43 protein-coding genes are annotated in these 43102 nt (G+C 70.1%); 26 read left to right on the top strand and 17 right to left on the bottom strand.

Translation table 11 applies throughout. The features are described 5' to 3' along the window. Positions 1-597: 597 nt before the first annotated feature. From VH112_04615 to VH112_04595, 5 genes are all read left to right on the top strand, one after another. Positions 598-825: a hypothetical protein gene (locus VH112_04615; protein HEX4539507.1), complete on the top strand. Its 228-nt coding sequence runs from the start codon at positions 598-600 to the stop codon at positions 823-825. Positions 826-1219: 394 nt separating this feature from the next. Beyond that, a complete protein-coding gene (locus tag VH112_04610; GenBank protein ID HEX4539506.1) occupies positions 1220-2125 on the top strand; it encodes an SDR family oxidoreductase in 906 nt (301 codons plus the stop codon). Positions 2126-2140: 15 nt separating this feature from the next. After that, positions 2141-3391, top strand: coding sequence for an acyl-CoA dehydrogenase family protein (locus tag VH112_04605; protein HEX4539505.1), 1251 nt, complete (start codon positions 2141-2143; stop codon positions 3389-3391). After that, the gene (locus VH112_04600; protein HEX4539504.1) at positions 3391-4182 is read left to right on the top strand and encodes an SDR family oxidoreductase; all 792 of its coding nucleotides are present in this window, start codon (positions 3391-3393) and stop codon (positions 4180-4182) included. Before VH112_04605 ends, VH112_04600 begins: the two co-directional genes overlap by 1 nt. 71 nt (positions 4183-4253) lie before the next feature. Next, positions 4254-5648, top strand: a complete 1395-nt coding sequence (locus tag VH112_04595) for a wax ester/triacylglycerol synthase family O-acyltransferase (protein HEX4539503.1) — start codon at positions 4254-4256, stop codon at positions 5646-5648. A 12-nt stretch (positions 5649-5660) separates the two neighbouring features. Here the strand turns inward: VH112_04595 and VH112_04590 are convergent, their stop codons facing one another. Further along, positions 5661-6320, bottom strand: coding sequence for a response regulator transcription factor (locus VH112_04590; protein ID HEX4539502.1), 660 nt, complete (start codon positions 6318-6320; stop codon positions 5661-5663). Then, positions 6317-7603, bottom strand: coding sequence for a PspC domain-containing protein (locus tag VH112_04585; GenBank protein ID HEX4539501.1), 1287 nt, complete (start codon positions 7601-7603; stop codon positions 6317-6319). The genes VH112_04590 and VH112_04585 overlap by 4 nt, the downstream gene beginning before the upstream one ends. A 274-nt stretch (positions 7604-7877) precedes the next feature. Here VH112_04585 and VH112_04580 point away from each other — a divergent pair, with 274 nt between their 5' ends. Together VH112_04580 and VH112_04575 are read left to right on the top strand one after the other, a co-directional pair. Beyond that, positions 7878-8144, top strand: coding sequence for a PspC domain-containing protein (locus tag VH112_04580; GenBank protein HEX4539500.1), 267 nt, complete (start codon positions 7878-7880; stop codon positions 8142-8144). A 131-nt stretch (positions 8145-8275) separates the two neighbouring features. Beyond that, complete coding sequence (locus VH112_04575; GenBank protein HEX4539499.1) at positions 8276-8647, top strand: DUF1707 domain-containing protein; 372 nt, start codon at positions 8276-8278, stop codon at positions 8645-8647. A 7-nt stretch (positions 8648-8654) separates the two neighbouring features. Here VH112_04575 and VH112_04570 read toward each other — a convergent pair whose 3' ends face one another. The 7 genes from VH112_04570 to VH112_04540 all read right to left on the bottom strand — a co-directional run bounded on the left by VH112_04570 (position 8655) and on the right by VH112_04540 (position 16047). Further along, positions 8655-9806: an acetyl-CoA C-acetyltransferase gene (locus tag VH112_04570; GenBank protein HEX4539498.1), complete on the bottom strand. Its 1152-nt coding sequence runs from the start codon at positions 9804-9806 to the stop codon at positions 8655-8657. Between the two features lie 13 nt (positions 9807-9819). Next, positions 9820-11016 carry a lipid-transfer protein gene (locus tag VH112_04565; GenBank protein HEX4539497.1) on the bottom strand — a complete coding sequence of 399 codons (1197 nt, stop codon included), beginning with the start codon at positions 11014-11016 and terminating at the stop codon, positions 9820-9822. After that, the gene (locus VH112_04560) at positions 11009-11425 is read right to left on the bottom strand and encodes an OB-fold domain-containing protein (protein HEX4539496.1); all 417 of its coding nucleotides are present in this window, start codon (positions 11423-11425) and stop codon (positions 11009-11011) included. Before VH112_04560 ends, VH112_04565 begins: the two co-directional genes overlap by 8 nt. Positions 11426-11438: 13 nt before the next feature. Next, a complete protein-coding gene (locus VH112_04555) occupies positions 11439-13166 on the bottom strand; it encodes an amidohydrolase family protein (protein ID HEX4539495.1) in 1728 nt (575 codons plus the stop codon). An 83-nt stretch (positions 13167-13249) separates the two neighbouring features. Continuing rightward, on the bottom strand, positions 13250-13699 hold the full coding sequence (locus VH112_04550) for a nuclear transport factor 2 family protein (protein HEX4539494.1): 450 nt from the start codon (positions 13697-13699) through the stop codon (positions 13250-13252). 11 nt (positions 13700-13710) lie between these two features. After that, positions 13711-14496: an enoyl-CoA hydratase/isomerase family protein gene (locus VH112_04545; protein ID HEX4539493.1), complete on the bottom strand. Its 786-nt coding sequence runs from the start codon at positions 14494-14496 to the stop codon at positions 13711-13713. Further along, on the bottom strand, positions 14497-16047 hold the full coding sequence (locus VH112_04540; protein HEX4539492.1) for an acyl-CoA synthetase: 1551 nt from the start codon (positions 16045-16047) through the stop codon (positions 14497-14499). It abuts the gene before it with no gap. 148 nt (positions 16048-16195) lie between these two features. Here VH112_04540 and VH112_04535 point away from each other — a divergent pair, with 148 nt between their 5' ends. Further along, positions 16196-17356: a steroid 3-ketoacyl-CoA thiolase gene (locus tag VH112_04535; GenBank protein HEX4539491.1), complete on the top strand. Its 1161-nt coding sequence runs from the start codon at positions 16196-16198 to the stop codon at positions 17354-17356. A gap of 78 nt (positions 17357-17434) precedes the next feature. On the opposite strand, the gene VH112_04530 is transcribed toward VH112_04535, so the two are convergent. The 5 genes from VH112_04530 to VH112_04510 are packed head-to-tail and all read right to left on the bottom strand — an operon-like array spanning position 17435 to position 22307. Further along, positions 17435-19186: an amidohydrolase family protein gene (locus VH112_04530; protein ID HEX4539490.1), complete on the bottom strand. Its 1752-nt coding sequence runs from the start codon at positions 19184-19186 to the stop codon at positions 17435-17437. Between the two features lie 42 nt (positions 19187-19228). Next, entirely contained in the window at positions 19229-19885 is a 657-nt protein-coding gene (locus VH112_04525) for a PaaI family thioesterase (GenBank protein ID HEX4539489.1), read from the bottom strand. 51 nt (positions 19886-19936) lie between these two features. Further along, positions 19937-20716, bottom strand: a complete 780-nt coding sequence (locus tag VH112_04520) for an SDR family NAD(P)-dependent oxidoreductase (GenBank protein HEX4539488.1) — start codon at positions 20714-20716, stop codon at positions 19937-19939. Positions 20717-20724: 8 nt separating this feature from the next. Beyond that, the gene (locus VH112_04515) at positions 20725-21501 is read right to left on the bottom strand and encodes an SDR family oxidoreductase (GenBank protein HEX4539487.1); all 777 of its coding nucleotides are present in this window, start codon (positions 21499-21501) and stop codon (positions 20725-20727) included. Positions 21502-21518: 17 nt separating this feature from the next. Next, positions 21519-22307 carry a hypothetical protein gene (locus VH112_04510; protein ID HEX4539486.1) on the bottom strand — a complete coding sequence of 263 codons (789 nt, stop codon included), beginning with the start codon at positions 22305-22307 and terminating at the stop codon, positions 21519-21521. A 51-nt stretch (positions 22308-22358) separates the two neighbouring features. Here VH112_04510 and VH112_04505 point away from each other — a divergent pair, with 51 nt between their 5' ends. The 11 genes from VH112_04505 (at position 22359) to VH112_04455 (ending at position 32545) form a co-directional block, all read left to right on the top strand. After that, complete coding sequence (locus tag VH112_04505; protein ID HEX4539485.1) at positions 22359-23126, top strand: enoyl-CoA hydratase family protein; 768 nt, start codon at positions 22359-22361, stop codon at positions 23124-23126. Next, positions 23119-23967: a CoA-transferase gene (locus VH112_04500; GenBank protein ID HEX4539484.1), complete on the top strand. Its 849-nt coding sequence runs from the start codon at positions 23119-23121 to the stop codon at positions 23965-23967. The genes VH112_04505 and VH112_04500 overlap by 8 nt, the downstream gene beginning before the upstream one ends. Further along, a complete protein-coding gene (locus tag VH112_04495) occupies positions 23964-24725 on the top strand; it encodes a CoA-transferase (GenBank protein HEX4539483.1) in 762 nt (253 codons plus the stop codon). The genes VH112_04500 and VH112_04495 overlap by 4 nt, the downstream gene beginning before the upstream one ends. Continuing rightward, the gene (locus VH112_04490; protein HEX4539482.1) at positions 24722-25777 is read left to right on the top strand and encodes a nitronate monooxygenase; all 1056 of its coding nucleotides are present in this window, start codon (positions 24722-24724) and stop codon (positions 25775-25777) included. The genes VH112_04495 and VH112_04490 overlap by 4 nt, the downstream gene beginning before the upstream one ends. Before the next feature lie 21 nt (positions 25778-25798). Next, positions 25799-26962 carry an acyl-CoA dehydrogenase family protein gene (locus VH112_04485; GenBank protein HEX4539481.1) on the top strand — a complete coding sequence of 388 codons (1164 nt, stop codon included), beginning with the start codon at positions 25799-25801 and terminating at the stop codon, positions 26960-26962. Then, entirely contained in the window at positions 26962-27984 is a 1023-nt protein-coding gene (locus VH112_04480; GenBank protein HEX4539480.1) for an acyl-CoA dehydrogenase family protein, read from the top strand. The genes VH112_04485 and VH112_04480 overlap by 1 nt, the downstream gene beginning before the upstream one ends. A 67-nt stretch (positions 27985-28051) precedes the next feature. Then, positions 28052-29233, top strand: coding sequence for an acyl-CoA dehydrogenase family protein (locus VH112_04475; GenBank protein ID HEX4539479.1), 1182 nt, complete (start codon positions 28052-28054; stop codon positions 29231-29233). A gap of 2 nt (positions 29234-29235) precedes the next feature. Further along, entirely contained in the window at positions 29236-30402 is a 1167-nt protein-coding gene (locus VH112_04470) for a CaiB/BaiF CoA-transferase family protein (protein HEX4539478.1), read from the top strand. Beyond that, complete coding sequence (locus VH112_04465; GenBank protein HEX4539477.1) at positions 30399-30911, top strand: MaoC family dehydratase N-terminal domain-containing protein; 513 nt, start codon at positions 30399-30401, stop codon at positions 30909-30911. Before VH112_04470 ends, VH112_04465 begins: the two co-directional genes overlap by 4 nt. After that, positions 30911-31387, top strand: a complete 477-nt coding sequence (locus VH112_04460; GenBank protein HEX4539476.1) for a hypothetical protein — start codon at positions 30911-30913, stop codon at positions 31385-31387. The genes VH112_04465 and VH112_04460 overlap by 1 nt, the downstream gene beginning before the upstream one ends. A 30-nt stretch (positions 31388-31417) precedes the next feature. Then, positions 31418-32545: an acyl-CoA dehydrogenase family protein gene (locus VH112_04455; protein HEX4539475.1), complete on the top strand. Its 1128-nt coding sequence runs from the start codon at positions 31418-31420 to the stop codon at positions 32543-32545. Between the two features lie 20 nt (positions 32546-32565). Here the strand turns inward: VH112_04455 and VH112_04450 are convergent, their stop codons facing one another. Further along, positions 32566-33228 carry a response regulator transcription factor gene (locus VH112_04450; protein ID HEX4539474.1) on the bottom strand — a complete coding sequence of 221 codons (663 nt, stop codon included), beginning with the start codon at positions 33226-33228 and terminating at the stop codon, positions 32566-32568. After that, positions 33225-34460, bottom strand: a complete 1236-nt coding sequence (locus tag VH112_04445; protein ID HEX4539473.1) for a sensor histidine kinase — start codon at positions 34458-34460, stop codon at positions 33225-33227. The genes VH112_04450 and VH112_04445 overlap by 4 nt, the downstream gene beginning before the upstream one ends. A 200-nt stretch (positions 34461-34660) precedes the next feature. Between VH112_04445 and VH112_04440 the strand changes: the two genes are divergently transcribed. The 7 genes from VH112_04440 to VH112_04410 all read left to right on the top strand — a co-directional run bounded on the left by VH112_04440 (position 34661) and on the right by VH112_04410 (position 42228). Beyond that, entirely contained in the window at positions 34661-35626 is a 966-nt protein-coding gene (locus tag VH112_04440; protein ID HEX4539472.1) for an ABC transporter ATP-binding protein, read from the top strand. A gap of 4 nt (positions 35627-35630) precedes the next feature. Continuing rightward, the gene (locus tag VH112_04435; GenBank protein HEX4539471.1) at positions 35631-36452 is read left to right on the top strand and encodes a hypothetical protein; all 822 of its coding nucleotides are present in this window, start codon (positions 35631-35633) and stop codon (positions 36450-36452) included. A gap of 72 nt (positions 36453-36524) precedes the next feature. Beyond that, entirely contained in the window at positions 36525-37724 is a 1200-nt protein-coding gene (locus VH112_04430) for an amidohydrolase family protein (protein ID HEX4539470.1), read from the top strand. A 52-nt stretch (positions 37725-37776) separates the two neighbouring features. After that, positions 37777-38577: a hypothetical protein gene (locus VH112_04425; protein HEX4539469.1), complete on the top strand. Its 801-nt coding sequence runs from the start codon at positions 37777-37779 to the stop codon at positions 38575-38577. 69 nt (positions 38578-38646) lie between these two features. Further along, positions 38647-39546 (top strand): alpha/beta hydrolase, encoded by a 900-nt coding sequence (locus VH112_04420; GenBank protein ID HEX4539468.1) that lies wholly within the window; start codon positions 38647-38649, stop codon positions 39544-39546. Positions 39547-39679: 133 nt separating this feature from the next. Continuing rightward, a complete protein-coding gene (locus tag VH112_04415; protein HEX4539467.1) occupies positions 39680-40441 on the top strand; it encodes a class I SAM-dependent methyltransferase in 762 nt (253 codons plus the stop codon). Positions 40442-40578: 137 nt separating this feature from the next. Beyond that, positions 40579-42228 (top strand): ABC-F family ATP-binding cassette domain-containing protein, encoded by a 1650-nt coding sequence (locus VH112_04410; GenBank protein HEX4539466.1) that lies wholly within the window; start codon positions 40579-40581, stop codon positions 42226-42228. A 79-nt stretch (positions 42229-42307) separates the two neighbouring features. On the opposite strand, the gene VH112_04405 is transcribed toward VH112_04410, so the two are convergent. Beyond that, positions 42308-42874 carry a hypothetical protein gene (locus tag VH112_04405; GenBank protein ID HEX4539465.1) on the bottom strand — a complete coding sequence of 189 codons (567 nt, stop codon included), beginning with the start codon at positions 42872-42874 and terminating at the stop codon, positions 42308-42310. Positions 42875-43102 lie beyond the last annotated feature (228 nt).

Genomic DNA, 43102 nt, shown 5'->3' with positions numbered 1-43102 from the left:
ACTCCGGCGGGGACTAGACCCGGGCAAGCACGCCGGTCGCACTTCCACCGTCTAGGTAGGCGCGGGTGGGTGGTCCCGCGGTGCATCTTGTCGGCTGTCTCGCGGGTGGCGACGCTGAGACCCACTCCGTGGGGCGAGATCAAGCGGTGGGCCGAGGAGACGGGGCAGCTCTAACGGCTGGTTCCCGTGACGTGCCCTGCTCGGCGCGCCGGTGAGAGACAAGCCGGTCGAGCCGCCCGGGCTTTGTCGTTTGCCCCAATTCTTGTGCGGAGTGACGCTGCCCCAACGTGTCGGAACTTCATAGGCGACAGCAGCTCCTCACACACATCGCACCCGCCGCCAGTGCTCCCCACGCCGCCGCTCCGTGAATTGGTGCGCGGCGTCCATCGCACGCTGGCCTCGTCTCGGTGAGCGTTTGTTTAGGGCGGAATCGCATCCCGTCTAGCCACCGCGTCGGTTGGCCGCGCAGCCCTCCGGGTATAGCCAACCGTACGTCGCTCGTGTTTTCTGGGGTGGAGTGCAATGCGTACTTTTGCTAGAAGGACCTCGTCCCCCGCTGCGCCGATCGCTCATCTGGTCGGATCCGTTGCTGCTGTCGTGGCGCTGTTCATCGTGGCGGGCATTCTCCTGTTTGTCTTCGATGCCAACGTCGGGAACACGGTGGTCTCGCACGTCGAACGATGGGCGAGTACCCTCACGACTCCATTCCACAACCTGTTCACCCCCCACAGCGTGAAGTCGAACGTGGCGATCAACTGGGGCATCGCGGCCGCGGCCTACCTGATGGCCGGTGGCATCATCCGCCGGCTACTGGTGACGCTGTAGCGCTGACGTCGCTTCTTGCTCGCCCGCTTGCGGCGACGGGGCGGCCTTCTGGCGTTCGGCGCTGTAGCTGTTGAGCCGGGGCACTGGGGGCTCCCCTTGCTTGGCGAGCCTGGTGAGCCCTTCTGCCCCTATTCCAGCGTTGATAGGCGACGCAGGGGCGAGGAGAGGGCACGGAAACAGGGGACGCGTTGCGACACGCTGCTGTTGCTCGACACCTATTCGCACGTCCTCGAACCGGTGGTTGCGAACGCCGCGTCCGAGGTCGCAAGCCTGGTCACTGGGGGCCCGCGTTGGAAAACGCGGACAGAACGCGGACACGGACGGCATTTGACCTGGCTGACCAGCGACGATCAACTAACGTCACACGACGCTATCGACCGAGCAGGAGGCCTGGTTGGGCGGGTATCTCGAGGAGAAGGTCGTCGCCGTGACCGGCGCCGGGCGCGGGATCGGCCGGGCCGTGGCGCTGGCCTGCGCCGCCGAGAGGGCCAGGCTGGTGGTCGCCGACTACGGCGTCGGCATCGCCGGGGAGGAGCCCGCTAGCGACGTGGCCGAGGCCGTGGTGAAGGAGATCGCCGACGCCGGGGGCACCGGCGTCGCCGTGGCCGACACGGTGACCACCATGGAGGGCGGCCAGCACATCGTCCGCACCGCGATGGACAACTGGGGGCGCATCGACGGGGTCGTCTGCGTGGCCGGGATCCTGCGGGAGCGGATGTTGTTCAACATGAGCGAAGAGGAGTTCGACCCGGTGGTCGAGACCCACCTCAAGGGCACGTTCACCGTCTTCCGGGCCGCGGCGGAGATCATGCGCAAGCAGGGATCGGGCACCCTCCTCGGCTTCACCTCCGGGGCCTTTGCCGGCAGCGTGGCCCAGGCCAACTACAGCGCGGCCAAGGGCGGCATCGTCTCCCTTGTTCGCAGCGCCGCCGCCGGCATGTCCCGCTACGGAGTGACCGCCAACGCCGTCGCCCCCGTGGCCCGCACGCGGATGTCGGCCAACGTGCCCATGGAGCTGGGCGAGATGGGCGAGCCAGAGGACGTGGCGCCCCTCGTGGTGTACCTCCTCTCCGACCAGGCCCGCCACGTCACCGGGCAGGTGTACACGGCGGTCGGCGGCAAGATCGCCGTCTGGAACCAGCCCACCGAGGTCCGGGCCATGTACAAGGACGGCCGTTGGACACCCCAGGAGATCGAGGCCCGCCTCGACTCGACCGTGGGCCAGGAGCGCATGGCCCTGCTCGACCGCCTCGAGGGGATGCGCCAGGCGGCCGCGGCGGGGGAGAAGCCCAACGCCTAGCGGGACCGGGCGCCGGTGAACGTTCGCTTCAGCGCCGAGGACGAGTCCTTCCGCAAAGAGGTCCGGGAGTGGCTGGCCGACCACGTCGTGGGCGAGGTGGCAGCGCTCGGGGCCCGCGGCGGCCCGGGCCACGAGCACGAGGGCTTCGACGTCAGGGCGGCCTGGGAGCGCACCCTGGGCCAGGCGGGCTGGATCGGGCTCGGGTGGCCGCCCGAGCAGGGCGGGCGCGGCGCCAGCCTGGTGCAGCAGGTCATCTTCGAGGAGGAGTACCTGCGGGCGGGGGCACCCGCCCGGGTGGGCATCGTGGGCGAGGGCCTCCTGGGCCCGACCCTGATCGCCTTCGGCACCGCCGAGCAGCAGCGGCGCTTCCTGCCTCCGATCCTGTCGGGCGAGGAGCTGTGGTGCCAGGGCTACTCGGAGCCGGACGCGGGCTCGGATCTGGCCAACGTCAAGACCAGGGCGTCGCTCGACGGGGACGAGTGGGTCATACACGGGCAGAAGGTCTGGACGTCCCTGGCCACCTGGTCCGACTGGTGCTTCGTCGTGTGCCGGACCGACCCCACCGCTCCGAAGCACCGGGGGCTCTCCTACCTTCTGTGCCCCATGCGCCAGCCCGGCATCGACGTGCGGCCCATCGTCCAGCTCACCGGCACCTCGGAGTTCAACGAGGTCTTCTTCGACGGCGCCCGCACGGCGGGCGCCAACGTCGTGGGCGAGGTCAACGCCGGTTGGCGTGTCGCCATGGGAACGCTCGGCTTCGAGCGGGGTGTCTCGACCATCGCCCGGCAGGTGGCCTTCGAGGGGGAGCTGGCGGCGGTGATCGACGCGGCGCGAGCCCGGGGTGTCACGGCAGACGCCGTCACCCGGCAGCGGCTGGCGCGGGCCTGGATCGGCTTGCGCGTCATGCGGCTCAACTCGCTGCGCACCCTCGCGCTCTCCGAGCACGGCACGGCCGGAGCCGAGGCGTCGATCGCCAAGCTCTACTGGGCCAGCTGGCACCGGGCGCTCGGGGAGCTGGCGATGGACGTGCTGGGTCCTGCGGCCGAAGTGGCGAGGGCGCTTCCCTACGATCTCACTGACACCCAGCGGAGCTTTCTGTTCAGCCGGGCCGACACCATCTACGGCGGTTCGAACCAGATCCAGCGCAACATCATCGGCGAGCGGGTCCTGGGGCTGCCGCCCGAGCCGAAGCCGGCCCGGGAGGCCGGCTCGAGTGGACAGCCGGCCCGGGAGGCCGGCTCGAGCGGACAGCGGGAGGGGCGTTGATGGCATCGGGGCTGTCGGGCGTACCCGCGTATCCCAAGGGCCACCAGCTGCTGGAGGGACGGACCGTCCTGGTCACGGCGGCGGCGGGGACCGGCATCGGCTTGGCCACCGCCCGGCGCTGTGCCGAGGAGGGTGCCTTCGTCGTCGTGAGCGACCGCCACGAGCGGCGGCTGCAGGAAGCGGCCGAGGAGCTGGAGCCCATCATGGGCACGCGGCCTCCGGCGGTGGCGTGCGACGTCACCAGCGAGGCCGACGTGCAGCGGCTCTTCGACACGGCGGTGGAGGCGGCCGGCCACCTCGACGTGCTGGTCAACAACGCCGGGCTGGGCGGCACCGCGAACCTGGTCGACATGACCGACGATCAGTGGGGAGCGGTGCTGGACGTGACCTTGAACGGGACCTTCCGCTGCACCCGTGCCGGCCTGCGCCACATGGTGGCGCGTAGGTCGGGCGCCATCGTCAACAACGCCTCGGTCATCGGCTGGCGGGCCCAGGTGGGCCAGGCCCACTACGCGGCGGCCAAGGCCGGGGTCATGGCCCTGACCCGGTGCGCGGCCCTGGAGGCGGCGCCGGCTGGGGTGCGGGTGAACGCCGTGTCGCCGAGCCTGGCCACGCACCCCTTCCTCACCAAGGTCATGGCCGAGGACGTGCTCGACGAGCTCACCACGCGGGAGGCCTACGGGCGGGGCGCCGAGCCGTGGGAGGTCGCCAACGTCATCGTCTTCCTGGCCAGCGACTACGCCGGGTACATGACCGGCGAGGTCGTCTCGGTGAGCAGCCAGCACCCCTAGAAAGGGCCGACGGTCAGGCTCCCGCCGGGTGTAGCGTCGCTAGACACCGTCGCGACCGCGGGAGGGCCACGATGACCGGCGACCGTTTGAGCCCGCTCGACTCGTCATTCCTCCACCTCGAGGACCGCGTCAGCCACATGCATATCGGCTCGATCGCCATGTTCGAGGGCCCGGAGCCTCCGTTCGAGGACTTTGTGTCCATGGTGCAGGGCAAGCTGCCCCTGGTACCCCGCTACCGGCAGGTGGTGCGGGACGTGCCGCTCGAGCTCGGGCGCCCGGTATGGGTCGACGACCCGGACTTCAACATCGACTACCACATCCGGCACACGGCGCTGCCCGCCCCGGGCGGCGAGGCTGAGCTGCGCAAGCTGGTCGGGCGCGTCATGTCCCAGCAGCTCGACCGGACGAAGCCGCTGTGGGAGATCTGGATCGTCCAGGGCCTCGAGCAGGACCGGTGGGCGATGGTGGCCAAGACGCACCACGCCATGGTCGACGGCGTCTCGGGTACCGAGCTGCTGGCCGTCATCATGGACACGTCACCCACGCCATCGCCGGCGGTGCCCGACGACTGGCACCCGTCACCGCTTCCCTCGGGAGCACGGCTGGCAGCCGAGGCCGCCATCGATCTCGCCGTGACCCCGTATGAGCAGTTCCGGGCCGTTCGGTCAGCCACTCGGGTCCCGCGCCAGGCGCTGCACCAGCTCGGGGAGGTGGTGCAGGGGATCTCGTCGATGGCTGGGCTGCTCCGGTCGAATCCTGTCTCGACGCTCAACGGTCCGATCGGACCGCACCGCCGGTACGCGTGGGCGTCGACATCGGTCGAGGACGTCAAGGCCGTCCGCAAGGGTCTCGGGGGCACCTTCAACGACGTGGTCCTGGCTGCGATCACCGGCGGCTTCCGGGAGCTTCTCCTGTCGCGTGGTGAGGACGTCGACCGGGTGGTGCGGACGCTGGTGCCAGTCTCGGTGCGCGCCCGAGACGTCAGTGGCCGGGCGGTGGGCGACGCCACCTACGACAACAAGGTGTCGGCCATGTTTGCCTCTCTGCCAGTCGGGATCGGCGATCCCGCCGAACGGCTCCACGCCCTCACGGCGCAGATGCAGGGGCTCAAGGAGTCCAAGGAAGCGGTGGCGGGAGAGGCACTCACGTCACTGTCCGGTTTCGCTCCGCCGATGCTCCTCGCCCTCGGCATGCGCGTCGCCGGCCGGGTGCAGCAGCACAACATCAACACGGGGACCACCAACGTGCCAGGACCGCAGTTCCCGCTCTACGCCCTCGGTCGGCGCATGCTGAGGACCTACCCCTACGTTCCGCTGTTCGGCCAGGTTCGCATCGCGGTGGCCATCTTCTCCTACGACGGCCAGGTCAACTTCGGGGTGACGGGAGACTACGACAGCGCTCCGGACCTCGACGTGCTCTGTCGTGGAATCGAGGACGGCATGGGCCAACTGCTCGAGAGCGCCTGATCGCCGGCCGTCTCAGGCCAGGCGGCGATCGGTCGCCCACTTGGTGAGCTGGTGGCGGGACGAGAGCTGGAGCTTGCGCAGCACCGCCGAGACGTGGCTCTCCACGGTCTTGCTGGAGATGGACAGCTCCCGGGCCAGCTCCTTGTAGGTGTAGCCGCGGGCGATGAGGCGCAGGACCTCCCGTTCGCGCGCCGAAAGCTGGTCGAGCTCGGGATCGAACGAGGCCGGCACCCCGGCGGCCGGCATCGACGCGAAGGCGTCGAGCACGAACCCGGCCAGACGGGGTGAGAACACAGCGTCGCCGTCGGCGATGCGCCGGATGGCGGCGATCAGCTCCGGACCGGAGATCGTCTTGGTCACGTACCCCCGGGCCCCGGCGCGGATGACGGCGATGACGTCCTCGGGAGCGTCGGAGACCGAGAGGGCGAGGAAGCGGATCTCCGGGTGAGCGGGCTTGACCGCGTCGAGGACGGCCTGGCCCCCTCCGTCCGGGAAGTGCACGTCCAGCAGCACCACGTCGGGGGCGCGCTCGACGATGAGCTCTACGGCGGCGCCCACCTCGTCGGCCTCGCCGACCACCTCCACCTCGTCGCCCAGCTCGGCGCGCACGCCGGAACGGAAGAGGTGGTGGTCGTCGACCAGGAACACCCTCGGCCTGGCGCCCGGGCTCATCGGCGATCGTTTCGTGCGCGATCGACCCCGCGCTCGACCCGCCTCGGCATGGCGAGCTCCACCTCGGTGCCGGCTCCCGGTGTCGAGCGGACGGCGACGGTGCCGCCGTGGCGGGCCATCCTCGCCCTGATGGACTCGGCGATCCCTTGACGGTCGGCGGGGACCTCGGTCGGGTCGAAACCCTGGCCCCGATCGCGCACGAACAGGGTCACCTTGTCCGGCTCCACCTCGGCGAACAGCGACACGACGGGCGCACCGGACCACTTGGCTGCGTTGACCGTCCCCTCCTTGCCGGCCGCGAGCAGGGCCCGGAGATCTTCGGCCAGTGGGCAGTCACCGACGGTCACGGCTTCCACGGCCACGCCGTGGGTGCTCTCCACCTCGTGCTCGATCAGCTGCACCCCGGCGGCCAGCGTCGACGCTTCCTCTTCACCGAACGAACCTGGCCGGCGCCCGTCGAACAGCCACGAGCGAAGCTCCCGTTCCTGGGTCCGCGCCAGCTGGACGACGCGCTGTGAGTTGTCCGACGAGCGTTGGATCAGGGCCAGCGTCTGGAGCACCGAGTCGTGGACGCGGGCGGCCATCTCCGTCCGCTCCTCGGCGCGCACGCGGGCCTGGCGCTCGTCCACCAGCTGGCGGGCGAGGCTCAGCCACCATGGTCCGAACACCACGACGAAGGCGGCGATCACGAGCACGGTGCCGCCTGCTGGTCGGAGCAGGGCGGTGTTCGGGTGCCCGAGGACGATCACGACGAGGCCGGCGCCGAGGAGCACGACGCCGATGACGATCCTCAGCACCAACGAGCGACGGGAGTGCCGAGGCTCGGTGCTGACCTGGAGCAGGGTCCCTGCCACCTGGCGCATCCAGACGCTCTCGTCCTCCTCGGCGTTGCGCCAGATCAGGACCAGGCCGGCGAGGCTCAGGTAGAGCGGCCAGGCGACCGAGCTGGCGTAGCCGATTCCCAGCGCCGACACGACCAGCACGGTGAGGACCAGCAGCGGCACGAAGGCCACGGCCAGGGCGATGCCGGCCCGATCGGACTTGGCCCGGCTGGCGATCGGCGCCGTCTCGCCCGCGACCGGCAACAGGAGCCACGCCACCACGTAGGCGGCGACGCCGATGCCGCTCGCCAGGCCGAACAGCACCACGGCGATGCGGACCAGCGTGGGATCGACGCCCAGTCGGGCGGCGACACCGCCGGCGACGCCGGCGATCAGCCGGTCATCCCGGCTCCGACGGAGCGGCCCCCGCCCCCGCAGGTGACGCCCCCAGTGGCGGTGCATCGCCGCCGCACCGCGCCGCCACTGACGCGGGTCGTCCCATCCGAAGCGCCGCCAGGGCGGGCCTTCTCCGGCGCCTCTGCCCCAGGGTGGGCCGGGCGGGGCCCGTGGCGGGGGCGGAGGTCGGGAATCGACGGGGTCGGCGATACGTCGATCATCGCGCCCCCGGCGACGGCCTGCCTATCGGGGAAAGCCCTGGTCGGCAGGGGTCAGACTCGGGGTTCGATCGGGGTCATCCCCGATAGCGGCGCCGAGCCGCGTGCTCCATCATCGAGCCATGGAAGACGCGACACCTGACACCGCTTCTGCACAGACCCAGATCCTCCGTCGTCCGCACGCCGGGAGGATGCTGGCGGGCGTGGCAGCCGGCATCGCCGAGCACCTCGACCTCGACGTCACGCTCGTCCGCATCGTCCTCGTTGTCCTCGCCTTCGCCGGGGGGTTGGCCGTGCCGCTCTATGTCGGGGCGTGGCTGCTGATCCCCGATGAAGGCGCGGACGTGAGCATGGCCGAGGACCTCATCGATCAATTCCGGTCTCGCTGACCGTGTGGCACTGCCACCAAGAAAGGACCGACATGCAATCGCCGTGGGAACCGCCCGGTCCGGGCGGCACAGACCCTGGACCGGGTTCGTGGGGCAGCCGGCGCCGTCCCCCCCGAGAGACCGACACCCGCATGCGCATCTCACACGCCGAGCGCAACGAGATCGCCGACGTTCTCTCGAAGCACTACGCCGAGGGTCGACTGGACAGCAACGAGTTCGAGGAGCGCGTCGGGCGGGTCATGAACGCCAAGACCCGCGGCGACGTGGCCGGCGTGCTCGATGACCTGCCCAGGCTGGGCCCCCCGGCTCCGCCGCCGCCCCGCCGCCGGCCGGTCGGACAGTGGGTGCTGGCGTTGCTGTTGGTGCTGCTCGTGGCCGGCTTCCTGGCCGCCCCGCCCCACGTGCCGCTGCTGTTGATCGGCATCGTGGTCCTGCTGGTCTGGCACCGGTTCCGAGGCCGGCGCTACTGGCGCCGCCGTGACCTGGCCTCACGCCCGTGGTGAGCGTGCCTCAGCCGAGCCGTTCGATGATCGTGGTGTTGGCCTGGCCGCCGCCCTCGCACATGGTCTGCAGCCCGTAGCGGCCACCGGTCCGCTCGAGCTCGCACAGCAGGGTGGTCATCAGCCTCGTCCCGGTCGCGCCGAGCGGATGTCCGAGCGCGATGGCGCCCCCGTTGACGTTCACCTTTTGCAGGTCGGCTCCGGTCTCCTGCTGCCAGGCCAGCACCACCGAGGCGAACGCCTCGTTGATCTCGATGAGATCGATGTCGCCCAGCGACAGGCCCGAGCGGTCGAGGGCGTAGGCCGTGGCGGGGATCGGCGCCGTCAGCATGTAGACGGGATCGGCCCCCCGGCAGCTGAGGTGGTGAACGCGCGCCCTGGGCCTCAGCCCGTGGTCGCGTACGGCTCGCTCCGATGCGACGAGCACGGCGGTGGCGGCGTCGGAGATCTGGCTCGACACCGCCGCGGTGAGGCGGCCCCCTTCGACCAGGGTTGGAAGTGACGCCATCTTCTCGAGCGACGTGTCGCGCGGACCTTCGTCAGCGCTGACGCCGGCCAACGGCACGATCTCCTGCTCGAACCGGCCCTCGGCGATGGCCTGCAGGGCCCGGCGATGGCTCTCCAAGGCGAACCGCTCCATGTCCTCGCGCGAGACGCCCCACTTGTCGGCGATCATCTCCGCCCCTCGGAACTGGGAGATCTCCTGGGTGCCGTAGCGGGCGACCCATCCCGACGAGCCGGAGAACGGGTCGGAGAAGCCGAGGGGCTCGGCGGCGGTGAGCGCGGACGCGATCGGGATCATGCTCATGTTCTGCACGCCGCCCGCCACGACGAGGTCGTTGGTGCCGCTCATGACGGCCTGGGCGGCGAAGTGCAGCGCCTGCTGGGACGAGCCGCACTGCCGGTCGATCGTCGTGCCCGGGACCTCCTCGGGCAGCCCGGCGGCCAGCCAGCAGGTGCGGGCGATGTCGCCGGCCTGGGGGCCGATGGTGTCGACGCAGCCGAACAGCACGTCCTCCACCGCCGCCGGGTCGACGTCGGTTCGGGCGACGAGCGCCTCGAGCACGTGGGCCCCGAGGTCGGCTGGATGGACCTGGCTCAGGCCGCCGCCCCGCTTGCCGACGGGAGTCCGTATGGCGTCGACGATGTAGGCCTCGCTCACTGGGGGCGCCTCCTCATCTCACCACCACCACCGACGATCCGTGGCCGAACAGGCCCTGGTTGACGGTCACGCCCGCCTTGGCCCCGTCGACCTGACGGCCGCCGGCCTCTCCCCGCAGCTGCCAGGTCAGCTCGCAGACCTGGGCGATGGCCTGGGCGGGGATGGCCTCTCCGAAGCAGGCCAGACCGCCGCTCGGGTTCACCGGGATCCGGCCGCCCAGGGTGGTGTCACCGTCGTTGAGGAGCCGCTCGGCCTCTCCTTCCTTGCACAGGCCGATGTTCTCGTACCAGTCGAGCTCCAGGGCGGTCGACAGGTCGTAGACCTCGGCCACGTCGAGATCGTCGGGACCCAACCCCGCCTCCTCGTAGGCGGCGTGGGCGATCGAGTCACGGAAGGGCAGATCAGGCGGCGGCACACCGGCGGCCGAGTCCGTGGCGAAGTTGGGCATCTCGATAACGGTGTTCGGGTACCGAGGCGTCACGGTGGAGACGGCCGCGACCTTCACCGCCCGGCTCCGCCGTCGTCGGGCGAAATCCAGGCTCGACAGCACCACGGCCGCGGCCCCGTCGCTCGTGGCGCAGATGTCGAGCAGCCGCAGCGGGCTGGCGACGACCGGTGAGGCGAGCACCTCGTCCTCGCCCACCTCCTTGTGGTAGCGGGCGTTCGGGTTGGCCGCGCCGTGGCGGCTGTTCTTGACCTTGACCCTGGCGAAGTCCCGCTCGGTGGCGCCGTAGAGCTCCATCCGGCGGCGGGCGTACAGGCCGAAGTAGGTGGGGTTCGTCGCCCCCAGCAGGCGGAAGCGGAGCCAGTCGGGATCGTCGGGTCGGTCGCCGCCCACCGGGGCGAAGAAGCCCTTGGGCGTGGTATCGGCACCGATGACGAGGGCGACGTCGCACAGGCCGGCCAGGATCCTCGCCCGGGCGATGTCGATGGCGGTCGCCCCCGAGGCGCAGGCCGAGTAGCAGCTCGACACGCGCGTGCCCGACCATCCGAGCGCCTGGGCGAAGGTCGCCCCCGCCACGTAGCCCGGATAGCCGTTGCGGATGGTGTCGGCGCCGGCGATGTACTGGATCTCGGTCCACTGGAGACCGGCATCGCCCAGCGCGGCACGGGCGGCGCTCACGCCGTAGTCGACGAAGCTCCGGCCCCACTTCCCCCATGGGTGCATGCCCACGCCCAGGATCGCCACCTGCCGGTTCGGGTCAGGCATCCGTCGGCCTCCATTTCCAGACCACGTACTCGTGCTCGTCGTCCTCGTAGAGCGTCCCGAGCGCCAGCTCCATCTCGGACCCCACACCGAGCGCGGCCACGTCGGCGCCGGGCACGAGCTGGCCCAGCACCACCATGCGCTCGTCGGCAAGCTCGACGGCGGCGATGGCGTAGGGCTCGAACGGGTCGGAAGCGACGTAGGGAGGCGGCGGCTGGTAGCGGTTGTCGGTGAACGACCAGACGCGGCCGGTGCGGCTCAGCGCTACCTCCTCGAGCTCGCCGTGCCCGCACTCGGGGTTGCGACAGGCGGGGGACTTCGGGAAGAAGCGGGCTCCGCACGACGAGCACCGGCTGCCGAGGAGCTGGGGCCGGTCCTCGTCCAGGGTGAACCAGCCCTCGATGACCGGCACCCGTGTCTTGTCGCTAGCCACGGCCGCCCGGCACCTCCACCGTGTCGGTGTCGCGGCCCGACCGCAGCAGCGTCCCCGGGCGCCCGCCGCCGAGGCCGTCCGGGCCCAGGATCTCGGTGCCGTTCACGATCACGTGCTCGATGCCGTCGGCCTCGGCGTAGAGCCGGCCGGCGCCGCTGGGCAGGTCGAACCGGGTGGCCACCGGCCGGGGCGCGACGCGATCCTCGTCGAAGACGACGATGTCGGCGTGGCACCCCTCGGCGATGCGTCCGCGGTCCCTGATGCCGTAGAGACGGGCGGGGACGTCGGTGATCATGTGGACGGCCTCTTCCAGAGGAAGGAGGTGACGGTCCCGGACCGACGGCCCGACGAGCGACGTCGTGTAGATGAAGGTGGCCAGCATGTCGAGGTGGGCACCGGCGTCGGACGCCCCGATGACCACTCTCGGGTCGCGCCACAGCTCGGTGCGCAGGCGCCAGCTCTCGGGGTCGTCGCCGCGCGCGGGCAGCAGCAGACCGGTTCGCAGCTCGTCGGCCACGACGATGTCGACGAGCGTGTCGAAGGGATCCTCGCCGCGCTCGGCGGCGATGTCGCCCACGAGCCGGCCCGAGAGACCCTCGTTGTCGGGCGAGAAGGTCTCGGCGATGCGCATCGTCTTCCAGTTGGCCATGGTGCGCAGCAGCCCGGCGTCGGGAGATGCGGCCCCGTCCCGGAGTCGACGACGCTCGTCGGGGTCGCTGAGGGCCTTCATCCGCTCGGCTGGCGGCAGGCTCATCGTCGATGACCAGCCCGGCAGGGCATCGAGGATGAACCCGGAGAGAAAGGTGAGGCGCACCTCCACCGGGTCGGCGACAGCCAGGGCGATGACCCTGGCACCCCGCTCGGCGGCGTAGTCCGACGCCCGCAGCTGGTTGGCCGCACCGTCGGGATTCTGGGACGTGACGGCGAGAAGGTTCCAGTTGAGAGGACGGTTGGCGGCGAGGGAGAGGGAGGCCATGAGGTCCATGTGCTCGTCCTCGAAGGCCCCGACCGTCGGAATGAACTCGAGCGTGGTGCCCGGGTGGTCGCGCAGCGCTGCCGCCAGCGCGACGAGCTCCTCCGTCGTCGCCGACCGGGAGGGCACGGGCTTGCCGTCTCCGTCGTTGTGGGTCGGAGCGCGGGACGACGAGAACCCGAGGCCACCAGCGGCGAGCGACTCGTGGAGGACGCGGACCATGGTCGCCAGCTGCTCATCGGAAGCCTCGGACCCGACGGCCGCCTCGCCCATCACCGAACGGCGCACGGCCGAGTGCCCGACGAGGAAGCCGGCGTTCACCATCAGGCTGCCGTCCAGCCGGTCCAGCCAGTCGCCGTAGGAGCGCCAGTCCCAGTCGAGACCGGCTTCGAGGGCCTCGATGGGCATGCCCTCGACCTTCGCCAGCATGCGCCTGACGTAGTCGGCGTGCTCGGGGGCCAGCGGGGCGATGCTGAACCCGCAGTTCCCACCGACGACCGTGGTCACCCCGTGGTACGGCGACGGGCTGGCGCTGGGATCCCAGAAGAGCTGGGCGTCGTAATGGGTGTGGATGTCGATGAACCCCGGCGCCACGACCAGCCCGCTGGCGTCGATGGTCCGCCGGGCGCCCTCGTCGACCTCGCCCACGGCGGTGATCATGCCGTCCCTGATGCCCACGTCGGCCCGCCGCCGGGGCGAGCCCGTCCCGTCGACCACGCTGGCGCCGGCGATCTTGCAGTCCAGCATCACGGACCCCCGCTCCTAAGTTTGACGTCGCGTCAGACTATCCGGGCTCGCGCCTCGGGCGCAGCGGCGCTCGTCACCGGGCCTCAACGCGATCCTGGCGCGGCGGTGGTGCCGGGCGCGGAGCTGAGCCACGCCGTGTCCTGGATCCGCTCGGCGATCCGCCACCCGTTGGCGGTCCGCCGCAGCTGGTCGCGGTAGAAGCCACCGACGAACATCAGGTCCAGGGTGCCGTCCCGCTTGGTCCGGCCCATGGGGTTGTAGAAGTAGCTGCGGCTTGTCGCCGTGTCGCCTGTCACCCGGATGTCGCGGTTGGTCACCAGATGCTGGCTCATCGAGAAGATGGACAGCGCGTCGGACAGCCACTTGGTCATCTCGGCCACCCCACCGCGGATCCCTCCCGACGAGGTGTAGTCGATGAGGGCGTCCGCCGTGAACACCGTCTGGTAGAGGTCCCAGTCCCTCGTGTCGACCGCCGTGGCGTACCGCGTGAGAAGGTCGTCGATCTCGATCCGGTCGGCGATCTCCTGTGTCATCGCTCCACCTCTCAGCTCCCCCGGTACTTCGGCGCCCGGTTCTCGGCCCGCGCGGCGCGCATCTCGGCGTAGTCGTCGCTCTTGTTGACGAACGTCTGGTAGATGAGCTCGTCGCCCATGGCCGCCCGCTGCTCAGGCCGGGCCAAGCGGGCGATGACACGGCGCGCCATCTTCACCGTCGCTGTCGGCGCGGCGGCGATCCGCTCCGCCATCTCGCGGGCAGTGGCATCGAGCTCGTCACGGGGGACGACCCGCGAGACGATGCCGTGGCCCAGCGCCTCGTCGGCCGACAGGCGTCGACCGGTGAGCACCATGTCGCTCACGAGGCCGTGACCGCACATCTGGTACAGCACTCCCACGCCTCCGGTGTCGGGGATCACGCCGTAGGTCACCTCGGGCAGCGCGAACCGGGCGTCCTCGGCGGCGATGCGGATGTCGCACAGCAGGGCACGCTGGAACGATCCACCGATGGCCCAGCCCTGGATGGCGACGATGACCGGGGCGTCCATCTCCCAGAGCTGCTGGATGCCGCGATGGCCGGTGGACATGAGCTCGTGGTGGGATGCCGCGCTGGCGAGCGTGCCGATGGTGCTCACGTCCCGGCCCGACGACCACGACTTCCCCTCGGCCCGCCAGATCACGGCGCGCAGGTCGGGACGTCCCTTCAGCTCGTGGAGGATCTCCCACAGCCGGTTGTCCATCTCGTCGTCGAACGCGTTCTGCTTGTCGACGTTGGCGTTGGTGATGGTGGCGATCGGCCCGTCGAGGTCCAGCCTGACCTTGTCGGTCGCAGCCATTCAGATGGCCCGCTCCCGCCCCTCCCAGTACGGGTCTCGGAGCCGGCGCTTGTACAGCTTGCCGTTGGGGTCTCGCGGCATCTCGACGACGAAGTCGAGCGACCTCGGGGTCTTGAACCGGGCCAGCCTGCCGGCGCAGAAGGCCAGGATGTCGTCGGCCAGCCCGGTAGAGGGCTCCACGCCGGCGGCGGGCTCGATGACGGCCTTTACCTCCTCACCCCAGTCGTCGTGGGGGATCCCGAACACCGCAGCGTCCCCGACCTTCGGATGACCGAGCAGGACGGCCTCGATCTCGGCCGGGTAGATGTTGGCCCCGCCCGAGATGATCATGTCGGCCTTGCGGTCCCGGAGGAAGAGATAGCCGTCGTCGTCGAGGTAGCCGATGTCGCCGACGGTGAAGAAGCGCCCCACCCGGTTGCTCTCAGTCTTCTGCCGGTCCTTGTAGTACTCGAACTCCACGCCGGGCATGGCCATGTACACGGTGCCGATCTCGTTCGGGGGCAGCTCCTTGCCCTCGTCATTGAGGATCACCACCTCCGAGATCGGCCACGCGTTGCCGACGGTGCCCGGCTTCTTCAGCCAGTCCTCGGACAGGACCATCGTGCCCCCGCCCTCGCTGGCGGCGTAGTACTCGTCGATCACCGGCCCCCACCACTCGATCATCCCCCGCTTGATGTCGATCGGGCAGGGGGCGGCAGCGTGGACCATGTGGCGCAGCGACGAGAGGTTGTACCTGGCCTTCGCCTCGTCGGGGAGGGCCAGCAGGCGGTGGAACTGGGTGGGCACCATGTGGCTGTTGGTGACCCGGTACCGGTCGATCAGCTCGAGCATGCCCTCGGGCGTCCACTTGTCCATCACCACGACGGTGTGGCCGAGCTGGAGCGCGCCTCCAGCGAAGACCAGCACGGCGGTGTGATAGAGCGGCGAGCCGCAGATGTGGACGTTGTCGTCGTGGGGCTGAAGGCCGAACAACAGCAGCATCCCGCCTGACGCGATGGCGCTTGCTTCTGGGTCTGCGGCGGGGAGCTGGCGCCGGACCCCCTTGGGCTTGCCCGTGGTGCCCGAGGTGTAGTTCATCACCGTCCCGGTGCGGCGGTCCGAGGGGAGGGCGGTCGGCTGTCGGTCCTTGAGCTCGGTGTACGAACGAAAGCCGGGCACGGAGCCCACCGCGAAGCTCCGGTCCTCCGGAAAGCCCAGTTCCTTGGCGGCCGCCGTGCAGACATCGGCGAAGCGCTCGTGGGCGACGAACACCTTGGCGTCGCAGTCCTGGACGATGTAGGCGATCTCCGGCCCGACGAGGTGGTGGTTGATCGGTATCAGGTACCACCCGGCCTGCAGGGCGGCGAGATACAGCTCGAAGACCTCGACGCTGTTCGGCAGCACCATGGCGATCGAGTCGCCGACCTCGAGGCCGAGCTGGCGCAGGCCGTGCACCAGCTGGTTCGCCGAAGCGAGGAGCTCACCGGCGCTGATCTCGGTGCCGTCGGGGTTCACCACCGCCAGATGGTCGGGATCTTCGGTCGCGATGCTCCAGAATCCGAGGTCTGCCATCGGCACGTTCTCCTGATCACTCGCCCGGCCTGCCGGGCCGGCCTTTCACTTGGCCGGCTCCCGGGCCGGCTTGGTCCTGCGGCGGCCACAGACTAGAACAGATTCCAATAACCTGGACCGCCGAGGCGAAGAGCAGGAGGCAACGCACATGGGCCAGCCCGTGATCGTCGAGGCGGTGCGGACACCGATCGGCAAGCGCAACGGCGTGCTGTCGGGGCTCCACGCCGCCGACATCCTCGCCGCCGCCCAGGTCGAGGTCGTCAAGCGGGCGGGCATCGACCCCGCCGACGTGGAGCAGGTCGTCGGCGGCTGCGTCACGCAGGCCGGCGAGCAGGCGTCCAACGTCACCCGCAACGCGTGGCTGGGTGCCGGCCTGCCGTTCGAGACGGCAGCCACCACCGTGGACTGCCAGTGTGGGTCCTCGCAGCAGGCGAACCACCTCGTCGCCGGGCTGGTTGCTGCGGGGGCGATCGACGTGGGCATCGCCTGCGGCATCGAGGCCATGAGCCGGGTCGGCCTGGGCATGAACGTGTTCAACGGCCCCGGCATACCCCGCCCGGAGGGCTACCCCGCCGACATGCCCGATCAGTTCGGCGCGGCCGAGCGCATCGCCGAGCGTCGGGGCATCACCCGGGACGAGGTCGACGCGCTCGCCCTGGCGTCCCAGCAGCACGCTGCCCGGGCCCAGGCCGAGGCGCGCTTCGAGCGCGAGATCACCCCGGTCGAGGCGCCGGTCGTCGGCCCGGAGGGTCCGACCGGGACCCGCCAGGTGGTCGACCGCGACCAGGGACCCCGAGAGACGACGGCCGAGGGGCTGGCCAAGCTGCAGCCCGTCCGGGAGGGCGGCATTCACACCGCGGGCAACAGCTCGCAGATCTCAGACGGCGCCGCTGCCGTGCTGTGGATGTCCGAGGAGCGGGCCCGGGCTGCCGGGCTGCGGCCTCGGGCCCGCATCGTCGCCCAGGCCCTGGTCGGCTCCGAGCCCTACTACCACCTCGACGGCCCCGTCGACGCCACCCGCCGGGTGCTGGCCAAGGCGGGCATGACGATGGGCGACATCGACCTGTTCGAGGTCAATGAGGCGTTCGCGTCGGTCGTGTTGTCGTGGGCGAGCGTCCACCAACCGGACATGGACAAGGTGAACGTCAACGGCGGCGCCATCGCCCTCGGCCATCCCGTCGGCGCCACCGGCAGCCGGCTCGTGACCACCGTCCTGCACGAGCTGGAGCGGTCCGACCAGACCACCGCCCTGGTGTCGATGTGCTGTGGCGGCGCCCTGGCGACGGGGACGATCCTCGAGCGCATCTGAGGAGACAGGAGATGTGCCCCAGCCGACTACTCGGCGCTGGGGTGCCGGAGGTGATCGACCCGCCGACCTACGCGCTCGTCAGGCGGTGCTGCGGGCAAGCCGCCCTGGGCGTTCGCCGGAGTCGGTGTCGTCTTGGCGGGTGATGACACCGTTGACGAGAGTGGCGAGGTAGCCGTAGGAGGGTTGAAGGATGCGGCTGGCACCCGAGGGCAGGTCGTAGCGCGCCTCGGGCGGGAGGATGCGCAGACCGTCCATGTCGATGACGTTGAGGTCAGCCCTCTTGCCGCCCGTAATGGTGCCGCGGTCGGCAAATCCGTAGAGGGCTGCGTTGGCGCCGCTCAGCTTGTGGACGAGCAGCTCTACCGGGAGTTGTTCGCCCCTGGTGCGGTCACGGGCCCAGTGAGTGAGGTGGAACGTCGATGCGGAGCAGTCGGAGATCAGATTGACGTGAGCTCCGGCATCGCCCAAGCCGGTCACCGTGTAGGGGTCGAGCATCATCTCGCGGCACGCGTCCAGGGTGCCGCCGACGAAGTTGGAGCCGAGGAGGGCGTAGAAGGCCTTGCCTTCGTCGGCGAGCAGCAGGTCGTACATGTGGGCGACGGGGTCCTTGCCGACGGCTGCGGCTTGGGCGTACACCGACTGGTCGAGGCTGGGTTCGTAGTCGACGGGGTCAGACAGCGGGAAGGTGAGTGGGAGCGCGGTGACGAGCAGGCCTATGAGGACCGCCGAGAAATCGCCTGATTCAATGGTCGGGTCGGGTTCGGCGAGGATCGCCTCGCGCACCTCGGGTCGGCGCATCTCGGCGACCCGCTGGGCTAGAGGCAGGTGGGCGAGCTTGCGGTAGGTCGGCCTGCCCATGAAAAGGTGGTAGGTGTCGAGGTTGGTCATGATCGTGACCGAACGAGGGATCACCTGGGGTCGCAGAGTTGACCCATTCCGGTTGGCCTCTGTGGCCGCGTCGAGCACGAGTCGCCAGTGATCACAATCCTCGAAGAGCTGGGCGACGGTGAACGTCACCGGGCGGCCGCTGGCGTGCGACACCGAGTCAAGCAGACGCACCTCGTCGATCTGTTTCGTCGTCTCGCGGCCACCCAGCCCGCCGATGGTGCCCGCCAGGATGGCCTCGAAGACACCCCTGCCCGCCGATCGCAGAGCTCCGGCGAGCGCCAACAACTCCTCTTCAGCAGCAAACGTCCCCGGCACTGGTCGGCCCGAACGGGCCCGGTGTCCGACCGTGCGCGAGGTCGAGAATCCGACGGCGCCGGCGAAGAGTGCTTCCTCTACGACCGCAGCCATGGCAGCCAGGTCTTCGGCCGAGGCGTTCTCGTTGGCCGCGCCGCGCTCGCCCATCACGTAGAACCGCACCGCCCCGTGCGCGACCTGGGCGGCGATGTCGATCGCGTAACTTCGCCGGTCGAGCAGGTCGAGATACTCCCCGAAGGTCTCCCACTGCCCCCACGGCATCCCGACACTGAGCGCCGAGCCGGGTATGTCTTCGACGCCTTCCATGAGGTCGATCAAGGCGTCGTGGTCGCTCGGGCGCACGGGGGCGAAACCGACCCCGCAATTGCCCATGACGAGCGTCGTCACGCCGTTGGTCGCGGACGGCTCCAAGGCGTCGTCCCAGGTGACCTGGCCGTCGTAGTGAGTATGGACGTCCACCCAACCTGGCGTGACGAGCGCGCCATCGGCGTCGAGCACTTGCCCGGCCTGCTCGGTGATGGCGCCGACCTCGACGATCTTGCCATCGCGCACGCCGACATCGGCGGTATACGACGGGTTGCCCGTTCCGTCGACGACGGTGCCGCCCTTGATCACTATGTCGAGCACGTTGCGCTCCTCATTGTTCGGCAGACGTCAACCTCGTACTGCCTAGCTTGGCATCAGACCACCCTTCGGGGCGATGAAGAGGATGGTGGCCTCGCACAAGAGGGTGTCTCCGTCCCACGACTTGCCCCAGCAGAAGATCTTTCGCCCGTCCACCCGGTCGAGCCCGGCTTCGAAGTCGATGCGGCAGTCGAGAGGGGTCGGCCGTCGCATCTTGACCGTGAGCGTACCCGTGTAACCGGCGAAGCCCGAGGCCATCTGGGCGAAGCCCATCATGTCGTCGAAGGCGGCAGCCACGAAGCCGCCGTGTAGGCAGCCCGGGGGGCCCTCGTAGGGGGTGGTGTACACGGCGTGGCCCCGGGTGATGCCGTCGCTCATCTCGAACTGGAGCGGAGGGGCGAGGGGGTTGCTTCGCCCGCTGACACCGCTGCGCTCCAGCAGGGCCGCGTCGTCGGGGCCGGAGGTGGCCAGGCCACCGAAGCGGCGGAGGGACGGCATCGACTCCAACCGGTCGGCGAGGACGCGCGTCTCGTCGGTCAGCCGCGCCAACTCGGCGGCGCCGGCGCGCTCCGGATCGAGGAGGGCGATGTGGTCGATGACACGTCGGCACTCGCCCACCAGGGCGTGCTTGAGGGCACGGTGCTCGGTCTCGACCGGGTCACCAACGGTGTAGGCGACCCGGGGGTCGGGGGGCAGGCTCATGACCCGGGACCCTACGTGTTCCGGCCGGCCTCCCGGGCCGGCCACCGGGCGTCACCCGATCGTCCGAGCTCTGGATGCGGTGCTGCCCCCGTCCACGGGCAGGTTGATGCCGCTGATCACCTCGGCCTCCCGGCTGGCCAGGAACAGTGCCGCGTAGGCGACGTCGGTGGGCGTGGCCAGCCGTGTGAGGTGCATCTCCTCCAGCCGTCGGCGGCGCTCGTCGGTCAGCTCCGCATCCCGCACCTCGTGCAGGATGTAGCCGGGCTGCACGGTGTTGCATCGTATGCCCCGGCGCGCGAAGTCGATTGTGATCGACCGGGTCAGCGCACTGAGGCCACCCTTGCTGGCGGCATAGGCGGCCAGCCGAGGTGTGGCCAGCTCGGCCGCCCGGGACGAGACGTTGACGATGGAGCCATGGCCTGCGGTCAGCATGTGCGGGATGGCGAGGCGGCACAGGGTGGCGACGGCCACGAGGTTCACCCGCAGGACCGACTCGAAGGTCCAGGCGCTCACGTCGGTGACGGGACCGTCGCCGGCATCGCGGCCTCCAGCCACTGCGTTGTTGACCAGGACCGTGAGCGGACCAAAGCGCAGCACCGCCGCCTCGACGAGGGCTTCGGACTGGACCTCGTCACTCAGGTCGGCGAGGACGAACGCGGCCTCGCCTCCCGCGGCGGCGATGGACTCGACAACCTCGTCGCCGCGCGCCTGGTTCCGACCGGTGACGACGACCCGGGCGCCTTCCTCCGCGAACACACGGGCCATCTCCCGTCCGAGGCCTCGCGTCGACCCCGTGATCAGCGCCACCTCGCCCTGCAACCGCTCGCCCACGGCCGGGCTCATCCCCCCGCCGGGGTCGCGTCGAGGTACGCCGGCCGCTCACCGCCGCCGTGGGCGACCACGTTGCTGCCACTCAGGTAGCGGGCGAGCGGGGAGGCCAGGAAGAGGCACACCCCGGCGATGTCGTCGGGCTCGCCCATCCGACCGAGGGGCACCGTCGCCGCCACCGCGGCCACGCCGGCCTCGTCGCCGTAGTGGAGGTGGGCGAGCTCGGTGCGGATCAACCCCGCCGTGACGCAGTTGACCCGCACCTTGGGGGCCCACTCGACGGCGAGGGTCTCGGTGAGGTTGAGCAGACCGGCCTTCGCGGCGCCGTAGGCAGCGGCCCCTGGCGACGGGCGCAAGCCGCTGACGCTGGCGATGTTGACGATCGCCCCGCCCTCGGGCTGCTGCTGCATCACGGTGTTCACCCGCTGGGAGAAGTTGAGGGGAGCGACCAGGTTGAGCGAGATGATGGAAGCCGAGAACCGCGGGGACGCGGTGGCGGCGGGGGCCACCGGCGCTCCGCCGGCGTTGTTGACGAGCACGTCGAGGTGGGCGAACCGCTCCGTCGCGTAGGACACGACCCGGTCGATCTGTTCCACCTCGCGCACGTCGGCCTCGACGAACGCCGCTTCCCGTCCGCCACCGGCGATCGGCTCCTCGGGTTCGTGGCGACAGCACACCACCACGTCAGCGCCCGCGGCGAGAAACCTCGTCGTGATGCCCCGGCCGATCCCCCTACAGCCGCCGGTGACGACCGCGACCTTCCCGGACATGTCGAGGGGATCGCCCATCGTCCGATCCCGGGGAGCTACCAGAGCTCGTCGACGTAGGTGTCGGTGCCCACGACCGTGGGGATGAACGGCGCGGCCAGGGCGGCGTGGGCCAGCCCACTGCCCGACACGGCCTTGCCCAGCTCGACGAAGCGGTCCCAGGCGTGGCGCGGATCAGTGTCGAGGAAGTAGAGGTGCATCGACCTGCGGTCGGCGCCCTCGTCACGGGGGACGAACGACGGCGCGTCGCCCCGCAGGGGCACCTGCGACCACGACGAGACCGACGCCACGGGGGAACCGGGAAGCCACGACGGCAACAGCTCGTCCTCGTACCAGCGGTCGACCTGCTCCTTGGTCACTCCTTGCTCCCGCTCGATGCTCACGGCGACCATCCCCCCGAAGTCGTGGTCGAGCGCGAGCTCGAGAGGCACGGGGTCATCGTCGCGGTAGCGGCGCCAGTCGTGGGTGTACAGCGCCGTGTGGATGTGGGTGCGATGGTCGAAGCCGCGCCCGTCGGCGTACAGCGCCTTCACCTGATCGGTGGCCCAGCTGAAGTGCTCGCCGTGCTTGCCCTCGAGCACCCAGTAGACGGCCAGGTACGAGCCGGCGTCGACCGGGTCGGCCACCGGGCTGTCGGCGGGGTAGCGCAGGTCCTTGAGCGCACGGGTCGCCACCCAACGACGGCCGGAGAAGAGCCACGGCCCGATGAGGCAGCCTGCATAGAAGTGATCCCGCTCGTACCAGCGGTTGTACTCGACCTCGTGGCCACGGTGGGGGTCCACCATCGTGAACAGCATGCTCCCCACCCGGATCGGGTACTCCCTCATCGCTCGGCGTCCCTTCGTCAGCCACGTGACGGTGTGTCAGAATCCTAACCTATGGGCATCTCGCACGGCATGGCCGACGGCGCTGCCGACGGGGTGGCCGAGGTCGTCATCGACGTCCCGCCGGTCAACGCGCTCGACGTCAAGAGCTGGTTCGACCTCGCCGACGCGGTCCGGGGGCTCGGCGCCCGGGAGGCCGTCCGGGTGGTGATCGTGGCCGCGGAAGGCCGGGGGTTTTGCGCGGGGGTGGACATCAAGGAGATCCAGCGCGAGGGGAGCGCGGCGCTCGTCGGGGTGAACCGGGGCTGCGCGGCGGCGTTCGCCGCCGTCTACGAGTGCGAGGTCCCGGTCATCTCGGCCGTACAGGGGTTCTGCCTGGGCGGAGGCATCGGGATCGTCGGCAACTCCGACGTCATCGTGGCGTCGACCGACGCCACCTTCGGCCTGCCCGAGGTGGACCGCGGCGCCCTCGGTGCGGCCACCCACCTCGCTCGCCTCGTGCCCCAGCACAAGATGCGGGCCATGATGTACACCAGCGCCACGGCCACGGCCGAGGAGCTGCACCACTTCGGCTCCGTCCTGCGCGTCGTCGAGCGGGACGATCTTCGCGCCGCCGCCCGGGAGGTGGCCGCCCAGATCGCGGCGAAGAACCCCGCCGTCATCAGGCGGGCCAAGGAGTCCCTGAACGGGATCGATCCCGTCGACGTCAAGCGCAGCTACCGCTTCGAGCAGGGCTTCACCTTCGAGCTGAACCTGTCGGACGTGTCCGACGAGGCCCGGCAGGCCTTCATCGACAAGGACGAACCCCGACCCCGTGGCTGACAAGCGCACGACGGAGGACGAGGTCGCCGCTGAGCTGTCCGACGGGATGACGGTGGGCATCGGCGGGTGGGGGTCGCGGCGCAAGCCGATGTCGCTGGTGCGGGCCATGCTTCGCTCGAACGTCAAGGATCTGACGCTCGTGTCCTACGGCGGGCCGGACGTCGGGCTCCTGTGCGCGGCGGGCAAGGTGCGAAAGGTGATCTACGGTTTCGTCTCGCTCGACTCGATCCCGCTCGAGCCGCACTTCCGGGCGGCCCGCCAGAGCGGCGCCATCGAGGCCATGGAGCTCGACGAGGGCATGCTGCAGTGGGGCCTGTACGCGGCGGCGTTGCGGCTCCCGTTCCTGCCGACCCGCGCCGGGCTCGGCTCGGACGTCATGCGCATCAACCCCGAGCTGTCCACGGTCGCCTCGCCCTACGACGGTGAGGAGGTGGTCGCCATGCCGGCGCTGCCACTCGACGTGGCCCTGGTTCACATGAACCGCGCCGATGCAGGTGGGAACGGGCAGTACCTCGGGCCGGACCCCTATTTCGACGACCTCTTCTGCATGGCCGCTCGCCGTCGGTTCCTGTCCTGCGAGCGCCTCGTCCCCACCGAGGACCTCCTGAAGGAGGGGCCGGTGCAGTCCCTCCGAATCAACCGCATGATGACCGACGGGGTGGTGGAGGCGCCGCACGGCGCCCATTTCACCTCGTGCGATCCCGACTACGAGCGCGACGAGGAGCTCCAGCGGGAGTACGCCACCGCCGCCGGCGATCCCGAGGCGTGGGCGACGTTCCGGCGCACGTACCTCGAGCTTCCCAGCGAGGCCGACTACCAGAAGCGGGTGCGCCGGCCGTGATCGCGGAGGCGACGCTCGACGAGATCTGCGTGGTGGCCTGCGCCGAGGCGTGGCGCGGTGACGGGGAGGTGCTGGCCAGCCCCATCGGCATGGTGCCGACCATCGGCGTCCGGCTGGCCAAGGCCACCTTCGAGCCCGACCTAGTGCTTACCGACGGGGAGGCCTACCTGGTGGCCAACCCGCTGCCGGTCGGCCGACCGGCCGAGACGAAGGTGGTCGAGGGGTGGCTGCCCTACCGGTCGGTGTTCGACGTCCTGTGGGCCGGTCGGCGCCACGTGATGATGGGGGCCACCCAGCTCGACCGCTACGGCAACCAGAACATCGCCTGCATCGGCGACTGGCAGCGCCCCAAGGCGCAGCTCCTCGGGGTCAGAGGAGCTCCGGGCAACACCGTCAACCACCCCACGAGCTACTGGGTGCCCAACCACTCCCGGCGCGCCTTCGTCGAGCACGTCGACATGGTGTCGGGGGTCGGCTACCAGCGCGCCGCCGAGACGGGCGCGTCCGCATCCCGCTTCCACGAGGTCCGGGTGGTGGTGACCAACAAGGCGGTCCTCGACTTCGCCACGCCCGACCACGCCATGCGGCTGCGGTCGGTGCATCCCGGGGTGACCGTCGACGAGGTGGTGGAGGCCACGGGTTTCCCGCTCGAAATCCCCGAGGAGGTCGCGGAGAGCAGGATCCCGACCGACGAGGAGCTGCACCTCGTGCGCGAGGTGCTCGACCCCAGTGGACTGCGCAGGAGCGAGGTGAAGTGAGCGAGGCGCTCCACACCCGCCTCTGCGACCTGCTCGACGTCCGCTATCCGATCGTGCAGACCGGCATGGGGTGGGTGTCGGGACCGCGGCTGACCGCCGCCTCCAGTCAGGCGGGCGCCCTGGGGATCCTCGCCGGCGGGACGATGACCCTCGACGAGCTGGAGCGGGCGGTCAACGAGGTGAAGGAGCGAACGGACCGTCCCTTCGGTGTGAACTTCCGCACCGACCAGCCCGACGTGGAGGATCGGGTGGCGCTGATCGTGAAGTCGGGCGTGAAGGTGGCCAGCTACGGCCAGGCGCCGCGCCCCGACCTCATCCACCGTCTGCGGGACAACGGCGTGGTGAACATCCCGACGATCGGCGCCCGGCGTCACGCCGAGAAGGTGGTCGAGTGGGGCGCCGACGCCCTCATCGCCCAGGGCATGGAGGGCGGCGGCCACACCGGTCAGGTGCCGACCTCGCTGCTCCTACCCCAGGTGGTCGACGCCGTCGACGTGCCCGTCGTGGCCGCCGGCGGCTTCTTCGACGGCAGGGGCCTGGTGGCGGCGCTCGCCTACGGGGCCGCCGGGGTGGCCATGGGCACACGCTTTCTCCTCACGAAGGAGAGCACGGTGCCCGACAACGTGAAGGGGATCTACCTCGACAAGTCGGTGACCGACACCGTGGTGTCGCGCCACATCGACGGCCTGCCCCAGCGGGTGATCCGCACCGACGTGGTCGACTCGCTCGAGCGGTCCGGACGGCTCACCGCCCTGCCGCGCGCCGTGCGGAACGCCTTCGCCTTCCGCAAGCTCACCGGCACGTCGCTGCGCGACCTGCTCTCCGAGGGGCTGGCCATGAAGAAGCGCCAGGGCCTGACCTGGGGGCAGATGGTGATGGCGGCGAACGCGCCCATGATGACGAGGGCGGCCATGGTCGAGGGGCGGCCGGAGGTCGGCATACTGCCCACGGGGCAGGTCGTAGGGGTCATCGAGGAGCTCCCGGACGTGGCCCAGGTCATCGCTGGCATCATCCGACAGGCCGAGGAGACGCTGGCCCGCCTGGGCGGGTGACCGGCGGGAGCGGGAGGCCTCATGGATCTCGATTTCACGCCCCACGAGGAGGAGTTCCGGCGGATCGCCAGGTCGTGGCTGGAGGACAACGTCCCAGCGGCGCCGCTCGCTTCCATGGACACCGCCGAGGGGTTCGAGCAGCACCGCGAATGGGAGCGACAGCTCTCGGGCGGAGGCTGGTCGACGGTCTCGTGGCCGGTCGAGCACGGAGGTCAGGGTGCGAACCTGATCGAGTGGCTGGTCTTCGAGGAGGAGTACTACCGGGCCGATGCCCCAGGCCGGGTCAACCAGAACGGCATCTTCCTCCTCGGGCCGACCATCATCGAGCTCGGCACCGAAGAGCAGAAGGCCCGCTTCCTCCCGCCCATGTCCTCCGGGGACGAGATCTGGTGCCAGGGGTGGTCCGAGCCCGACGCCGGGAGCGACCTGGCCGCCATCCGCAGCCGGGCGGTCCGCGACGGCGACGACTACGTGCTCGACGGCCAGAAGACGTGGTGCTCCCGCGGCGCCTTCGCCGACTGGATGTTCGGGCTGTTCCGGACCGACCCCGCGGCGGAGCGCCATCGCGGGCTGACCTTCATCCTCGTGCCGATGGACGCCCACGGGGTGACGGTCCGCCCGATCGCCCAGCTCGACGGGGAGACCGGCTTCGCCGAAGTCTTCCTCGAGGGTGTCCGTGTCCCCGCCGCCAACGTGGTGGGGGAGCAGGACCGGGGCTGGAAGGTCGCCATGGCCACCGCCGGCTTCGAGCGGGGTCTCAGCCTGCGCAGCCCCGCCCGGTACACCGCGACGGCCGAGCGGCTCATCGACCTGTACGGCCGGGTGGGCGGCACCGCCGACGCCGCGCTGCCCGGCGAGGTGGTGCAGGCCTGGATGGACGCGGAGGCCTACCGGCTGCACACCTACTGGACGGTGTCGCGCATCATCGACGGTGGCTCCATCGGGGCCGAGTCCAGCCTCAACAAGCTGTGGTGGTCGGAGATGGACGTGCGCATGCACGAGACCGCTCTTCGCCTGCTGGGGCCGTCGGCCGAGCTCGTCGGGAAGGCGCCCAGCGTGGTGGACGACGGCCGGTGGCTCGACGGCTTCCTCTTCGCCCTGGCGGGGCCCATCTACGCCGGCACAAACGAGATCCAGCGCAACGTCGTCGCCGATCGGGTCCTGTCGCTTCCCCGGAGCTCGTGATGCGGTTCGCCTTCGACGAGGACCACGTGCTCTTTCGGACGACCGTGCGGGACTTCTTCGCCAAGGAGTGCACGCCCGCCGCCGTCCGGGAGGCATGGTCGAGCCACCGCGGATGGTCGACCGAACGATGGACGAAGCTGGCGGCACTGGGGGTCACCGGCCTGACCGTTCCCGAGAGCCACGGCGGACTGGGTATGGACGAGCTGTCGCTGGTCCTCGTGCTCGAGGAGTCGGGACGGGCCGGCCTTCCCGAGCCCATCGTGGACACCACGGCGGTGGGGGCACCCCTGCTGGCCGAGGTGGGGTCGGACGATCTGCGGGAGCGCTGGCTTCGCCCGGTGGCGGCCGGGCAGGCCATCCTCGGCGTCGGCCTGGCCGGGTATCCGTACGTGGACCACGCCGGGTCTGCCGACCTGCTCCTGCTCCAGCGGGGCGACGAGGTGCACGCCGTCGCGCCGGACCAGGTGACGATGTTCGAGCAGCCGTCGCTCGACGGCGCCCGCCGGCTCGCGACCGTCGAGTGGGAGCCGCGGGTCGGCACACGGCTTGCCGACGGCGAACGGGCCGCGGCGGCAGTCGAGTCCGCCCTCGACCGCGGCGCACTGGCCACGGCGGCCCAGCTGCTCGGCGTCTCGCAGCAGCTCATCAACCTCGCCGTCCAGCACGCCCGTCACCGGGTGCAGTTCGGGCAGCCGATCGGCGCCTTCCAGGCCGTCAAGCACATGCTCGCCGACGCCCTCCTCCGGCTGGAGCTGGCCCGGCCGGTCGTCTACCGGGCCGCCTACTCGGTGGCCCGCGACGAGCCCGAGCGGGCGCTCGACGTGTCCATGGCCAAGGCCTACGCCTCCGACGCGGCGACGCTCGCCTCTCGGGTCGCACTCCAGACCCACGGCGCCATCGGCTACACCTGGGAGCACGACCTCCACTTGTGGATGAAGCGGGGCTGGGCGCTGGCTGCGTCGTGGGGTGACGCCGCCTGGCACCGGGCTCGGGTTGGCGCAGCGGTCCTTCCGGTGCCCTAAGCTGATGGTGTATCAGATTCTGCGTGGCGCCAGCGCTGGCGGGCGCCACCCTGCCTAGGGAGCCACATTGGATTTCGAGCTCTCCCCCGAGCAGGTCGCCTTCCGGGAAGAGGTCGAGCGCTTTCTCGACGACAACGACGATCCCGAGGTGTTCGACGTCACGCGGGAGAACATGGCCCAGATCGTCGACACGCCGAAGAAGCGGGCGTTCATGCGCAAGGTCGGCGAGCACGGCTGGCTCGGGATCACCTGGCCCAAGGAGTGGGGCGGCCAGGAGAGCGACGGGGTCTACGAGTACCTCCTCAACGAGGCCCTGGCCCGTCGGGGCGGCCCGCAGATCGGCAAGGGCGTGGGGATCATCGGCAAGACGATCCTGGCCCACGGGAGCGACCGGCTGAAGAAGGAGTTCCTGCCCAAGATCCTGCGCAACGAGGTCGAGTTCGCCGTGGGCTACAGCGAGCCCGACGCCGGCTCCGACGCCGCTTCCATGAAGCTGCGAGCGACGCGCGATGGCGACGGCTGGCGGTTGAACGGCCAGAAGACGTGGACGACCTCGGCCCACTTTGCCGAGTGGTACTGGGTGGGCGCCCGCACCGACCCGGACGCGCCCAAGCATCGCGGGATCACTCTGTTCCTCGTCCCCCTCGACCAGCCCGGCATCACCATCAACGGCATCTGGACGATGGGCGACGAGCGCACCAACGACGTCTTCTTCGACGACGTCTGGGTGTCTGACGACTACGTCGTCGGCGAGCTGAACCGAGGCTTCCAGTACATCTCCGAGGCACTGGACCTCGAGCGGTTCACCATGTTCACGTTCTCGCCCATCGAGCAGCGGATGGACCTGCTGCGCGATTACGTGGCGACCGAGACGCGCGACGACGAGCGCCTGGGTGACGACCCGGTGGTCCGCCACGAGATCGCCCGCCTCGCCACCGACTGCGAGGTGGCGCGCGTGCTGGGGCTGCGCTTCGTGGCCAAGTCGATGAAGGGAGGCCCGCCCCCGACCACCGAGGCGTCGGAGTACAAGCTGTTCGCCACCGAGCTCTCCAAGCGGCTGGCGAACGCCTCCATGGACATCGGTGGTCCCGGCAGCCAGCTGCGGGTGCACACCGAGGACGCTCCGATGCAGGGACGGGCGGAGTCGACGTACCGCTACACGGTGATCGACACCCTCGGCGGCGGCGCCTCCGAGATCCAGAAGAACATCATCGCCCGCCGCAAGCTCGGCCTGCCCAAGAACTTCTGAGCGTGACCAGGCCGATGCTCGAGGGTGTCACCGTGCTCGATCTGGCGAGCGTGGGGCCGGCCGCACGGGCGTCGCGTTGGCTGGCCGACTACGGCGCCACGGTCGTGAAGGTCGGACCGGTCCCGGCCAGGGAAGGTGTGCACCTCACGCCGCCGTTCTTCGCGTACAGCGCCCACCGGGGCATGAAGCGTCTGCTCGTCGACCTCAAGTCCGGCGAGGGCAGGGAGGCCTTCCTGCGATTGGCCGAGGGGGTGGACGTGATCATCGAGAGCTTTCGTCCGGGCGTGACCGCCAGGCTGGGGATCGGCTACGACGACGTCCGGGGTCGCAACCCGCGCATCGTCTACTGCTCGACGACCGGGCACGGCCAGTCCGGACCCCACGCCGAGCGGGCCGGCCATGACCTCGACTACCTGGCCGTGAGCGGGTTCCTCGACTGCTCGGGACGGGGGGCCGAGGGCAAGCCGCCGATCCCGGGTGCGACGGTCGCCGACAGCGCCGGGGGCGGCATGCAGGCCGTGATCGGCATCCTTGCCGCCCTGGTGCGACGGGGCGCCAGCGGGGAGGGCGCCTACCTCGACGTGTCGGTCGCCGACGGCGTCGTGGCCCTCATGGCCCTGCAGATCGATGAGTACCTGGCCACCGGGGTCGTGCCCGGCCCCGGCCACGGGATGCTCACCGGGCGCTACGCCTGCTATGACACCTACCGGACGGCGGACGGAGGATGGGTGGCGGTGGCGGCGATCGAGCCGCGCTTCTGGGCCAACCTGTGCCGCGCCCTCGGCGTTCCGCAATGGGTCGATTGCCAGACCGACGACGAGGTCCAGGAGCGCATCAGGGCCGATCTGGCTGCGGTGTTCGCGACCCGCGATCGGGACGACTGGGTCGCCGAGCTGGCCGCGTCTGACGCCTGCGTCGCCCCGGTGCTCTCCGTGCCCGAGGTCGTGGAGGATCCGCAGCTGTCGGCGCGGGGCACGTTCGTGAAGGCGACGCACCCCCAGCACGGCACTTTTCTCCAGGTGGCCCCCGTGCTGGCGGGAACGGTCGCCCCGGCGGAGCCGGTTCGAGTGCGCGACGCGGGCAAGACCGACACCGACGAGCTACTGGTGGAGGCCGGGCTGTCCCCGGCAGAGTGCACCCGGCTCCGTGAATGCGGTGCGGTCGCATGAGCTCTCTTCCTGCGGACGTCGCCGAGGTCATTGGGCGCACGCAGTACGAGGAGGCCGGCGAGTTCCCGGTCGAGCGCAGCTACGTGTGGACCACGTGCGCGTCGGTGGAGAACGGCAACCCCCCCTTCTGGGACGACGAGGTGGCGTCGGCGGTCACCGGCGGTCCCGTGGCGCCGCCGACGATGCTGTCGGTGTGGTTTCGTCCCCACCATTGGGCACCGGGACGAGCGGGCGAGGCCCAGCCATTGCAGGTGCACTTCGACCTGAAGGAGCGCTTCGGGCTACCGGAGGCCGTGATCAGCGACAACACCATCACCTTCTTCGAGCCGGTGCGGCCGGGTGACGTCGTGTCCAGCCGCCAGGTACTGCAGTCGGTGAGCGAGGAGAAGACGACTCGCCTCGGAACGGGCCGGTTCTGGGTGATCGACGTCGAGTACCGCAACCACCGCGACGAGCTGGTGGGCGTGGAGTCCTACACGGGTTTTGGGTACCGGCGGGGCCCGTCGTGATGGTCCCCCGCCTCACCCTCGACGACGTGAAGGAGGGCCAGGAGCTGCCGCCGCTGTCCCACGAGGTCAGCGCCACCACCATCGTGCTCGGCGCGCTGGCCAGCCGGGACTGGCGACCGATGCACCACGACCACGACTTCGCGGTGAACCGCAACGGCATCCGCGACATCTTCATGAACACCCCCAACCAGGCGGCGTGGTTCGAGCGCTACCTGACCGACTGGACGGGCCCCAAGGGCCGACTGGGACGGATGCGGTTCCGGATGAAGGGGTCGGTCTTCCCGGGAGACACCATGGCGCTGTCGGGCGTGGTGCGCACCGTGGAGGTCGACGACACCGGCTGCGGCTGGGCCGAGGTCGACCTCGCCCTCCGGGTCGGCGACCAGACGTGCACCGAGTGCTCGGCCCGCATCGCCATCCCCGTCGCTCCCGACGACAACCCGTGGGCCCGGCGCGCCGAGCGCTGGCATCCCTGATCCCAAAGCCGACCGGAGGCATATCCGCCCATGGAGCTGGACTTCACCGCCGAGCAGGAGCTGCTCCGGGACGCCGTGCGGGGCATGTGCGCCAAGCACGCCAGCCTCGACGTCGTCCGCCAGATGGAGGGCGATGCGATCGGCTATCCCGACCAGCTGTGGGCGCAGCTGTTGGAGACGGGCATCCTCGGCCTCACCCTCCCCGAGCGGTGGGGCGGCTCTGGGATGTCGATGCTCGACGCCGTGGTGGTGTACGAGGAGCTGGGCCGGACGCTCGCGCCCTCACCACACTTTGTCAGCTCGGTCATGAGCGGTGGCGTGCTCGCCCTGGCCGGCACGGACGAGCAGCGCGATCGGTGGCTCGCCCCGATCGCGTCCGGGGACGCGGTCGTCACCCCCGCGTGGCTCGAGCCCGGGCGCGGATTCGGGCCGGCCGGGGTGCGGCTGTCGGCGACGGCCGAGGGCGAAGGCTGGCGGCTGACGGGGACGAAGCGCCATGTCGAGTACGCGGCTGCAGCCGATCGGCTGTTGGTGCTGGCGCGCTGCGGCGAGGCGCCAGATGCCGTGGTGCTGTCGCTGGTCGACCCACACGCCGATGGTGTGACGCTCACCCCTCAGCCCACGGTGGCGTCCGACAGCCAGTGCCGCGTGGACTTCGACGGAGTCTTGGTCGCTGGCGACGCGGTGGTGGGCACGCCCGGCGCCGGGTGGTCGGCGTGGGACCAGGTGATGCGCGACGGGATCGTGCTGCTCGCCGCCCAGGCGGTGGGCGGGGCCCGGTACGCCCTCGACATCACGGTCCAGTACGCCAAGGACCGGTTCCAGTTCGACAAGCCCCTCGGCGCCTTCCAGGCCATCTCCCACTATCTCGCTGACGCCGTCACCCGGGTCGACGGGGCCGAGACGCTGGTGTGGGAGGCGGCGTGGGCCCGGTCGACGGGCCGGTCGACGGCGCGCCTGGCTCCCATGGCCAAGCTGTTCGCCTGCCAGACCTTCCGTGACGTGACCGCCATGGCGCAGCAGGTCTTCGGGGGCGTCGGCTTCACCGTCGAGTACGACATCCAGCTGTACTTCCGCCGGGCCAAGCAGCTCCAGCTGTCCTGGTGGGATCCCCGCTACCTCGAGGAGCTGGTGGCGGTCGAGGTGCTCGACCGCTGAGCCACCAGGAGCTGGACTCGTCAGCCGGGTACTGCGAGGCCCGTCTCGTACGCGATCACGACCAGCTGGGCGCGGTCCCGGGCGTCGAGCTTGGTGAGCAGACGGCTGACGTGGGTCTTGGCCGTTGCCGGGCTCATCGACAGCTCGTTCGAGATCTCGGCGTTGGAACGTCCGCGGGCCACCAGCGCCAGCACCTCCCGCTCGCGTGCGGTGAGGTGCATCAACGCGTCCTGGGAGCGAACGGTGGGCTCTGGTCGGCTCACGAACTGCTCGATCAGGCGTCGCGTGACGCTCGGTGCCAGAAGAGCCTCGCCACTGGCGACGACGCGGATGGCGGCGAGCATCTCGTCAGGCGGGGTGTCCTTCAGGAGGAAGCCACTGGCCCCAGCTCGCAGGGCGGCATAGACGTACTCGTCGAGGTCGAACGTGGTGATGACCACGATCCGGACGGCGCTCGTCGTCACCGAGGCGGTGATGCGCCTCGTGGCCTCCAAGCCGTCCATCAACGGCATGCGGATGTCCATCAGCATGACGTCCGGTCGGACACGCTCGGCCAAGGCGACGGCTTCGCTCCCGTCGGCAGCCTCGCCGAGGACCGTCAGGTCAGGGGCCGAGTCGACCAGGACGCGGAGGCCGCCCCGTACGAGGGCCTGGTCGTCGACGACGACGACGCCGATGCTCACGGACGGTCGACGAGTGGAAGGTGGGCGGCGACCCGGAACCCCCCGTTCGGACCACCGCCCACGGTCAAGGAGCCGCCGTAGAGGGCCACCCGCTCGCGCATGCCGATGATCCCATGATGCTGGGGTTGGTCGTCGCTGCGGGCGCCGTTGCCATCACTGACCGAGATTTCGAGGCCGCGGCCGTCGTCGAAGATCTCGACATCGACCGCGTCGAGGGCGACCGAGATGGCGACGCGGGCGCGCGCCGGTCCCGCGTGCTTGACCACGTTGGTGAGCGCTTCCTGCACGATCCGGTAGACGGAGAGCTCTACGCCCTGGGGCAGCGAGATCGGCTCGCCACCGAGATCGAGCTCGACCGGCACTCCTGCCGCGCGCACCTGCTCGACGAGCCGGCCGAGGTCGTCGAGTCCCGGAGCCGGCGCCAGGGCGGGGGAGAGCTGATCGGCCTGGCGGAGCAAGCCGACGACCCGCCGCAGCTCGCCGAGGGCGCTCCGACTTGTCGTCTCCACCGATGCGAGGGCGCGGCGGGTCTCCGCCGGGTCGCTGTCGAGGACGTGACGCCCCGCGCCGGCCTGGATGGAGATGACGCTCAAACTGTGGGCGACCACGTCGTGGAGCTCCCGGGCGATGCGGACTCGCTCCTCGACCACCGACCGGCGCGCCCGTTCGACTTCCTCCCTCTGGCGCTGCGCGGCCTGTTCGGCCAGGCCGGCGGTGTAGGCCCGCCGGGCCCTGATGCTGTCCCCCACGAACCACGCCGCTGCCGCCACCACCGGACTGAACGTCAGATCGCCCTTGATCGTGGTCGTGAGCTCGGCCACGACGAGGGCCCCGACGAGCGCCACCTCGGCCGTCACGAGAGCGGAAAACGATCGTCGTCGATCGCACTGGGTGGCCACCGTGTACACGGCGAGGGCGATCGTCGGGTTGGGCCCGAAGGCGACACCGAAGCCGGTGGCCACGGTAAGGGCGACGGTCACGATGGCGAGCACGCCGATCGGGTGACGGCGACGAAGAGCGAGCGGGAGCGTGGCGGCCAGGCTGAGAAGGACCATCGGCCAGAGCGGGAGATTTCGCGAGAAGTTGTGATCGAGGCCGGCCAGGAACGGGACGGTCAGTCCGGCAAAGATGACCGCGAGCACGGCGTCGACGGCCTCCCACTGGGACCGGGTGACCCGCTTTGACAGCGGTGGTCGGGGCCCTTTGTCCAGCGGATTCGACCCTTCGGCCATGTTCGGAGGGTAGCCAGCCGATCGACGGACCGCATCCGCCCATGGATGGCAGTGCTCGTACGACTCCAGGTGTACGAGAGGCGTCGTGGAGGGCGTGGCCGTCGCCCTCGGGATGCAGACGAGAAAGATCCTCCAGGCCGACGACCGAGCCGGTTGGCTTGGTCACCATGAAGCCGTGTCGCGCACCCAGGAGGAGATCGATGATCGAGGCGAGAGACCTGACCAAGCGCTACGGACAGACGGTGGCTGTCGACCGGCTGTCGTTCGATGTCCGCCCGGGGCAGGTGACCGGCTTTCTCGGGCCCAATGGGTCAGGCAAGTCGACCACCATGCGCATGATCATGGGCCTCGACGCCCCCGACGGCGGTCGGGTGACGGTGAACGGCCGACCCTATGCCGAGCTGCCCTGGCCGCTGCGGGAGGTGGGGGCGCTGCTCGACGCCAGGGCCTTCCACCCCGGGCGTAGCGCCGCCAACCACCTCGTGGCCCTGGCCCAGACGAACAGCATCCGCCGTTCCCGGGTGGACGAGGTCCTCGAGCTGGTGGGGATGGCCAAAGTGGCCCATCGGCGAGCCGGGACCTTTTCGATGGGCATGGGCCAGCGCTTGGGCATCGCGGCCGCCCTACTCGGCGACCCGGCGATCCTCCTGTTCGACGAGCCCGTGAACGGCCTCGATCCCGACGGGATCCTCTGGGTGCGCAACCTGTTGAAATCCTTGGCGGCCGAGGGACGCACCATCTTCGTGTCGAGCCACCTCATGAGCGAGATGGCTCTCACCGCCGACCATCTGGTGGTCATCGGCCGGGGTCGGCTGATCGCCGAGACACCGATAGCCGACTTCGTCGCCCGGAGCTCCAAGCATTTTGTGCGAGTTCGCAGCCCCGACGGCGCCCGGCTGAGCTGGGCGCTGGCTGGCGCCGGGGCCACCATCGACGCCGAGGACGACGGGGCGCTCGCCGTTCACGGTCTCGCCGAGGCCGACATCGGGGAGCTGGCTGCCCAACAGCAGCTCGTGCTGCACGAGCTTTCGCCCCAGGCCGCCTCGCTGGAGGAGGCGTTCATGGAGCTCACCGCCGACGCATTGGAGTACGAGGGCGAGAAGAGCGTCGGCACCTTGAACGGATCCGAGACAGACGCCGGGCGGCTCGTGCCGGCGGGAAAGTGAGGTCATGATGCTCGCCACCGCTACCGAGACCCAGGTCGTGCCGACCGGCGGCTACAGGGCCGCCGGGGTGTTGCGATCGGAGTGGACGAAGTTCAGCACCGTCCGCTCGAGCACTTTGACCATCGCGGCCCTGGTCGGTGTGACCATTCTCATCGGGGCGCTGACCAGCGCGAGCGAGGCCTCCAACTGGGCCTCTCTCTCCCCGTTCCGGCGAGCCGCCTTCGACCCGACGAACTTCAGCCTGAACGGGCTGCTCTTCGGCCAGCTGGCCGTGGGCGTGCTCGGCGCGCTGGTCATGAGCAGCGAGTACGGGACTGGGCTGATCCGCTCCACCCTGGCGGCGGTGCCCAACAGGCGGCTCGTGCTCGGAGCCAAGGCCGCGGTGCTCGCCGGGGTGGTGCTGCTCGTCGGTGAGATCGTGTCGTTCTCCTCGTTCTTCCTCGGTCAGGCGATCCTCTCCGGATCGGCCCCATCGGCGGGCATCGGGGATCCCGGCGTGCTGCAGGCCGTCGTCGGCGGCGGGCTGTACCTGGCCGTGCTGGCCCTTCTGGGCCTGGGCATCGCCACCATCGTGCGGCACACGGCCGGGGCCATCAGCTCGTTCGTGGGGATCGTGCTCATCGCCCCGCTCATCGTGCAAGCGCTGCCATCTTCGATCGGCGACGCGGTGGGGAAGTACCTCCCTGTCAACATCGGCCACGCGCTCACCTCGGTCCAGCCCCAAGCCCACGCCTTCTCGCCCTGGGTCGGTTTTGGGCTGCTGGGCGCCTATGCCGCCGTGGCCCTGGCGCTCGGCGGCTGGCTCATGGTGCGCCGTGACGCATGAGCCAGGCGGCGCTGGTGTCGACGGAGACGACCCAGCTGACACACCGTCAGCTCGAGGGGTACGATCAGGTGCATGCAGCTCCCCAGGATCATCTCGGTGGACGACCACGTCGTCGAGCCGCCGACCGTGTGGTCGGACCGCCTGCCGTCCCGGTACCAGGACGTCGGTCCGCGCGTCCTGCAGGCTCCGGTGAAGGAGATCTCCTTCGTCGGCGGCAAGTTCGTGGCGGTCCCCGGCGAGCCGGGTGATCCCGGCGAGCCGGTCGACTGGTGGCTGTACGAGGAGCTGCGCCGTCCGTTGCTCAGAGTCGACGCCGCCGTCGGCCACGATCGGGACGAGATCACCATGAAGGGGACCACCTACGACTGGATGCGTCCGGGCGCCTGGCAGGTGAAGCCCCGCCTCGAGGACATGGACACCAACTGGATCGAGGCGTCGCTGTGCTTCCCGACGTTCCCGCGGTTCTGCGGCCAGACGTTCATGGAGGCCAACGACAAGGACCTCGCCCTCCTGTGCGTGAAGGCCTACAACGACTGGATGGTCGACGAGTGGTGTGGCGAGTCTGGCGGCCGCCTCATCCCGCTGACCCTCATCCCGCTGTGGGACGCCGAGCTGGGCGCGGCCGAGGTCAGGCGCAACGCCGAGCGCGGCGTCCGCGCCGTGTGCTTCTCGGAGATCCCGCCCTTCCTCGGACTCCCCTCGGTCCACGACAAGGACCACTACTGGGACCCCTTCTTCGCCGCCTGCGAAGAGACCCACACGGTCATCTGCATGCACATCGGGTCGTCCTCGAAGATGCCGTCGACGTCGAAGGACGCGCCCCCCGCCGTCGGTTCGACCCTCACCTTCGCCAACGCCTGCTACTCGCTGGTGGACTGGCTGATGTGCGGCGCCTTCAATCGCTTTCCCGACCTCAAGATCGCCTACTCGGAGGGCCAGATCGGCTGGATCCCCTACGTGCTCGAGCGAGCTGACGTCGTGTGGGAGGACAACCGGGCCTGGGGCGGCGTGGCCGAGAACGTCCTGCGCCCCCCCAGCGAGCTGTTCCGCGAGCACGTATACGGCTGCTTCTTCGATGATGCGCACGGGCTGCGCTCCCTCGACGACATCGGCGTCGACAACGTCACCTACGAGAGCGACTACCCCCACTCCGACAGCACCTGGCCCCGCACCCGCCAGATCGCCGAGGAGCAGATGAAGGACCTCGACCCCGTGGCGGTCGACAAGATCGTGCGGGGCAACGCCATCCGCATGCTCGCCCTCGACGGCTGACGGCGAGCGGCACCCGGGTGTCGCACCAGAGCTCGCCGCTACCCTTGTCCCCGTGCGCAGGGGGGGTCAGCAAGAAGGGCGGCGCACGCACCAGGTCGTTCCTTCTGACCTGGAGAGATGGTTGGATGCGCAGTCCCGCCGACCCCCACCGGCGCTCGGGCTGGGGGAGATTGCGCGGGCCGCTCTCCGGGCAGGCCGCCGGCGTCTCCTCCGGGTCGTCGTCGTCACGGCTCTCGTCTACGCCGTCCTTGGAGCGGGCAAGGCGCTCGGCGACGCCTTCGTCAATCCTGCCCACTCGTGGCCCCAGATCCTCGGTCAGGTCGCCTATTCGGCGGTCAACGTCCTCGGGATCACGTTCCTGACCGGATTCTTCATCCGCGCCGTCGGTGCCGCTGAGCACGGCCTCCCCGAGGAGAGCACGTGGCGGGTCCTGCGCACCCTGCCCTACCGGCGCATGATCGGAGCCGACCTCCTCGTCACGCTCTGCACGGCCGTGGGGTTCCTCGTGCTGGTGGTCCCTGGGTTCGTCGTGTTCACGCTTCTTGCCGTGACGGGTGCTGCCGTCAAGTTCGAGCACAGGGCCGGCATAGGAGCGCTGCGGCGATCGGCCCACGTCGTACGCCCCCACTTTCGGACGGTGTTCGTGCTGACAACCCTCCCCATTTTTGTGGGAGGCGCCATCACCAAGACGGTCGTGGCCCTCGTGCCGCATCACCTTGCCGTGTACTTCCTTGTCCGACTCGTGGCCGAGGGCAGCGCCGCGGCCGTGTGCGGGCTCATGCAGTCGGAGGTCGGATACCGGCTCCTGGCTGCGACCCGAGCGCAGGAGGAGACCGCTCGGCCCCAGCCTTGACGCCCTACGACCGAAGAACGAGCTCGAGGCCGCGCACCGGGCAGAGAGGTACAAGAGGAGGATGGTGGCATGAGAACCAGTGCGATGCGTACGAAGGACGTGGCAGGCCAGGGTGACGCGGTGCCCAGCGATGGAAAGGTGGTCGATGTCGGCGGGCCGGTCTTCTATCGCGAGTGGGACGGGCCGAGGGATCTCACTGTCGTGTGCGTGCACGGGATGGGCGGTTCGCATCGCGACTGGGAGGGGGTGGCTGCGATGCTGGCCAGCCGTGGTCGCGTCATCGCCCTCGACCTGCCGGGGTTCGGCCGGAGCCCTCGCCGAGGCCGGCGTATGACTCTGAGCGGTGCCCAGGCGGTACTGTCGGGGTTCCTGGCAATGGTGGCCGACGCTCCCGTCGTGCTCATTGGCACCTCGTTCGGTGGCGGCATCGCGTCCCTGCAAACAGCTCGCGAGACGGCCTCGGTACGCGGGCTGATCCTCAGCAGCAGCTATCTGCCCGCGTTCTACGGAGGCTGGCGAGCGCCGATCGTCGGAGTAGCCATGACGACGGAGCAGGTGGGCGGGATGGCCCGCGGCCTGCGCCAGTCGCTCCTCAGCTCCGCAGTCGTCAGGCCGGCCGACTGCGCCGATGACGAGAGCCACGAGGGCAGAAACGATCCCGCCGTGCGCGTCTCCGCCCGAGATCGGCGAGTGGCTGGCGTGGAGGCGGTCACCTCCCTCGTTGGCCTGTCAGTGCGGCCCTGGCTCGCTTGGCGCATTTACGACCAGATCCACTGCCCGGTCCTGGTGCTCCACGGCGAGGAGGACCAGGAGGTGCCGGTGACCTGGGCCTATCTGGCCAAGCGGCGCCATCCGGATTGGGAGCTGCGCGTCCACGCCGGGGTCCCTCACGTGGTCAAGCTGGCCAACCCGGAGTGGTGGATCCGCGATGTCGAGCGCTGGCTCGACCGGCTACCACCGCCAGCCTGAGCGGAGCCGCGACGGCGCTGACCAGGTCTCGATGGGCGCCGCACCCCAGCAGCCGTGGCCGTTCGGCAACGGCGTGCTCGGTCCGACCCCGCCGTAGGGGCCGCCGCCTCCAGGTGACCGTAAGGTGGCCCCAGTGGCGAGGGTCGACTACAGCGGCCGAATGGCCAGCGTCTACGGCGCCGGCCGTCGGCTGGCGCCGGAGGCCATGTCGGCCTGGATGGACGCCGCCTCCTCGCGGGTCGGCGCTGCTGACGGTCCGATCCTCGATCTGGGTTCGGGGACCGGGCGCTTCTCCTCGGCGCTGGGGGCGCGCTTCGGGGTGATGGTGGTGGCCGTGGAGCCCGCCGAGGGCATGCGCCACCAGGCGGTGACGGATGACGTCGGCCGTGCGGTGGCGATGGTGGCGGGGAGGGCGGAGTCGGTGCCGGTGCGCGACGGAGCTTTTGTCGCGGTGTGGGCGTCCCAGGTGGTCCACCATGTGGACGACCTGCCTGCGTGCGCGGCCGAGCTGCGTCGGGTGGTGCGACCGGGTGGTCCGGTACTGCTGCGGGGCACTTTCGAGGCCACCTGTCCCCTCATCCCGTGGGCCCCGTACTTCCCCGAGGCGATTCGCATCGCCACCGAGCGGTTCCCGACGCTGGAGGAGATCACCGCCGCGTTCGATGCCGCCGGCCTGCATCGCCGGGCCCACGACATCATCTGGCAGACGACCGCCGGGAGCATGGGCGAGCTAGCGGAGCGGGTCCGGCTGCGGGCCGACAGCACCCTCGAGCTCCTCACGATCGACGAGTTCGCCGCCGGGCTGGCCCGCCTCGAGGCCGCGGCCGCGGCAGAGACTTCGCCGGTCCCTGTGCGCGAGGCGATCGAGCTGGTCGCGTTCGCGTCGGCGGCCTAGATGAGCTGCGGGTGCGGCGACTTCAGTTGAGCGAGTGCTGGGGATGAAATTGGGGGGCGATCTTGCCGGGCCGACGGTACTCTTTGCCCGTGCGCTGAGCGACGGACCCTAACCCTCGTCCCTTCCCGGAGGTCTCGTTGCCCGCACCCAGCCTTTCTACGTCTTCTGCCACCCTGACTGCGACCGGCGTCAGCCGTTACCTCGGCGGACGCGCCGTCCTTCGGGACGTCTCGCTGGTGGTGGGGCCCACGACCCGGCTCGGCATCGTCGGTCCCAACGGAGTCGGAAAGTCGACGCTGCTGCGGATCCTCGCCGGCCTCGACCGGCCCGACGCCGGCATGGTCGACATCGCCCCCCGCACTGCCACGGTCGGCTACCTGGCCCAAGAGCCGGCGCCGAGCGACGACGAGACTGTCAGCGGCTTTCTCCACCGCACGACCGGTGTGGCGGCTGCCGATGCAGTCCTCGAGCGGGCGGCAGACGCTCTGGGACGCGGAGAGCGCCGCTCGGCGGAGGTCTACGCCGATGCCCTCGAACGTTGGGAAGGGCTGGGTGCCAGCGATCTGGATTCCCGGGTCGAGGCTGTGCTCGTCCAGCTTGGGTTGCCACCGGACCTGCTCGACCGTCCCACCGCGGGGCTTTCCGGCGGCCAGGCGGCCCGGCTGGCGCTGGCGGCAATCCGTCTGTCTCGCTTCGACGTCACCCTGCTCGATGAGCCCACCAACGGCTTGGACTTCGACGGATTGGCTCGCCTCGAGGCGATCGTCACCCAAGGCACGGGCGGCCTGGTGATCGTTTCCCACGACCGTGCCTTCCTCGACCGGACGATCACATCGGTGCTGGAGCTCGACGAGCACGAGCACACCGGTCAGCTGTACCGAGGCGGCTGGTCCGCCTATCTCGAACAGCGGGCCACGGCTCGTCGGCACGCCGAAGAGGCGTACTCCGACTATCAGACACAACGACGGGTGCTGCTCGGCCGGGCTCGGCGGGAGCGCCAGTGGGCCACGAGCGGGGTGAGCCGGGAGAAACGTCGCCAGCCGGACAACGACAAGGCTCAGCGCGACTTTCGTATCAACCGCACGGAGCAGCTCGCTGCTCGAGCACGTCGAACCGAGCGCCAGCTCGCACGTCTCGAGAGCGTGGACAAGCCGTGGGAAGGGTGGAACCTGCGCTTCGCAATCGGGGAAGCTCCCCGAGCCGGAGCGGTGGTGGCTCGCCTCGAGCACGCCGTCGTGGCACGGGGGTCGTTCCGGCTCGGACCCCTCGACGTTGAGATCGGCTGGGGGGAACGCGTTGCTCTCGTGGGGCCAAACGGCTTCGGCAAGACCACCCTGCTCGAGGCGCTGCTCGGACGGCTGCCGCTCACGAGCGGACATCGGTGGATCGGCCCGGGCGTCGTCACGGGCGAGCTCGGACAGGATCGGGCGGCCTTGGCGGGCACATCAACGGTGCTGGAGGCCTTCATTTCTACAAGCGGACTCAGCGTGACAGAGGCGCGCTCGATCCTGGCCAAGTTCGGCCTCGGCGCTGAACACCTCACGCGGCCGGAGCGATCACTGTCGCCCGGCGAGCGCACCCGCGCCGAGTTGGCAGGGTTCCAGGCACGGGGCGTGAACCTCGTGGTGCTCGACGAACCGACGAACCATCTCGATCTGCCTGCGATCGAGCAGCTGGAGGAGGCCCTCGCCGGTTACGCGGGGACGCTGGTCCTGGTGACCCACGATCGCCAGCTGCTCGACGCCGTGGACCTCACCCGCACGATCGATCTCGGCACCCGGAGCTGACGGATGGCGATCTCGCCCGGGTGGCCTGAATCGAGCAATGGCGGCGGTATCGGAGGCGTGGATGCCAAGGCCCCAGGCGTCAGTCGGGTGGTAGCCCGAGGTCGTGGCGCACAGCGTTGGCGGCGGTGTTGAATGTAGCGATGGCGGCATTGACCTGCGCGGCGTCGTAGCCGAAGGGGTTCGACGCCGCGATACGGAGTTGGTTGAGGGCGGCGGCGCTGGACGACCCGAAGGCGCCGATGTCGGTCTTCATCGAAGCCGGCCAGCGCAGTGCGGCGATCCGGTGGTCTTGGTCGCCGATCGCAGCGACCTCCTGGTTCAGCGCAGCGGTGATCGCCGGTCCGTTCTTGGCGAGGATCCCTTGTTGCTCCTGCTGGCTCGTGGCCGCACCTGCGGCCCGGATCCTCTGCTCGGCGTCGAGCCATTGCGAGCGGAGGTAGTTGATGTCGCTCGCTTGCCGTCGGGCCGCAGCCGACGTCGGGGCGGCTCGGCTCGCGGAGCTCGTGACGGTCGTGGACAGCGCCAACGGTGTGAGCGGGATTGGAGCCGAGGCCCTGCCGGCGGAACCCAACGCGGCGACCGCCGCCACCACCGCCGTCAGGGCCGCGAGGATGCCAACGGCGATCCTCACCCTCCCCAGCGACATCTTCCCTTCCTCCCACGTCGATGCGTGGATCGAAGCCCATATTGCCTGGTTTCCCATATGGGCGTCGAGTGCCTTGACATCGAACATGTGTTCGAGTAAGGTCAGCGGTGCCTTCGTGGGCGGGGCAGTCTCCGTCCTCCTCTAGTCGTCGAACCCGGTCTGTGCGGGGAGAGGAGTGGCGTGCCCGCGAGCCTGCTGGAGGCCGTGCGAAGGCTGTCGGAGGCCCTG

It is taken from the genome of Acidimicrobiales bacterium (assembly GCA_036270875.1).
Taxonomy (GTDB): domain Bacteria; phylum Actinomycetota; class Acidimicrobiia; order Acidimicrobiales; family AC-9; genus AC-9.
Note: the sequence above shows the minus strand (reverse complement) of the source record. Positions and strands in the feature narration are given on the sequence as shown.

Bases quoted from the DNA above. Each gene is read 5' to 3' on its own strand.
- VH112_04600 (HEX4539504.1), top strand. From the start codon at position 3,391: ATGGCATCGGGGCTGTCGGGCGTACCCGCGTATCCCAAGGGCCACCAG.
- VH112_04595 (HEX4539503.1), top strand. From the start codon at position 4,254: ATGACCGGCGACCGTTTGAGCCCGCTCGACTCGTCATTCCTCCACCTC.
- VH112_04590 (HEX4539502.1), bottom strand. From the start codon at position 6,320: ATGAGCCCGGGCGCCAGGCCGAGGGTGTTCCTGGTCGACGACCACCAC.
- VH112_04585 (HEX4539501.1), bottom strand. From the start codon at position 7,603: ATGCACCGCCACTGGGGGCGTCACCTGCGGGGGCGGGGGCCGCTCCGT.
- VH112_04580 (HEX4539500.1), top strand. From the start codon at position 7,878: ATGGAAGACGCGACACCTGACACCGCTTCTGCACAGACCCAGATCCTC.
- VH112_04575 (HEX4539499.1), top strand. From the start codon at position 8,276: ATGCGCATCTCACACGCCGAGCGCAACGAGATCGCCGACGTTCTCTCG.
- VH112_04565 (HEX4539497.1), bottom strand. From the start codon at position 11,016: ATGCCTGACCCGAACCGGCAGGTGGCGATCCTGGGCGTGGGCATGCAC.
- VH112_04555 (HEX4539495.1), bottom strand. From the start codon at position 13,166: ATGCTGGACTGCAAGATCGCCGGCGCCAGCGTGGTCGACGGGACGGGC.
- VH112_04550 (HEX4539494.1), bottom strand. From the start codon at position 13,699: ATGACACAGGAGATCGCCGACCGGATCGAGATCGACGACCTTCTCACG.
- VH112_04545 (HEX4539493.1), bottom strand. From the start codon at position 14,496: ATGGCTGCGACCGACAAGGTCAGGCTGGACCTCGACGGGCCGATCGCC.
- VH112_04540 (HEX4539492.1), bottom strand. From the start codon at position 16,047: ATGGCAGACCTCGGATTCTGGAGCATCGCGACCGAAGATCCCGACCAT.
- VH112_04535 (HEX4539491.1), top strand. From the start codon at position 16,196: ATGGGCCAGCCCGTGATCGTCGAGGCGGTGCGGACACCGATCGGCAAG.
- VH112_04525 (HEX4539489.1), bottom strand. From the start codon at position 19,885: ATGAGCCTGCCCCCCGACCCCCGGGTCGCCTACACCGTTGGTGACCCG.
- VH112_04515 (HEX4539487.1), bottom strand. From the start codon at position 21,501: ATGGGCGATCCCCTCGACATGTCCGGGAAGGTCGCGGTCGTCACCGGC.
- VH112_04510 (HEX4539486.1), bottom strand. From the start codon at position 22,307: ATGAGGGAGTACCCGATCCGGGTGGGGAGCATGCTGTTCACGATGGTG.
- VH112_04505 (HEX4539485.1), top strand. From the start codon at position 22,359: ATGGGCATCTCGCACGGCATGGCCGACGGCGCTGCCGACGGGGTGGCC.
- VH112_04485 (HEX4539481.1), top strand. From the start codon at position 25,799: ATGGATCTCGATTTCACGCCCCACGAGGAGGAGTTCCGGCGGATCGCC.
- VH112_04480 (HEX4539480.1), top strand. From the start codon at position 26,962: ATGCGGTTCGCCTTCGACGAGGACCACGTGCTCTTTCGGACGACCGTG.
- VH112_04465 (HEX4539477.1), top strand. From the start codon at position 30,399: ATGAGCTCTCTTCCTGCGGACGTCGCCGAGGTCATTGGGCGCACGCAG.
- VH112_04460 (HEX4539476.1), top strand. From the start codon at position 30,911: ATGGTCCCCCGCCTCACCCTCGACGACGTGAAGGAGGGCCAGGAGCTG.
- VH112_04455 (HEX4539475.1), top strand. From the start codon at position 31,418: ATGGAGCTGGACTTCACCGCCGAGCAGGAGCTGCTCCGGGACGCCGTG.
- VH112_04445 (HEX4539473.1), bottom strand. From the start codon at position 34,460: ATGGCCGAAGGGTCGAATCCGCTGGACAAAGGGCCCCGACCACCGCTG.
- VH112_04440 (HEX4539472.1), top strand. From the start codon at position 34,661: ATGATCGAGGCGAGAGACCTGACCAAGCGCTACGGACAGACGGTGGCT.
- VH112_04435 (HEX4539471.1), top strand. From the start codon at position 35,631: ATGATGCTCGCCACCGCTACCGAGACCCAGGTCGTGCCGACCGGCGGC.
- VH112_04430 (HEX4539470.1), top strand. From the start codon at position 36,525: ATGCAGCTCCCCAGGATCATCTCGGTGGACGACCACGTCGTCGAGCCG.
- VH112_04420 (HEX4539468.1), top strand. From the start codon at position 38,647: ATGAGAACCAGTGCGATGCGTACGAAGGACGTGGCAGGCCAGGGTGAC.
- VH112_04405 (HEX4539465.1), bottom strand. From the start codon at position 42,874: ATGTCGCTGGGGAGGGTGAGGATCGCCGTTGGCATCCTCGCGGCCCTG.